Here is a 52,949-nt window from a genome sequence, read left to right as displayed (position 1 = left end):
GGTCCCAAGGGTTCGGCTGTTCGCCGATTAAAGCGGTACGCGAGCTGGGTTTAAAACGTCGTGAGACAGTTTGGTCCCTATCTGCCGTGGGCGTAGGACACTTGAGAGGAGCTGCCCATAGTACGAGAGGACCTGGGTGGACGTACCTCTGGTGCTCCGGTTGTCCTGCCAAGGGCATAGCCGGGTAGCCATGTACGGAACGGATAACCGCTGAAAGCATCTAAGCGGGAAGCCGGCCTCAAGACCAGGTGTCCCGGGCCGCAAGGCCCCTAAAGACCCCTCGTAGACCACGAGGTTGATAGGCCGGGTGTGGAAGCCGAGCAATCGGAGGAGCTAACCGGTACTAATAGGTCGTGCGGCTTGACCATACTTCTAAGGCAAACATCGAAGCGTCGCGCCCGGAGTTCGGGTGACGAGCAGCGTGACACAGCTGGCCCAGCGTAGAGCACCGCGAGAAGCGGGCTCCGCGGGTTCCGATTGGACGCACCCACAAGTTTCCGGTGGTGATATCGAGAAGGTCACACCCGATCCCATACCGAACTCGGAAGTTAAGCTTCTTGGAGCCGATGGTACTGCCAGGGCAACCTGGTGGGAGAGTAGGACGCCGCCGGGATTTTCTTTGAACCTGCGCACAGGCATCGCCGTGCGCAGGTTTTTTTTGTCCTTTCGCAGCCGTTCTGCGGTCCACGCGCGCGCCAGGCGCGATCGGCCTGCGGCGATCGCCGGCTGCTCGAGGCGCGCTCTGCGCTGCCCGGCCCGGTGAAGGGAGCTCGTCGGGCTGCGGACCGGACGGGGCGCCGGCGGCGTGAGGCACGTTCTTAACTGCCCGGCCGCCGTGGAGGGGGTTCGTCGGGCGACGCGGCGGCCGGCCGGACTCGCCTGGACGTTCTTTCTCCGACGTGCACATCGCGCGGAGAAGGAACGTCGATCGGGCTCAGCCATCGGCCCTCCCCGCGCCGCCCGACGAACCCCCTCCACGGCGACCTACCGTCTTGAGGGGGCGCTGCCGCAGTGCTGTTCGGTTCGTCGAGTCGTCTGTCGACAGCGCATGGCGCGGGGCGGCAAGGCCTCCGGCAGGGCGTCGGCGTCAGTGCGTGTGCTCGACGGTTCGCCTCGGGCCGTAGCTCCGCAGGAAGATGAGGCCGACGAGGATGACCAGGGCGGCGATCCGGAGCGCAACCGGGATCTGCTGTACCCACTCCTCCTCATCGATCCCGGTCGTCGCGAGGACCAGACCGAGCAGGCCGCCCATGGCCTCGCCCGCTCGGCCCACGGACGTCGCGGGGCCGCTGGCGATCGCCTCGTGCGAGAGCGCGTGCAGGAGAAGGCCCGCCACCGCGGAGAGCACCCAGGGCTCGACAGCCTCGAAGCGCTCCGCGTCGACGAGGCGCGTCGCGAAGGCGCCGATCACCGTGGCGAGCGCGATGCCGGCGAGGGCCGCGCTCATGGCGCGCTTGCCGCCGGTCCCGGCCCTCACCTCGAGGACCTGGAGCGCCACCACCATCGCGAGCGGCACCGTGTGCGCCGCGAGCGCCAGCACGATGGGCAAGGAGAGCTGCCCGACCCGCGAGAGCGAGGCGACGGCCGCGCCCTCGCCGAACTGATGGGCGAGCACCGCGGCGTACCCCATCGCGAGCGCCGTCGTCGGCGTCCGGTGAGCGCCGGCCTCTCCGAGCACGAGGCGCTCGAGCACCGCCGGCGCCAGGAAGCCAGCCGCCGCCGCGACCAACCCGAGCCAGCCGATCTCGCCGAGCGCCTCCGGCAGCAGATGCAGCAGCGCGATCGACGCCGCTCCGACGAGCGCGAAGGTCCGAAGCGCCGACATCGCGCCCTCGTTCCGGTGACGGAACAACGCCGCGAGGCCGCCGAGCATGACGGCCAGCGCGAGCAACGAAACGCCGAGCGCCAGCGACACAGGCGCCCTCCTAGCACGAATTCACGAGAACCGGCGCTGCACCGAACGACCTGTGTGGCGAACTACGAATGGGGGAGGCTGTGCCGCCCGGCGCGGAGGATCAGATCGCCCACGAGCGCGGTCCAGCCGGTCTGGTGAGAAGCGCCGAGCCCCGCGCCGGTGTCGCCGTGGAAGTACTCGAAGAAGAACAGGCGATCTCGGAAGCCGGGATCGCGCTGGAAGACGGGGTGCTCGCCATAGACCGGGCGGCGACCGTCGCGGTCGCGCTCGAAGATCGCGATCAGCCGACGCGCGAGCTCGTGCGCTCCGTCGCGGAGCGTGCGAGGGCCACGGCCGCCGACCGGCGGGATCGCGAGCACGTCGCCGAAGCCGTGATCGAGCCGGAGGAGCGAGCGGTAGAGGAGATACCCGAGCGGGAACCATATCGGGCCGCGCCAGTTCGAGTTGCCGCCCTTCATGCGCGTGATCGACTCGCCGGGCTCGTAACCGACCGTGTACTGCGCGTCGCAGCGCTCCAGCCCGAGCGAGACGGGCGAGGCCGCGTGCTCCTTCGAGAGCGAGCGCGGGCCGAAGGGCGAGAGGAACTTGTCCTCGTCGAAGAGGTGCGCGAGCACCCGCTCGAGACGCCCAGGCGTCACCGCGGAGAGCACCTGCCGCCCGTCCGGACGCACCGTGATCGCCTCGGCCAGCGCCGGGTTCTTGCGGAGGAACCACTCGGTCCGGCGCCGGAAGTTCGCGAGCTTGCCGTGGATCTCCGGCGTGATCACGTGCACGGCGCAGAGCGGGATGAGGCCGACGGCCGAGCGGGTCTTCACGTGCCGCGGCTTCCCGCCCTCGATCAGGATGTCGAAGTAGAAGCCATCCTCCTCGGACCAGAGCGGTAGCCGACCGTCCGCGGTGTGGTGGAGCGCGTGCGCGATCCGCAGGAAGTGCTCGAAGAACTTGCTGGCGAGATCCTCGTACGCGGAGTTCTCGAGCGCGAGCTCCAGCGCGATGCGCATGAGGTCGAGGCAGTACATCGCCATCCACGCGGTGGCGTCCGCCTGCTCCAGCCGAACCCCGGGCGCGATCCGCTCGCTGCGGTCGAACAGCGAGATGTTGTCGAGGCCGAGAAACCCGCCCTCGAAGACGTTGTGCCCCTCGGCGTCGCGCTTGTTGACCCACCAGGCGAAGTTGATGAGCAGCTTGTGGAACACGCGCTCGAGGAAGACCCGATCGCCCTCGCCCCGCAGCTTCCGCTCGATCTTGTAGATCTGGTACGTCGCCCAGGCGTGCACCGGGGGGTTCAGGTCCGAGAACTCCCACTCGTAGGCAGGGAGCTGCCCGTTCGGGTGCTGGTACCACTCCTTGACCATCATCTTGAGCTGGGCCTTCGCGAGATCGATGTCGAGCGGGGCCAGCGCGAGCGCATGGAAGGCGAGATCCCAGGCCGCGAACCAGGGGTACTCCCACTTGTCGGGCATCGAGATGACGTCGGCGACCGAGACGTGCCGCCACTGGCTGTTGCGGCCCTTCTGGCGCTCCGGCGGCGGCGCCTGCGCGTCGCCGCGGAGCCATGTGTCGACGTCGTAGTGGTAGAACTGCATCGTCCAGAACAACCCCGCCGCCGCTTGCCGCTGGATGGCGCGACGATCGTCGGAGAGGTCAGGGCCCTGGACGGCGAGGTAGTACTCGTCCGCTTCCCTGCGCCGCGTCTCCAGGAGCTCGTCCGCGCCGTCAAAGGGACTCTCCACCGGCTCCGGCGCGAGGCGGAGCAGGAGCCGCCGGCGCTCGCCGGCCGGCACCTCGAGGCGATGCCAGCTCGCGGCCTTCGTGCCGCGCAGCTCGGCGTTCACCCGCTCCTTGTCGCCGTGGACGACCCGGTGATGGAACGCGTCCTTGACGTACGGCGTCCGCGAGGGAGTGCCATAGAGCCGCTCGAGGTTCGTCTCGTTGTTGGTGAAGAGCAGCTCCGGGTTGCCCTCGACGTAAAGGTAGTGCGCGCCGTGCTCGGGGTGCGCCGCGCGCAGCATCACGTGTCCGGCGCCGGGTTCCATGGCCCGGATCTCCGGGATCACGCCGAGAGGCTCGCTCCAGGACCAGGTGTTGCGGAACCAGAGGTGCGGCAGCACGTGGATCGGCGCGGCCTCCGGGCCGCGGTTCACCACCGTGATCACCATGAGGATGTCGTTCGGGCTCCGCTTCGCGTACTCGACGAACACATCGAAGTAACGGTCCTCGTGGAAGGCGCCGAGATCGGGGAGATCGACCTCGCTGTCCGAGAGGCCGCCCCGGCGCGCGGCGGCGACGAGCTCCTCGTAAGGAAACGGCCGCTGGGGGTAGCGGTAGAGGTAACGCAGGTAGCTGGAGGTCGGCGTCGCGTCCTCGTAGTAGTAGATCTCCTTGACGTCCTCGCCGTGGTTGCCCTCCGGGCCGGTCAGGCCGAAGGCCCGCTCCTTCAGGATCGGATCCCGCTCGTTCCAGACGGCGACGGCGAGACACACGATCTGGTGTCGGTCGCAGATGCCGCCGAGCCCGTCCTCGTTCCATCGATAGGCGCGGCTCCGGGCGTGATCGTGGGGGAAATGCGCCCAGGCATCCCCGCTCGCGCTGTAGTCCTCGCGCACCGTCCCCCAGGCCCGCTCCGAGAGGTAAGGGCCCCAGTGCTTCCAGCGGAGGAGGCGCTCGCGCTCCTCTTCGAGGCGGCGGTGCTCGGCGGTCTGCGCGGCGCGGGCGGTCCTCGTCATGCGCGAACGCTAGGCGACTCAGGCCGATGCGTCGAGCCCGCGACCAGCGCGCGGCGGGCCGCGGCCGGCGCTACTCGGTGCGCTTGATGATGTGAAACCCGAACGGCGTCTCGACGATCTCGCTCACCTCGCCGACCTTCAGGGCGAAGGCGACGTCGGAGAAGCCCTTGACCATCACGCCGCGCTCGAACACCCCGAGATCCCCGCCGCGCTCCGCGGCGCCCGGCTCGTCGCTGTACTCGGTGACCGCCTGCTCGAAGCTCGCCCCGCCGCGGATCTTGAGGAGCGCCTCCTGGGCCCGCGCGCGCGCCTGCTCGCGCGTGCGCTGGACGCCCTCGGGCCTGCTCTTCGAGCCGTCGTGCATGACGAGGATGTGCCGCGCGCCGATCTGCTTCGGCTGGCTCGCGACGAGCGCGCGCTCCCGCTCGATGGCCGCGTCCTCCTCGGCCGCCCGGATCGGCGCGGCGACGGCGAGGCCGCCGCCGACCCAGGACGGCGAGGTGGCCAGCGTCCCGCAGGCGGTCGCGCAGAGGAGCGCGAGGGGAGAGCACGCCGAGAGCGCACGGACAAGCAGGGCGCGAACGTCAGGGCTACGCATCGGCGCGGAGACTGCCGCGGGAGGAATGCGCCCGCAACCCCCCGCGCCCGCGGCGCTCAGCGGAGCACCATCACCGGGACGAACGCCCACCCGCCGGCCGCCACGCTCACCCGCGCGCGCCGCACCTCGCCCCGGGCGCCCACGACCACGTCGTGCGTGCCCGCGGGGACGCGGAGCCGCGCGATGGCGATGCGCGCGGGGAGCGTCGACCAGCCGCGCGTGTCCGGCGTGTCGAGCACGGTCAGCGTCGCGCTCGTGAGCAGGCCGACGAGCAAGCCCAGCGGCCCGGAGTCCTCCGCGGCGGCCTCCGTCGCGCCCTGCGCGGCCTCGCCCGCCGCGATGCGGGCGACGGTCCTCGTGATGGCCGACAGGATGAGCGTCCCCTCGTTCTTCTTCCAGGCCGAGCGCACCTGCGCCTCGACGTCGAGCGCCTGCTCCAGCGGCCGGACGCGCCCGTCGATCTTCAGGGTCGGGATCGCGTAGCCGCCCTTGCCGCGGGCGAGCGTCGGGTAGTTGACCCACGTCACGAGCCCCTTCGCCGCGAGCTCGTCGGCCCGCGCGCGATCCGTGGGGCTGATGTCGTTGGCCACGAGGGTCAGCGCGAGGCCGATCGGCAGGCGCTGCGGCACTTTCTGCGGCACGCGCCCGAACCCGACGACGACGACGAGCTCCGCCTCGCCGGCCTCGGCGAGGGGCGGCGGCGGCTCCACGCCGTCGATCAGGGCGGCGATGCGGGGCGATCTCGGCTCGCCGCGCGTGAGCGCGCGGAGCGGGCGGCGGAGCGACGGATACGGGCCGTGGCGGAGCGCGTCGTCGTAGTGGAGGAGCGCCTCCTCGGGCTGGCCGCTCTTCTCGAAGGCGAAGCCGGCGAGGTAGCTCCCGAGGCCGATGAGCGCCGTCTCGCCCTCGTGATCGCGCAGGTACTGCTGCATGACGACGAGGCGTCGGGCCTCGACCTTGGCCCCACTGAGATCGCGCTGGGCCAGGTAGTTCATCATGTTGACAGTGTTGATGAGCAGCTTCTCGTGGGCAGGGGCCCTGTACGGGCCCGCGTCGTCCGAGAAGAGGTATTTCCCGAGCTCGTCGGCGGCGCCGCGGGACATGTCGAGCAGGTCGATCGACTTGTCCGCGGTCCCGAGATCGCGCGCGGACAGCTTGTAGCGGTCCATGCTGAGGAGGACGTTGCCGCGGTCGAGCAGGAGGAGCGCGTTGTCGCCCTGGAGCGCCGGGAGCTCGTCCGCGGTCTCGACCTCGAGCTCGTCGTTCAGCGCGGCGACCGCCTCGGCGGGGGCTCCCCGATCGAGCGCGTCGAGCGCGGTGCGCACGCGATCTTCGTGGCCGCTGCAGGCCGCCTGTCCGAGGCCGAGCAGCACCGCGAGGGGCGCCAGGACCGCGCGCCCGCGCCCCCAGAGGCTCGCGTGCCGCGAGAGCATCACTCCTGGATGAGCGCCTTGGTGAAGGCGGCCCTGTTCTGCCAGACCACCGCGCTCGTCGCGACCTCGATGACCTGCATGAACATGAAGTACTGGACGCGGCGCTCGTCCTCGGTGCGCTCGTCGGAGGTGAAGACCTTGCCGGTGATGTAGTACTTCGCGCCGAGCTGGCGGTTGTACTCGGCGATGTGGTTCGGGTCGAAGCCGCCGCCGTGCTGCTTCTCGACCTCCGCGATCATCTGCTGCTGGCGCTCGACGCTCACCACGGTGACGAGGCCCGTGTTGACCATGTACGTCTCGATATCGGACAGGAGCGCCTGGAGCTGGCTATCGATGTGCTCGCTCGTCTGGTTCGACAGCGGGTAGATGGCGAGCGTGGGCCGAGAGCCGTCGTTCGCCCACGCCTTGGCGATCGGAGACGCCATGAGCGACTTCAGGTTCTCGTGAAGGAGCTGCTCGATGTCGCGCTTGTCGATCCCCGTGCTCATCGCCGCGTCGTCGAGCCCCTCGACCTGATTGCCGCGCACGTAGGTCGGTCCGCAGCCGACGGACACCGATGCGAGCGCGAGCGCCGCGAGCAGCGCGGCCGGACGGATGCTGGACGAACTGGACATGGACACTCCGCAGGGTCAGGACGGCCGCATCCTAGCAGGCGAGGTGTGCGCTGGAGCGGTGATCCGGCGGAAATCGTGCTCCGCCACGCGCTCTACGTGGGTCGCGTGGCCTTCCTGGCGCGCTTCAGCGCGAGCATCGCGAGCAGCGCGAGCATCGCGAGCAGCGCGGGAGCGGCCTCGACGCCGCCCGTGATGGGGCCATGCGCGCACGAGAGCCAGCGCTCGTCGAGCGGTCGTCGCGAAGGCAAGCGCTCCGCCGCGCCGGCGCCTGTGGCCCACCAGGGCGCATCGTAATCGCCGACCTCCGCGGCGCGCCTCGCCTCCGCGACGAGCCAGTCGCGATGGGCGATCAGCCCTCCGTAGATGGGGTCGGAGCAGCCGGCCGGCCCGCGCGACGTGACGCCGATGATCCGCCCCGCGACGTCGAGCGCGGGCCCGCCCGAGTCGCCGCTGCAGATGCCGCTCTCTCCGCGCCACTCGCTCCCCGTGACGCGCTCCTGCGTCCCACATCCGTACCCCACGCACTCGACGTGGAGGCCATCGCGGCGCCGGCGGGCGCCGCCGTCGCGCGCTCGGCCCTCGGTGTCGCCGAAGCCCACCGCCGAGTAAACCTCGCCCTCCTCCGGCGGCCGGCCGAGGCGGGGCGCGAGGGGGGTGACCTCGCTGCCGCGGACCGGCGAGGACAGCACCACCAGCGCGAGATCGCGCCCGCACACGGCGTTGCCGTCAGGTGGGCTGAGCAGCGCGCGGGCGGCGATCCACGGCGCGTCCCCGGCCCACAGGGCGCTGCCGAGGGTGGCGAAGACCTGCGAGGCATCGACCGGCTCACCGAACGTCGCCGTCTTGCAAGCGATGAGCTTCGGGGCCTCGGCGATGCAGTGCTGCGCCGTGAGCACCAGGTTGGGCGCGATCAGCGTGCTCGAGCAGGTCCGCGAGACCCGCCCGCGTCGATCCGTGATGAGCAGCCCGGCGACCGCGCGATCTCCAGCGTCGGGATACCCTCCCTTGATATCCAGCGCGATCTCCGCCGCCTCTTCCTCGTCCAGACCAGGCTCCTCCGCATCCCCTGCGCAGCCGGCGAGCGCGGCGGCGGCGGCGAGGAGGCCTCCAGCTCGGATGCTCCACGCGGTGTTGTTCCGGCACACCGCCAGCCGCCATTGCACGCCACCTGCCAGCCTGGGCTGTGCACCGCCGTGTTCCTCGAGGGGAGGAGAGAGCCGCTTCCGAGGAAGCTCACGCGCTCGCGGAGCAACGCCGCTGCGCTGCGGTGACGCATTCGGGCAACGCGGCGGGCGGGCTCACGCGCACGGCGAGCGCCCGACCTCGGCGACCGCACGGCGCAGGGCGCTCCTCGGTGAGGGGGCAGCGGGAGAGCGCGCCCTCGTCGCGCTCCGGGAGAGAGCCCCCGCGCCGCCTGTGCCGAGCATCCGCTCGGGACGTCGCCGCGCCGCGGAGGCTCGTTGTCGCCGGGCGGCGCCGGAGCGTCGCCAGGAGGGTCAGCCGACCACGATGTTCACGATCTTCCCGGCGACGTAGATGAACTTCTTGACCTGCTTGCCCGCGGAGAAGGTCGCCACGCTCTCCAGGCCGAGCGCGGCGGCGCGGGCCTCCTCCTCCGATGCCGCCTTCGCCAGCATCACCCGGCCGCGGACCTTGCCGTTCACCTGCACCGGGATCTCGAGGACGTCATCGACGCAGAGCGCCTCTTCGTACGTGGGCCACGGCTCGTGGCTCAGCGAACGCTCGTGGCCGGTGAGCCGCCACAGCTCCTCCGCGAGGTGCGGGGCGAAGGGCGACACGAGGAGGATCAGCCGGAGGACCGCCTCGCGCGGCGGCGAGGGCAGCGAGCTCAGGTGGTTCACGAAGACCATCATCGCGGAGATCGCGGTGTTGAACGCCATCGCCTCGATGTCGCCGGTCACCTTCTTGATCGTCCGGTGGAGCTGTCGGCTCGTCGCGTCGTCCATCGCGTCCGAGAGCGGCCGCGTGCACGTCGCGAACACGCGATCCCGGAACCGGACCACCCCCTGGATCTGCCCTGATTGCCAGGGCTTCACCGCCTCGAGCGGGCCCATGAACATCTCGTAGAGCCGCAGCACGTCGGCGCCGTAGGACCGCACGATGTCGTCGGGGTTGATCACGTTGCCCCGCGACTTCGACATCTTCTCGTTGTCCTCGCCGAGGATCATCCCCTGATGCACGAGCTTCACGAACGGCTCGGGGTGCTTCACGCGGCCGAGGTCGTAGAGCACCTTGTGCCAGAAGCGCGCGTAGAGGAGGTGCAGCACGGCGTGCTCCGCCCCGCCGACGTAGAGGTCGACGGGCATCCACGCGTCGTAGGAGGCCTCCGAGAACGGCTCCGCGTCGTTGTGCGGGTCGAGGAAGCGCAGGTAGTACCAGCACGAGCCCGCCCACTGCGGCATCGTGTTCGTCTCGCGCGCGTACCACTTGCCGTCCTTCTGGAAGAAGCGCCAGTCCACCGCGCGCGCCAGCGGGCCCGCCGGGTCGTCGCCGGGACGGAAGTCGGCGAGCGGCGGCAGATCGAGCGGCAGGTCGGCCTCGTCGACCGCGATCGGCTGATCGTAACGGATCGTGTGCGCGTCGCCCTTCCTGGGGTCGCCGTTCGGAGCGGCGAGATCGACGGGGAAGTAGATGGGGATCGGCTCGCCCCAGTAGCGCTGGCGCGAGAAGACCCAGTCGCGCAGCTTGTAGTTCACCTCGCGCCGGCCGCGGCCGAGCGCCTCGAGGCGGGCGATGACCGCGCGCTTGCAGTCCTCGGTCTTGAGCCCGTCGAACTCGCCGCTGCGGACCGCGACGCCCGGGTCGACGTAGGCGGCCTCGAGCTGGTCGCGCAGGGCGCCGTCGGGGCTCACGACCTCGACGATCGGCAGCTCGTAGGTCCTGGCGAAGGAGAAGTCGCGCTCGTCATGACCGGGCACCGCCATCACCGCGCCCGTGCCGTAGCCGCCGAGCACGTAGTCCGCGACCCAGATCGGCACCTCGGCGCCGGTGATCGGGTGGACCGCGACGAGGCCCGTGTCGACGCCGGTCTTCTCCTTCGCGGCCGCGGCGACCCGCTCGCGATCGCTCTTGCTCGTCGCGGCGGCGACGTAGGCGCGCACCGCCTCGCGGCGCGCCTCGGACGCGCCGCCCTCGGCGCCCATGAGCCAGGCGGTGAGCGGGTGCTCGGGCGCGAGCACGACGTAGGTGACGCCCATCAGCGTGTCGGGGCGGGTCGTGAACACGCTGAGCGACCCCTTGCTCCACCCCTTGACCTCGAACGTGATGAGCGCGCCCTCCGAGCGGCCGATCCAGGCGCGCTGCATGGCCAGCGTCCCTTCGGGCCAGTCGACCAGGCGGAGATCGTCCGCCAGGCGGTCGGCGTAGGCGGTGATGCGCAGCATCCACTGCCGGAGCGGCGTCCGGTAGACGGGGTGCGAGCCGCGCTCGCTCTTGCCGTCGATCACCTCCTCGTTCGCGAGGACGGTGCCGAGCGCCGGGCACCAGTTGACGCTCACCTCGTCCTGGTAAGCGAGGCCTTTCTTGAAGAGCTGGAGGAAGATCCACTGCGTCCAGCGCACGTAGCGCGGATCGGTCGTGGACAGCTCGCGAGACCAGTCGTAGCTGAAGCCCAGCATCTTGAGCTGGCGCTTGAAGGTCGCGATGTTCCGCGCCGTCGTGTCGGCCGGGTGCGTGCCGGTCTCGATGGCGTGCTGCTCCGCCGGCAGGCCGAAGGCGTCCCAGCCCATGACGTGCAGCACGTCGATGCCGCGCATGCGGTAGTAGCGGGACACGATGTCGGTCGCCGTGTACCCCTCGGGGTGTCCGACGTGTAGCCCCGCCCCGGAGGGGTAGGGGAACATGTCGAGCACGTAACGCTTCCCGCGGGCGTTGCCCGCGCTGCGGACGGCGCGGAACGTCTCGCCCTGCTCCCAGGCGCGCTGCCAGCGCGGCTCGACCTCTGCGTGATCGTAGCGCGCGGGCTCGCGCGGCTCGTTGGAGGAAGGTTCGGTGGTACGGGGGCCCATCGTCTCGGCGGCCATATCGCGACGAGCCATAGCACTGTGCTGCCGCGGTCGACAGCCGCCCCGCGGCGGCAGGAGCTTGCCTCCCCGCGGGGGCGCCGTCGCCCGTCCACGGCGCGCGCCCTGGTCATGTCGAGAGTTCCCGGCAAGCGTGGACAGCGCCTCGGTGCGAGCTCTGCCGTCCGATGTTCCCGCGCGCGCTCACCCGCGGCGACGCGCGCGCCGTCTCGCGCGTTCGCTGGCCGGCGCGCGGCGCTCGCGTCGTCCACGCTCGCGCGCGCCGCGGCGGCGGTCCGAGATCGCGGCGCTGCGAGGCGAGCCCGGAGCGCGGGGCTCGCTGCGCCTTCGTCCGCAACGGGCGGCTGGGTCGTCGCCGTGCTGAGCGCCCCGGCGCAGCGGAGCCCCAGGGGGCGGGGCGACGCGTCAGAAGGATGGCCGGACACCAAGACTTGGAGGTAGATTGAAACCGCTGTTCCGCTTCAGTGTGAGGCAGGGGGTCCGCTGGGCGGTTCCTCCGAGGCGCGCGGATGACCGACAAACACGTTCCATGGGGAGCCCCGGAGAGTGAGATGGCGGCGCAGCCAGGCCGGCCGATCTTGTCCGCGCAAGGCGCGGGGATCCCGTTCCGGCCGCTGCCCGTGCCGCCGCTCATGGCGCCCGGGGCCTTGCGCCCGCTCGCCGCGCAGTACGCGCTGAGCCCTCACGTTCAGCAGCACAGCCCGGCCGGATACTCCGCGCCGGCACCGCCGGCGCCCGGTTTCGCCGGGGCGGCGCCGGGGTTCGCCGGGCCAGCCCCATCCGGGACGCCGCTTCCGGTGCCAGCGCCGCCAGCGCCGGCGTTCCCGGGAGCGGCGCCGTCAGCGCCGGCGTTCTCAGCGCCAGCGCCGTCCGAGGCTGCTTTCCCCGCACACACGCAGCCGCCGACCGCGAACCTCTCCGCGCGCGGCGGGACCCTCCCGCCCGGGCTCGTCTCGCAGCAGGACGTGCTGTCTGCCAGCGGCGTCTTCTCTCCGAGCGCGCTCCCGTTCGTCTCGGCGCCGCCACCGTCGGATCCAGCGCCCCCGAGCCAGATGTCCTTCATGCCGGCGCCGACAACGGAGCGGATGGGCGCGAACGCGGCGCAGCCGCCTCCACCGGCACCTCCGCCGGCGTTCGGAGGTCCCGGCTACGGCTCCGCTGGCGGTCCCCCTCTGTCAGAGCCTGCGCGTCCGCCCATGGCGTCGATGCACGCCGGCGTGCTGGAACAGGCAGGCCCGCCATCCGCCGTTGCGCCTTCGTCCACCATGAGCGCAGCGCCCAGCGCTGCGGCTCACAGCCCGCCGCAGATGGGTGGCAGGTGGGACAACGCTGCGGCGCACGGCGCGCCTCAGGCGGGTGGCAGGTGGGACGGCGCGGCGGCGCACAGCGCGCCCCAGGCGGCCGCCGGCGGGTGGGACGGCGCAGCCATGGCCGCCGAGAGCCCCTGGGCCACCACGTCGGCGCGGCTCGAGATGCCGGTGCTCCCGTCGAACTTCGTACAGGAGCGCCCGGAGCCGCAGAAGCCCGCGGCCGTCACGGCGCCGCGGCGCGAGGGCGGCAGGACGCTCATCATCGCGCTCAGCGTCATCCTGGCCGTCGCCCTGCTGGCGCTCGTCGGCATCACCGTGTGGCAGAGCATGGGCGGCGGAGGGCCCATCTCGATCGACTACACCGAGCCTCCTCCGTCGACCGCCGAGACGGCGTCCGCGCCGGTCGTGAGCGAGCCGGCAGCCCCCAGCGCGACCGCCGCGCCGCGCCCGGCCGCGCGCCCGCGGCCGAAGACCGAGGACATCTACGACGAGGTCGAGAAGGAGAAGCCGCGGCGCTGACAGCGCGCGCCGCAGGCGATTCGTTGGCCCTGCGCCCCGTTCCATGCTGGTGATCGCCCGCCATGGCGACGCCCATCCCGCAGAACCTCGCCCCCTTCACCCTCGACGAGCTGGCGCGCGCGACCGGCGGGCGCGTGCTGCGAGCCGGGCCGGCCGCGCGGGGCATCTCGACCGACAGCCGCACGATCGCGCCCGGAGCCGCGTTCGTCGCGCTCGCCGGTGAGAGCTTCGACGGCCACCGGTTCCTCGGCGCCGCGGCGCAGCGAGGGGCGGCTGCGTTCGTCGTCTCCCGCGAGGTCTCCGTGCCGTCAGAAGGAGGCGTGGTGCTCGTGGAGGACGGGCTCGCTGCCCTCGGGGCGCTGGCCAGGGCGCACCGCGAGCGGTGGCGGAGGGGCGCCCACCCCGACGGGCCGCGCGCGATCGTCGCGATCGGCGGCTCTGCCGGCAAGACGACCACGACGCGGACCATCGCGGCGCTGCTCGCGGGCGCGGGCCGCGGCGACGTGCACGCGACCACGGGCAACCTCAACAACGCCATCGGCCTGCCGATGACATTGCTCGGGCTCGAGGAGCGCCACCGCTTCGCCGTCGTCGAGATCGGCACGAACCAGCGCGGCGAGGTCGCGGCCCTCGCGCGGATCGCGGGGCCCGACCTCGCCGTGCTCACGTCGATCGGCGTCGAGCACACCGAGGGGCTCGGCACCCTGCAGGACGTCGCTGCAGAGGAGGGCGATCTGCTGGCCGCCCTGCCGACCGCGGGGACCGCCCTCGGGAACGGCGACGACGCGATGGTGGTCGAGCAGCTCGCCCGCGCCGGCGCCGCGCGGCGGATCACCTACGGCTTCGGCGAGCGCGCGCAGATCCGGATCGCGGCGCGACGGCCGGTCGGGGTCCGCGGCACCGCGGTGAGGCTCGAGCGGGGAGGCGAGCCGCTGGAGATCGTCGTCCCGCTGCTCGGAGAGGCGGGCGCGCTGGCCGCGGCGGCCGCGGTCGCCGCGGTGGAAGAGGCGCTCGGGGAGCGGCTCTCGGCGGAGCGGGCAGCCCGGGCCGCCGCGGGGCTCATGCCGCCGGGGGACGGGCGCCTGTCCGTCCGCGAGCTGCCGGACGGCACCGTGATCATCGACGACAGCTACAACGCCAACCCGCTGTCCATGCGATCGTCGCTCAAGACAGCCGTGGAGCTGGCCGGCGCGCTCGGGAAGCGGCTGGTCCTGCTGCTCGGCGAGATGCGCGAGCTCGGCGCGCTCGCGGCGGCGGAGCACGACGCGCTCGGCGCGCAGGTCGGGGCCGCGCGCCCCGCCGCGCTGATCGCCGTCGGCGGCGAGGCGTCGCGGATCGCGCGCGCCGCCGAGGCGGCAGGCGTGCCGGCGTGGTTCGCCGGCGATGCGGGCGCCGCCGCGGCCCGCGCGATCGAGGTCGTCGAGCGGGGCGATCTGGTGCTCGTGAAGGGCTCGCGCGGGATCAGGATGGAGCGGATCGTGGAAGCGCTCGCCGGGCGGGGCGCAGGCAGCGGCGGCTCGCCCGCTCCGTGAGCGCGCGTCACCAGGTCGCGCGCGATCGCCCGTCGCCGCGCCGCGCCTCCGTCAAGCGCCGAGCGCGGCCCGCACCTCGGCGACGGACTGGCTGAGCAGCGCCGGCGCCTCCTCGTTGCTGCAGAAGGAGCGCGCGATCATCCGATCGACGTACAGCGTGCCGCGGAGGTGATCCACCTCATGCTGGAGGATCCGGGCGGGCCAGCCGGTCGCCTCCCAGCGGACCTCCTTGCCCTCCTCGTCCACGCCGCTCACCTCGACCGAGAGATCGCGCTCGACAAGCGCCATGTAGCCGGGGACGCTGAGGCAGCCCTCGAAGAACGTTGCCCGCCCCGCGCTGGCCGCGCCCGGGGGCGGCGGCGCGAGGACCTTCAGCGTCGGGTTGATGATCACCTTGAGCGGGAAGGGCGCGCGGCCGCGCTCGGCGCGCTGGCCCGGCGTGAGGCGGGACATCAGCTCCTCGCTGTCCTCGAGCACGATGATCTGCTGGCCGACGCCGATCTGCGGCGCAGCGAGCCCCACGCCGGGCGCCTTGCGCATGACGGAGACCATCGTCGAGATGAGGTGCTTGAGCTGCCTCGTCCCGATCTCCTCGGGCGGGACGGGCGCGGCGGGCTTCCGCAGGACGGCTCTGCCTGCGAGGACGATCGGGGGGAGCTCCATGCCGCCGGGGATGAACCAGCGCCCCCGCGGGCGCAAGGGCCGCCGGCCCGGGACCGCGGCCCGCGTGGAGGCCCTCGCGGCGAGGCGAGGGTGAGGGTAGAGGTGCGGCGCCGGTCCCGCCCGGCCTCGCCATGGCAGCGCCCCCTCCGCCCCCGCCGGCCCGCGCAGACGCTCCGCGCCGGCCGCTCCGCCTCGTCGTCGCGCTCGCCCTCGCGGCGCTGACGATCGCCGCCTTCGCCGCCGTGACGCTGCGGCTGAAGCTCGAGCCGAACGTCGCCTCGCTGCTGCCCGAGCGCGGGGACGCCGCGGCGCTGCGCCGGTACGTGCGCGGGTTCGGGGGCGGCGACCTCGGCGTCGTGATGGTCAAGGGCGACGACCCCGACGAGAACGCCGCCGTGGCCGCGGAGATCGCGCGGGCCCTCGCGGCGCGCCCGACCGTGCAGCGCGCCGCCGACCGGATCGACGTCTCGCGCGCGCTCGATCCGTGGCTCGCCTTCCGCCACGCGGACGCGCGCGTGCGAGAGCGCCTCGCCGCGGCGCTCACGCCCGAGGGCATGCGGGAGCGCCTCGCCGAGACGCGCGCCATGCTGCTCGCGCCGGGCGGCGGCGCCGCGGCCGAGACGATCGCGGCCGATCCGCTGCGGCTCTCGCAGCTCGTCTTCGAGTCCGCGGACATCGGCTCCGGGGTGCGCACGCAGGCGGACGGCGCCTTCGCGACGGACGACGGCAAGGTGCACCTCGTCCTCGTGCAGCCGGCCGGCCAGGCGCTCCGCGGCGCCGACGCGCGCGCGTTCGTCGCCGACGCGAACGCCGCGCTCGCCCCCATCCGCGCGGCGCACCCGGACATCACGCTCGGGCTCACCGGCGGGCACGCCATCGCCGCGGCCACCGAGGAGATGCTCACGCGCGACCTCGCCGTCTCGGGCTCGCTCTCGATGCTGCTCGCCTCCGCCGTGTTCGCGCTGCTCTTCCGCCGCCTGCGCGCGCTCGCCGCGGTGATGCCGCCGCTCGTGCTCGGCACCGTCTGGACCGCCGGGCTCGCGACGGCGCTCCCGGGCGGGCTCAGCGCGATCGCTGTCGCCTTCATGTCCGTGGTCGTCGGCGTCGGCGTCGACACCGGCGTCCACGTCTACGCCGCGCTGCTCGAGGCGCGGCGCGAGGGCCTCGATCCCGAGGCGGCCGCGCGCGCAGCGCGGGCGCGGACCTCGCGCGCGGTGCTCGTCGCCGCGGTCACCGCGGCCGCGGCGTTCGGCGCCCTCGCGCTGTCGGACATCAACGCGCTCCGGCAGCTCGGGCTCCTGTGCGCCGCGGGCGAGGTGCTCACGGCGATCGCGATCGTCGTCGTGACGCCCGCCGTCGGCGCCTGGCTCGAGCGGGGCGCGCCGCCGCCCGAGGCGCCGGCGCGCTGGCCCGACGGCCTCCACCGGCTCACCCGGACGCGGGGCCGCGCGCTCGCGGTCGCGGCGGTCGCGGCGCTCCCCGTCGCGGCCGTGGCGCTCGGCGCGGCGCCGCCGCTCGCCGAGGCGATCGTCGCGATCCGGCCCGCCGCGCTCGAGCCGCTCCAGGTCCAGCAGGCGATCTTCGACGCCTTCGGCGGGCGGCGCGGGCAATGGGTGGTGCTCCTCGCGGACGGCGAGCAGGAGCGCGCCCGCGCGAGGGCCGACCGGATCGCGGAGCGCCTCGCGTCGATGAAGGCCGACGTGGAGGCCGTCGACGCGCTCACCGCGCTCGCGCCCGCCGCCTCGACCCAGGCCGCGCGGTTCGCCGCGCGCGACGCGCTCGACCTGCCCGGGAAGGCCGACGAGCTCGCGCGGGCGCTCCGCGACACGGGCTTCGCCCCCGAGCGCTTCTCGGCGGTGCTCGACGGGATGCGCGCGCCGCCGCGTCAGGAGGTGACGCTCGCCGATCTCGACCGCGGCCCCGCGTCGATCCTGCTCTCGCGCTACCTCGGGCAGGACGCGGGCGAGGCGCTCGTCGCGCTGTACGTTCGGCCGCGCGACACCGGCTCGGTCGAGCGGATCGAGCGCGCCATCCGCGAGGAGGATCCGAGGGCCATGCTCACCGGCTACACCCGGCTCGAGGCGTCGCTCCGCGAGACGCTCGCGCACGACATGCCGCGGATCGCGATCGTCGCCGGGGGGCTCGTGCTGCTGGCGCTCTCGGCCTCGCTCCGGAGCGCGCGCGACATCGCGCTGGCCGCGCTCGTCGTCGCGTCCGAGATCTCCCTCGTCCTCCTGCTGATCCGGGCGCTCGGCATCCCCCTGCACGCGTACGACGCGCTCGTCATCCCGGTGCTGCTCGGGATCACCGTGGACGAGGGCATGTTCCTGCTCCACCGCGCCCGCGACATCGAGGCGGCGGGCGGCGGCGACGCGGTGATCCGCGAGACGCTGCGCCACGAGGGGCCGGCCATCGCCGCCACCGCCCTGACAACGGCCGCGGGCTTCTCCGCGCTCGCCTTCTGCAGGTTCGACGGCCTCCGCGATCTCGGCCGCGTCGGCGCGCTCGGCAGCGCGGTCGGCCTCGTGGTCGCGCTCCTCGTGGTGCCGGCGGGGCTGCGGCTCTGGCCCCGGGGCCACCGACGCGCGTAACATCACGGCGTTGTCGCCCCGGCGCCTCCTCCTCCTCGCTCTCCTCGCGCTCGCGCGCCCGGCCGCGGCCCAGCCGTCGCCCGCCGCGCCGCAGCGCCCCGCGGCTGCGCAGGCGCGCCCTGCGGCGCCGCCGCGCCCGGCCGTCGCCCGCGCCGTGGACGCGCTCGCGCGCTCGCTCGGCCCCGTGGCCGGCCGCGCGCTCGTCGCCGCCGCGCCGCTCGTCTCCGACGCGCCGGCGCCGCGCGGCGCCCAGCTCGCGGCGTCGCTCGCCGCCCAGCTCGCGGGCAAGCTCGGCGAGGGCGCGCGGGCGCAGAAGGACCCGATCCCGCTGCCGCTCGCGCGCGAGGCCGCGCGCGACGGCGCGGCGCTCATCCACCTCACCGTAGAGATCGCGGCGGGGCGGCTGCGCGTCACCGCCGACGTGTACCCGGTGCCGCGCACCGTCTGGGCGCGCATCCGCGATCCGGAGCCGGGGCCCATCGCCCACGCCTACGCCGAGGCGCCCCTCGACGCGGAGATCCGCAGCTTCCTCGCGCCGGTCCCGCTCGTCGCCGCCAGGGTCGACCGCGCGAAGAACTTCGAGGGCGACGTGGTCGCCCTCGCGTGCGGCGATCTCGACGCCGACGGCTCGCTCGAGATCCTGAGCGTGAGCCGCCGGCGCGTGACGACGCTCCGCCTGCGCGGCGGCCGCGCCGTGCCGCTCTCGTCGCGCTCGTGGCCGGACGTCGTCGCCGTGCACCCGTCGCCGCTGCGCGAGCCGCTCGCGTTCGCCACGCTCGTCGAGCGCGAGCGCGACGGCGAGCTCCTGCCGCCGTTCGCCGACGTCGGGCTCACCGATCGCGCGCGCAGCGTCCGCTTCGACGGCAAGCTCCAGGCGGTCGCCGAGCTCCCCGGGCTCGCGGTCCCGGACGCGGGCGGCTCGGCCTGCACGACCACGTGGGGCCCGCTCCTCACCGGCCCGCTCGGACCGTGCGCCCCGGCGGATCCGCCGCCGGCGACCGCGGCGCTTGAAGGCCGGTACGACGCGCTCGCGTCGGCGAGGCTGCTGTCCGCGCGGGGCGAGCCGTTCACGGTCTGGGCGACGCGCGAGCGCGGCGCGGTCGAGCTCCGGGACAGCGCGGGCCGTCGCAGGGTCGTGGGCAGCGCCGGGGCGCAGCTCGCGCTCGGCGATCTCGATCAGGACGGCGAGCCCGAGCTGCTCGCCGCCCTCGACGCGCTCGACCCGCTCGAGGACGCCGTCGTTGTCTGGTCGTGGCGGCGCCGCGAGGGCGCCCCGGATCGCGCGGCGCTCCAGGAGATCCTGCGCCTGCCGGCGCCGGCGGGGGTGCGCGCGCTCGCGGTCTGCCCGCCCGACGGCCCCGGGCGCGCCCCGTTCGCCGTCGCGACGGCCGACGAGATCTGGGTGGTGCGGTGAGCCGGTCGCTCCCGCGCCGCGCCTTCCTCGGCGGCGCCGGCGCGCTGCTGGGCGCGGCGGCCCTCCCGGACCGCGCCCTCGCCATGGGGCGCACGCCGCTCGGCGGCCGCATCTCGATGCACCTGCCGTGGCCGACGAGCTCGCTCGACCCGCACGACCTGAGCGACCCGGCCGCTGCGCTGTTCGCGCCGGCGATCGCCGACAGCCTCTACGGGGCCGACGCGTCCGGGAACCCGTACCCGACGCTCGCGTCCGCGCTGCCGTCTCGCGAGGGGGACGCCGCGGTCGTGCGCCTGCGCGAGGGCCTGCGCACCGCGCGGCTGCTCAAGCTCGACGGGCGCGACATCGTGAGCTCCGTCGAGCGCGCCCGCGCTCACGGCGCGGCCGCGGCGCTCGCCGACGTCCCGAGGCCCGAGCGCCACCCGAAGGACCCGCTCGCCGCCGTGTTCCCGCGCGCCGACCCCGGCCGCGTCGCCCGCGCGCTCGCGTCGCCGATGGTCGCGCTCCTGCCGCGCAGCTTCGACCCCGCGGCCCCGGACGGCACCGGCGCGTTCCGGGCCGACCTCGGCCCGCGGCAGATCACGCTCACGCGCAACGACGTCGCCGCGCGCGGCGCCGCCTTCCTCGACGCCATCGAGGTGATCCGCTCCGAGGATCTCACGACCTCGCTGCGCGCGTTCGAGGCCGAGCGCGACGACCTCGGCTGGCTCGGCGCCGGGCTTCACACGAACCGCCGCGGCGCCGTCCGCTTCGATCTGGGCGTCGCCGGGTGGATCGTGCTCACCACGGGCCCCGACGCCGGGCTCTTCGGCCAGCCCGGCGTCGCGCAGCGGCTCGTCGACGCGCTGCCGCCCGAGCGCCTCGCGCACCTCGGCCTGGTCGGCCTCCCGAAGGCGCACGGCGATCCCGCGTGGGGCGGTCCTCCGGCGGAGCTCCTCGTGGATGAGTCTGCCGCGCACCTCGTCGAGGTCGCCGAGGCGGTCGCGCCGATCCTCTCCCGGCCCGGGCATGAGGTCACGGCCGAGCCCGTCTCGCGGGCGGAGCTCGGGCGCCGCCGCGCCCGGGGCAAGGCGACGCTCGCGATCGAGCTGGTGCGCCCGCTCGGCCCGGGCCCCCTCAACGCGCTGCTCGCGCTCGCGACCGCCGACAACCGCGGCCGTGCCCTCGACCTCGCCCGGCACCCGCCCCGGCTCGCGCCCAGCGCCGCGCCGCGCTCGCTCACCGCGACGCTCCGCCTCGGCGTGGTCGCCGAGGTCAGGATCGCGGGCGGCGTGATGCCGGACATCGCGCTCGCGCGCGGCGTGAGCGGTGAGGGCTGGGATCTCGGCGCCACGTTTCGCCGCTCTTCCAGGCGCTGACGCGATCCTACGTGCAACCCGAGGCGACGGACAGGGCGGACGCGGCGGCCATGACGGACGCGACCGCATCGCACTGTTCCGGACGTCCGGGCGGGCGGCGCGACGATGGGGCCTGCTTCGAGCGCTTGCGCCGAGGGGACATTTGGTTACTATCGGCTGGTCACGAACGTCACTGGCACTCGACACGACGCTTCTCTTCTCGGGGATCGCGGATTGATCGCGGACTGGACGACGCAACGTGTGGCGCATCGGGGGCTCCTCCCCGGCGCCGCCCTCCCTCGATCCCCCACGGCTCCATCGGGGCGGCAGGGCAATTGTTCGGCACCGAAGCTGACATCTCGCAGAGCCGTGAAGTGAATCAGTGTCATGGGTACTCGCCTCTACGTTGGTAATCTCCCCTTCTCCGCCACCAAGGCCTCCGTGCAGGCTGCGTTCGCCCAGAGCGGCGAGGTGACGGATGTGCACATCGTGACCGACCGCGAGAGCGGGCAGTCGCGGGGTTTCGGGTTCGTCACGATGGGCACGCCTGAGCAGGCCCAGCAGGCGATCGAGCAGATGAACGGCGCCATGATGGACGGCCGTCCGCTTCGCGTGAACGAGGCGGAGGAGCGGGTCCAGCGCGGCGGTGGTGGTGGCGGCGGCGGTTACGGCGGCGGCGGCGGCGGCGGTTACGGCGGCGGCGGCGGCGGCGGTGGTCGCGGCGGCCGCGGCGGTGGCGGCGGCGGTTACGGCGGCGGCGGCGGCGGCGGTGGTCGCGGCGGCGGCCGTGGCGGTCGCGGCGGCGATCGGTACTGAGCTCAGCCAGGTAGGTCGACGTTGATGCGGCGGCGCCTCTCCCCAGAGGCGCCGCCGTTTTCATTGGTGCGCCGCCGCTCCGCGGCGCGCTTCGCCGCGCGTCTCGTGGTCCTCCGTACCGGTTGACCCCTCCGCCCTGTCGGTCGTCACCGTGATGCGACGATGATCCCGAGCGGCTTGCCGATCACCAGGCCGCGCCGCGCCTGCCCGAGCAGCGCGAGCGGTCCGGCTCCGTGAGCGGGGGAGCTTGCCTGTACGTCGCGCGAGGGTCAGAGACCGTCACGCTGGCCGGACCTCGCGCTCGGGGCGCGTCAGCTCACCGCCGATGCCATCGTCTCTTCCTTTGCAGCTCAAACCATCTCCGCGGGCGATCTCGCTCTACTACTTCGGCATCTTCGCCGTCCTCGGCGTGTACCTGCCGCTCTTCCCGAGCTGGCTACAGGCGCAGGAGGTCCGGGGCCTCGCCATGGGGGCGATCGCGGCGACGCTCCCCGCGATGGGCCTCATCGCCCCGCCGGTGTTCGGCTTCATCGCCGACTCGCTCGGCGTGCGGGTATGGCTGATCCGCGCGGCCTGCGCCGGCGCTCTCGTCGCGTTCGCGCTGCTCGCCCTCTCGTCGGCGCTGGGCGTCGCGCTCGGCTTTGGCGGCCTCTTCGTCGCGGCGCTCGCGTTCGCGTTCTTCCGAGCGCCGATGTTCACGATGGCCGACGTGGTCGCCATCGAGACGTCGCTGAGCTCCGGGATCGCCTACGGCAGGCTCAGGCTCTGGGGGTCGATCAGCTTCGCGCTGATGGCGATCGTCGGCGGGGCGCTCATCGACACGGCGCGGCCGGCGGCGTTCCCCGCCACGATGACCGCCGCGCTGCTCGCCGCGTTCGCCGTCTCATGGACGCTGCCGGCGGGCGACGAGGCCCCCTTCCAGCGGCCCCGCCAGCAGCGCGGCGCGCGCGAGGCCGCAGACGCGGCGAGCGCGCCGGCCGCTGAGGATTCCGTGCAGCATCGCGCCCGCGCCCTCCTCCGGAGCCGCGACTTCCGACTGTTCCTCGCGGCGTCGTTCCTGGCCCAGAGCGCGAACTCTTCCTATGACCTCTGCTACACGCTGCACCTGCGCGACGTCGGCTTCCCCGAGTCGCTGGTGGGCGTCGCGTGGGCCGTGGGCGTCGCCGGCGAGATCGCGCTGATGGCGTTCTCCGGCCCCCTGCTCCAGCGGTTCGCGCCGCCGACGCTGCTCGCGGTCGCCTTCGCCGGCGCCGCGCTCCGGTGGGCGCTGCTCTCGAGCGTGCGGTGGTGGCCCGCCCTGCTCGCCATCCAGCCGCTCCACGCCGTCTCGTTCGCGATGATGTGGGTCGCCTCGCTCGCGTACACGAGGGATCGCGCTCACCCGCAGATCCTCGCCACGGCGCAGGGGCTCTTCTCCGCCAGCGCCGGGGCGGGGTCCGTCATCGGGATGCTCGTGTGGGGCGAGCTCTACAAGCGCGGGGGCGGCTCCCTGACGTTCGGCGTCGCCTCGATCACGGCATCGAGCGCATTCGTCCTCGCTGTGACCTTCGCGCGGTCGACGCGACGTTCCTTGTCAGGGAGCTCAGTTTTTTCTGCCAGCTCTCAGTACCAGGAGTAACGTGAGCTGTTCCGCAGCACGCGGTGGCGCGCGCGGGCATTACCTGAACGAGGCGAGCATGTGCGGGATCGTCGGATACGTTGGGTCAAAAAAGGCGGCGCCGATCATCGTCGAAGGGCTGCGCAAGCTGGAGTACCGGGGCTACGACTCGGCCGGCATCGCCATTCATGACGGCAAGGGCATCGAGATCGTCCGGACGCTCGGCAAGCTGGTCAAGCTCAGCGAGGCGCTCGAGAAGCGGACGCTCGACGGCACCACCGGCATCGGCCACACGCGATGGGCGACGCACGGCCGCCCCAGCGAGGTGAACGCCCACCCGCACTCCGCGGGCCCGGTCGCCGTCGTTCACAACGGCATCATCGAGAACCACGTCGCCATCCGGCAGCAGCTCGAGGGCCAGGGGGTCAAGTTCCTCTCCGACACGGACACCGAGATCGTCGCTCACCTCGTCCACCGCGAGCTCCAGAAGGGCGCGAAGTCGCTCTTCGAGGCGGTGCGCGGGTCGCTCCGGCAGGTCCACGGCGCCTACGCGATCGCGGTCGTCTCGCGCGACGAGCCCGGCGTCATCGTCGTCGCCCGCTACGGCTCGCCGCTCGTCGTCGGCACCGGCGAGGACGAGATGCTGTGCGGCAGCGACATCCCGGCGCTCCTCTCGCACACCCGCGACATGATCTTCCTCGAGGACGGCGACATCGCCGAGCTGCGCGCGAGCGGCGTCCGCATCGAGACCGTGGCCAGCAGCGACAAGGTCGAGCGGCGCGTGAAGCGCATCGATTGGAGCCCCGTCCAGGCGGAGCGCGGCGGTTACAAGCACTTCATGCTGAAGGAGATCCACGAGCAGCCTGACGTCGTCGAGGCGACGCTGCGCGGCAGGATCGATCTCGCCGCCGGCGACGTGCACGCGACCGAGATCGGGGTCACGCCCGAGTTCGCGAAGGAGCTGCGCCGCGTCTACATCGTCGCCTGCGGCACGAGCCACCACGCCGGGATCGCCGGGCGCTACTGGATCGAGCAGATCGCCCGCGTCCCCACGGTGGTCGAGCTCGCGAGCGAGGTGCGCTACCGCGAGCCGATCTTCTTCCCCGACGACCTCGTGATCGCCATCAGCCAGTCGGGCGAGACCGCCGACACGATCGCGGCCCTCAAGGCGGCGAAGGCGCAGGGCGCCAAGGTGCTGGCGCTCTGCAACGTGCTCGACAGCGCGATCCCGCGCCTCTCCGACGGCGCCCTCTACACGCACGCGGGCCCCGAGATCGGCGTCGCCTCGACCAAGGCGTTCACCACGCAGCTCGCCGCGCTGCTCCTGCTCGCGGTCTACCTCGGCCGCCGCCGCGACGCGCTCTCGGCGGATCGCGGGCGCGAGATCCTCCAGGCCCTCTGGGAGATCCCGAGCCACATGCGCGAGGTGCTCGGCGACGCCGACTACGTGCATGCGATCGCGAAGCGCCTCGTGCACGCGAAGGACGTCCTCTTCCTCGGGCGCGGCCTCGGCTTCCCCATCGCGCTCGAGGGCGCGCTCAAGCTCAAGGAGATCTCGTACGCCCACGCCGAGGGCTACGCGGCTGGCGAGATGAAGCACGGGCCGATCGCCCTCATCGACGAGAACCTCCCCGTGATCGTCGTCTGCCCGCGCGACGCGCACTACGACAAGACCTTCTCCAACCTGCAGGAGGTCCGGGCGCGCGAGGGGCAGGTCGTCGCGATCGCCACGAAGGGCGACGAGTCGATCCTGGAGATCGCGCAGCACCACGTCTGGATCCCCAAGGTGCCGGACGAGGTGGGGCCGCTCCTCACGGTGCTCCCGCTCCAGCTCATCGCCTATTACGTCGCCAACCTGAAGGGCAACGACGTCGACCAGCCGCGCAACCTCGCGAAGACGGTCACCGTCGAGTAGCGGCGCCTCCCGTGGGAGGGCTGCTCCGGCGTGGCGAGCGGCCCTCCTGATCTTCACGGGCGCGACCGGATCAGCCGGCGAGCCCGCGTCCGCGCGCCCGATCCGGGCCGCGGCTATGCTGCGCGCATGCGCATCCCCGGCAGAACAGAGCGGCGGGTCGTCGCGGCCATCCTCGTGACCGCGCTGATCCCGCTCGTCGCGAGCATCGTCGTCGCCAGGACGGTGATCGCGCGGGTGTCGGCGACCGCGTTCCAGCCCGAGTTCGGCGTCCACCTCGATCGGGCGCTCGGCGTGTACGCGGAGCTCGCCGCCGCCATCAAGCAGGGCATGCGCTTCGAGGCCGACGCGATCGCCGCGGCGGACCCGCTGCGCCAGAGCGCCTTCGCCGGCGACCCGCGGCGCCTCGACGCCGAGCTCGCGCGCGTCGTCGCGGCCCACCCCGCGCTGGTCTCGCTGCGCGTCGAGCGCTGCGGGGGAGAGGTCGCCGGCGCGCGCGAGCGCGGCCGCCCGGTCGATCCGGCGCGCGAGAAGACGCTCACGGTCCGCAAGCCGATCGAGCGCGCGCCCGGCGCCCCCGTCGCGACCGCCGAGCCCGCGCCCGACGACGGCGCGTGCGACGGCGACGTCGACGCGCGGACCCTCGTCGCGACGTTCGCCACGCCGAGCGCCCGCTTCGACGAGCTCGAGTCGGCGCAGGCGTTCGCGCAGGCGTACCGCGCGATCGAGCGGGAGCACCGGAAGGAGTACCTGGACGAGAGCTACGGCGACGCCTTCGCCGCGCTGCTCGGCGCGACGATCGTCCTCGCCGTCCTCGCCGGCGTGCTCGTGGCCCGCCCCGTGGTCGATCGCATCGCGCGCCTCGCCGCGGCGACCCGGCCCGTCGCGGAGGGCGATCTCTCGGTGCGCGTGGCGCTGCAGGGCAACGACGAGGTCGCCGATCTCGGCCGCGCCTTCGATCGCATGCTCGAGGAGCTCGAGGGCAGCCGCGCGCGCATCGAGTTCCTCAAGCGGATGGGCGAGTGGCAGAAGATGGCGCGGCACCTCGCGCACGAGATCAAGAACCCGCTGACCCCCATCCAGCTCGCCGTCGAGGAGTGCCACCGCCGGTACTCGGGCAGCGACCCGGCCTATCAGCGCCTGCTCCAGACGACGCTCGAGGTCGTCGAGGAGGAGGTCGGCACGCTGCGCCGTCTCGTCGGCGAGTTCTCGAGCTTCGCGCGGCTGCCGCAGGCGGAGCTCGAGCCCTCGGATCTCGCGGAGTTCCTGCGCGAGCAGGGCAAGCGCTTCGCGGCGGTCGAGGAGGCCGGGCGCGAGCACGCGTCGGACGAGGCGCTGCTCGGGCGCGTCGATCTCGAGTTCGACGTGCCGGACGCCCCGATGCCGGCCGCGCTCGATCGGGAGATGCTCCGGCGCGCGCTCGGCAACATCGTGCGCAACGCGGCGCAGGCGCTGCGCGACGCGCAGCGGACCGCGCCGGGCGGCGCCGCGGCGGAGCGCGCGGGCGCTGGCCTGTGGGGCAAGGTCCGCGTCTCGGCGCGGAGCGAGGGGCAGAGCTACATCATCGCGGTCGACGACGACGGCCCGGGCATCGATCCCGCCGTGCGAGACTCGGTGTTCGATCCGTACGTCACGACGCGGTACGACGGCACCGGGCTCGGCCTGAGCATCGTGAAGAAGATCGTCGTCGACCACGGCGGCACCATCGGCGTGCTCGAGTCGCCGCTCGGGGGCGCGCGCTTCGTCATCCGGCTCCCGCGCGCGGGCACGCCTGCGGCGCGCGCCGCGCTCGGGGCCGAGGGAGAGGGCGCACCGCGCGAGCCCCCGCCCGCCGCGGGAGCGCCGGAAAGCCCGGCGTCGCGCGGGCGCGAGCCCCTCTCCGGGACCGATCGCGAGGCGGGGGCGGGGGAGGCCTCGACAGCGAAAGCGCACCTCCGGAGCGGTCGATGGTCAGGAGATGCTTGACCGACCGCCCCCACTTTGACATGTTCGCCCGCGGAGAGGTGACCGAGAGGCCGAAGGTGCCTGATTCGAAATCAGGTGTACCCGCAAGGGTACCGCGGGTTCGAATCCCGCTCTCTCCGCTACGCTTGGCTGCTTGCCCCAGGTGAACCCGACGGGCTCTGACCGCCCGCTCCCACGTGAGCGGCGCGGGTCCGGCAGAAGCGAGGCGCGCGTCGAAGAAGTATCGGGAGAGGTGACCGAGTGGTCGAAGGTGCACGACTGGAAATCGTGTGTACGGCAACGTACCGCGGGTTCGAATCCCGCCCTCTCCGCTGGACCGAAGAGTCCGTCGATTCCTGATCGTGAGCTCCTCTGAAGGGAGCCCGCAGGACATCTTCGCTTGATGTGCCCGCCTGCCAGCGGCGTTCGCGCCCTGCCGCAGGTGGCCCGGATCGATGCCGGGCCCCTGGGAGCGTCGCTTCGACCCGAGGTCCACGGGGTCGCCGCTTCCTCGGCCGGCGATGCGGCTGAGGCTGCGGTATGCCCCGAGCGGCGAGCAGAGCGGCAGAGCGCTGCGAAACTACGCGAACCAAGCGAACGAGACCGGCGCCAGGTTGCGGACCGGCGCGCTTGACCAACCTCCCCGGCGGGACGATGGTCCATCAGAAACCAGAGACGCTTGACAGGCGGAGGGCCGCCTTGTACAAGTGGCGCCCCTTTTTGGCAGGCGTCCTTCCGGAGTTTTTCGCCCAATGAATCCTCAGCCCAAGTCCTTTTCCGCCAAGCCTGCGGAGGCCCGCAACGAGCGCACGTGGTGGGTGATCGACGCGGAAGGCAAGCCCCTCGGCCGCCTTGCCAGCCGCATCGCCATGGTGCTGCGCGGCAAGACCAAGCCCACGTTCACGCCGCACGTCGACACCGGCGACTTCGTGATCGTCGTGAACGCCAAGAAGGTCCTTCTGACGGGTCGCAAGCTCCAGCAGAAGAACTACGTGCGGCACAGCGGCGAGCCGGGCGGCTTCCGTTCCGAGTCGTACGGTCACCTGCTCGAGCGCAAGCCGGAGCTCCCCATCCAGAAGGCCGTGAAGGGCATGCTCCCGAAGAACGTGCTCGGGCGCGAGCTCCTCACCAAGCTCAAGGTCTACGCCGGTCCCGATCACCCCCACGCGGCGCAGAAGCCGCAGCCTCTTAGCTACAGCTGAGCAAAGCCATGACGGAAACGAGAACGTACGCCACTGGGAAGCGTAAGACCGCGGTCGCGCGCGTCTTCCTCTCGCCGGGCACCGGCAACATCAAGGTGAACAAGAGGCCCGCAGACGAGTACTTCGTCCGCGAGACCTCGCGGATGGTGATGAGGCAGTCGCTGGAGCTGCTCGAGCTGCTCGAGCAGTTCGACGTCAACGCGACCGTGGTCGGTGGCGGCCACAGCGCGCAGGCCGAGGCGATGCGGCACGGCATCGCGCGCGCCCTGTGCGAGCTCGATCCGGAGCGCAGGTCGTCGCTGAAGCGCGCTGGCTTCCTCACGCGCGACGCGCGCAAGAAGGAGCGCAAGAAGTACGGCCAGCCCGGCGCCCGCAAGCGCTTCCAGTACTCGAAGCGCTAGCCGTCGCGGCTGCTGCCCCGCGGGGCGGACGCCATGGCAAGGACAGCGAGGACGCGAGGGGTCAGCCCTCGGCGTCCTCGCTGTTTTTGTTCATCTGGCGTCTGCACACAGACCGGAGGCGCGAAGGCCGAGGCCTCGATGCTCTTGGTGCGACTGACGCCTGCGCGCAGACCGGAGGCGCGGAGGGCTGATTTTGTGACGTCTTCGAGGCGCCGGGCGTCCGCAGAGAGGCCGGCAACGCGAAGGCTGGTGCCTCGGCGTCCTCGCGCTCCAGACTCCTTCGAGCGGACCTCTCGGCCCGCTCGGTGTCACATCGTTTCCGGTGGGTTCTTGAGATCGGGGCCTTCGATGAGCTCGCCCTCATCGTCCCCGGCGCCCTGGGGCGGCTGCGCTTCGGGCTCGGTCGGTCCGCTCGGGCCTACCGCGGGCGCGGCAGATACCGTGGCGTCGCTGCCGGCCGCCGCGGGCGGCGGCGCGCTCGGCTCCGCGGCCTCGGGCTTCACCGGCTCGGGCGGCGGCTCGGGCAGCGGGATCGCGTCGAGCCGCTTGTCGAGCGCCTCCTTCGTCGCGGCGAACGCCGCGCGATCGATGCCGGGCATCACGCGCTCCCCGTCGAACTGGAGCGTCTCGGCGTCGAAGTACTTGCCGTCCTTCTTGGCGGTGAAGTGGAGGTGCGGGCCCGTCGAGCGGCCTGTCGAACCCACGTAGCCGACGAGCTGGTGGGTGCCCACCTTCATCCCGGTCTTGATGCCGGGGGCATACCTCGACAGGTGGGCATAGCCCGTGGTGATGCCGTTCGGGTGCGAGACCGTGACGAGATTGCCGCTCGGACCCGCAGGGCCGACCCACTCGACCACCCCGCGGTACGCCGCGTACACCGGCGTCCCGGTCGGCGCGCCGAGGTCCGTCCCGTTGTGGGGCATCCTCTTCTTCAGCACCGGGTGCATCCGCTGCGGGTTGAACTTCGACGTCACGGGCGCGCCCGGGACCGGCGAGCGCCAGCCGCCCGCGTAGGGTTGCCGACCGCGCTCATCGAAGTAGCCGCGGGCCTCCTGCCCCTTGAAATCGTAGATGCGCACCGGCTTCTCGGCCGGATCCGCGGGCCGGTACTCGAGCGCGATGATCTTCTTGTACCGGGAGAACATCCCGAGCGCCGTCTCCTCCATGGCGATCAGCCGGACGGTGCTCCCTTCCTCGAAGCTCTCCGTCGACATGCGCCCGCTGAGCGCATCGTCGATCACGTCGAGCACGCCGGGCTCCAGGCCGCCGGCCTGGTACGCGCTGGTCAGGTCCTTGCCGACGTAGAAGGCCGCGACGACCTCCTCCTCGGCGATCTTCATGTCGAGCGTGGTGCCCGCGAGCAGCCCGGCCCCGTCCTCCCTCGCCTGGTAGATCTCGCTCGCCGAGACCTCGTACTCGAAGGCGCGGACGCGGCGCGTGGACCGGTCCATCGCGACCGTGTACCGGTCCTTGCGGCCGCACTTGTCGAACTTCCGCAGCCCGTCGAAGGCCTTCATGATCCGGTAGACCTGCGCCTTCGGGACGCCCTTGTCGGCGAGGGCCGTGATGAACGAGCGGCGGTCCATCACGTCGCTCGCCAGGATCACGGATGGATCCTTCGCGAGCTCGGAGACGCGCCAAGGTCCAGGCACGGGGGTGCGCTTCTTGGCCTTCACCTCGGGCGACGAGGGAAGCTTCCCGGCCTCCTCGGCGGCCGAGCTCGCCGGGCTGGTCGCGACCAGCGTGCGCTCGTCGCGCACCGGGACGCCCTGGATCAGCAGCGCGATCAGCGAGGTGAGCGTCGCGAGGCCGAAGATGCCGCCGAAGACCGCGGTCATGCGCGGCGAGAGGTGCGGCCCCGCCGGGGGCCGGCCGAGTCCAGGGGGCAGGCGCGGACCGTCGACCGAGCCGGGGCCCGCGTAGGGACCGTCGACGAGCGACGGCGTCCGCGGGGGCTGCGCGCGCGGATCGCCGCCGCGCAGCCAGGGCGCCGACGCGCGCCCGCGAGAAGAAGGAGGAGGGAGCTGCGCCCGGGTCAGCGCCGCGCGCCCGCGCGGATCGCCGCTCCGCGCCCAGGGGGCGGCCGGCGACCTCTCGCCGCGGCGAGGGCTCGGCACCGGCGCGGCGAGCGGCGGCGTGGCGGGACGGCTGGACGCGTCGGGCGCGTCGTCCATCACGTCGTCGACGGCGTTGCTGCGCTCGATGTCCGCGCGCGGCGCGTCCTGCGAGGCGGCGGCGCCGGGCTCCGCCGCGCTCCTGTCGGCTCCGTCACGCTCCTCGGAGCGCTCCGCGGCGTCCGGTGCCCCGGATGCCTCGAGCGGGTTCTGGGGTACTGCACTCGGCACGCCGACGTGCGTACCAAGGCATCGCCGGGGTTGCAACCGCGTGAACCCGGAACCCCGCAAGAGTTGCGCGGAAGACGGACCGCGTCGTACGCCGGTCGCGTAAGCTGACGGTCCTCATGGACGACCGGCTGAAGCAGCTTCTGGTTCTCGGCAGGGAGCACTACGAACGGCGCGAGTACGATCTCGCCGAGCATGCTCTGCGGCAGATCCTCGAGAAGACCGACCGATTCGCCGACGTCTTTAACATGCTCGGTGTCATCCTCCACGAGCGAGGGGACTTCCTCGCGGCCGAGGCCCACTTCGAGCGCGCGGTGCAGTTGAACGAGCACTACACGGAAGCGCTGCTGAACCTCGCCGTCACCTACAACGACCTCGGCAAATACGAGGCCGCGCGACAGGTCTATTCCCGCATCCGCCGAGGGGAAGGCGAGGGCGGCGTCCTCGATCCGTTCGCGCGCGGCAAGATCGCCAACATGCACGCCGACCTCGCCCAGGCCTATGCCGACGTGGGGTGCGTGCAGGAGGCGATCGCCGAGCTCAAGCGGGCCGTGGCGCTGTGCCCGACGTTCACGGATCTCCAGCTGCGCCTCGGGACGATGTACCGCGACGCTGGCAATCTGGCGCTCGCCCGCGAGCACTACGTGGCGGCGCGCGACGCGAACCCGAAGTACGCGCCTGCCCGCGTGCTCCTCGGCGTCGCGCTGCACTCCCTCGGCGCGTCCGATCAGGCGATCGCCGAGTGGCGCGAGGCGCTCGCGATCGATCCCGACAACATGACGGCGAAGATGTACCTTCGCATGGTGGAGGCGCGGCGGAACGCGCGCGCCAAGGACGCCGCGCCGCGCGAGTCGACGCCGCCGTCCACGGAGAGGGGCGCGACATGGCAAGCGCTCGACGAGGCGACGCCCACGGAGGTGACCGACCTCCTGTCCACGACGACAGCCGACGCAGCCGATGATACGGAGCACGCTTCACGGGAAGGCAGATCCTGAACGTTGGCGAAATACTCTCCGCTCCGGGAGGAGGCGCGCCGCGCGTGGCGTGAGCTCCGTGGCAGCGAGCTGTCCGCCGGGCGGACGGCCGTGGCCGTGGCGATCGGGCTGTTCATCGGCTCGCAGCCGATCTTCGGTTGCCACACGCCGCTCGTGCTCCTCCTCTGCCTGTGGTTCCGTCTGGATGCAGCGATTGCCTGGGTCGCTGCGAACATCTCCAACCCCTTGTTCGCGCCAGCGCTGCTCACGGCCGAGGTCCAGGTCGGGGCGTACCTCCGCACGGGGAGCTGGCTGCGCCTCCACGAGAAGATGAGCTGGGCGCAAGCACTGTCCGATTTTCCCGAGTACATGTTCCTCGGCGCGCCCGTGGTCGGGATCGCGCTCGCCGCGCTCGGCGGCGGCCTGATCTTCGCCGTGATCGCGCTGAAGCGGCGCCGCGCCCCCTCGCTGCAGGGCAGCAAGATCGAGCCCTATCGGCTCCCCGAGAGCGCGCCGCCGTGGGTCCACGCGGTCGAGCGGGTCGCCGCGAGGTACAGCCCGCCTGACGCCGCCACGCCGGCGCAGCGCACCCGGTTTCACTATGTTCGCTTCAAGCTCCTCGGCGATCCGGTCGCGCGGCTGATTGCTGACATCGCCGGCGACCGCCCCCGCGCGCTGGGCGAGGTCCTCGACATGGGGACCGGGGCTGGCCAGCTCCCGATTCTCCTGCTCGAGCTGGACAGGGCCGCGCGCGTGCGCGGGTTCGACTGGGACCGAGCCAAGATAGAGGACGCCGTCCGCGCGAGCGGCGCAGCGCCGCCGCGGTCATCCGGCTCGCCCGGCTCGTCCGACCACGCGCGCGCTGCCCACGCGGCGCCCGCGTTGCCGGCGGAGTTCTGGTGTGCCGACGCGCGCGACGCGGAGCTGGGAGAGGCAGACACGGTGCTGCTCATCGACCTGCTCCACTACTTCCGCGTGGAGGAGCAGGACGCGATCCTGCGGCGGGCGGCGATCGCGGTTCGCCCGGGAGGGCGCCTGCTCGTCCGCGAGGCGGACACCGAGCGCGGCTTGAGGAGCTCGATCACCCTCCTCGAGGAGCGCATCTTCACCGCGCTCCGTTTCAACCGGGGCGAGCGCGTGCGCTTCCGCCCTGCCCGGGAGATCGTGGCGCTCCTCGAGCAGCTCGGCTTCTCCTGCGAAACCAGGCCGGCCTGGGGGAAAACGCCGTTCTCGAATGTCCTCATCGTCGGGACCCGCGCCCAGCGCTGAACCCAAGTCGCGCTTCCTCGGGCTCTGATCGGACCGCTCCAGCGCGAAGCCCTCGGCGGCCGTCTTCCGGACCGCAAACCCAGCGTGCGGGCTCTACCGAGGGTGTTGCCCTGTGGTTGAGCACCACGGATGGTCAGAACCTGTCCAGCGTAGCAACGATCCGGTCTCGCGGGGCCTCATGAGTCGACAAGCCGCGCTATCGGCGGAGCGAGTCGATGATGGCATGCACCGTGCTTGGCCCACGAGGGCTCGGGCGACGGACCCGGCTGTCTGCGCTCCCCACTTCATGAAGAGGCTGAGTGCCCTCGAGGATCTCGTTGGAGACTCCCCTGGGGCACCTCGGAGATGTCCGGCTCGCCGACATGGCCGACCAGCAATATCCGCCTGGGGCGGCCTGTTCCGATGTCCGCGGAGGTGCGTTGGACTCCAGGCCGGACTGAGCGCGCAGCGTCGAGCGCCCAACCGCTCTGAGGACACGCCGGGTGGACACGGCGCGAGCCAGGCGCTCACGGCAGCCACGCTCGCTCAGCGTCGAACGTGCTCTGCCAAGTTGGCGTTCCCGCCCCCGCCACGGCACGGCGAGACTAGATGTGGTGGTTCCTGGATGTCAGCCCACGAGATGTTGGGGGCTATGGGGTACATGACGCCGCTCGTCCTGCCGAGCCGACGACGACAGGAGCACGGGCGAGCGGCTCGGTGAGGCGCGTCCTGGGCGCCGGAGCAGACCTGTGTGCCCAGAGACCCTCAGGAGCAGCCGGCGCCCTGTCGTCGGGATCGAGTCGCTCAGCAGCGAACGGGAAGAGGCCAACGGGCCGCGCGAGCTGATGTCTCCACCGCGTCACGCGGAGGAGACATTGCTGGAGAAGTCTGCCTGAGGGGTATCCTGAGGCGTGTACGGCAGCGGAGCTTGCTCCGCTCCGATGTGCGACGTATCCGCGCCTGCCTGGAAGGCGCCTGGCGCGCCTCGCTCTCCCCTGCTGGGCGGGGGGGGCTGGACGTCGACCTCGGTTGGCGCGGCCGTACCCGCCGGGGGGGAGGCGGCGCCGGCTCTAGCGGGAAAAGTACTTGGTAGCCCGCTTCTCACCCTTCGACGTGATCTTCTTCTCGACGAGCAGCTTCCGGATCGGGAGGGTCAGCTCCTTGGTGGTGGTGCCCAGATCCTTGGCGATCTGCTCCACGCCCTGGCCGCTGTTGGCCCGGATGTGCTCCAGGACCTTCTGCGTCATGGCGGCGAGCTCTTCCTTCGAGCGCTTCTCGCCCTTCTTGCGGGTCGGCTTCGCGGCGCGCGCAGGGCGACCCGCGGCCTTCTTGACCTCCACAGGCTGCTGAGGAGCCGCCTTGGCCCGACCTGCTTTGCGCGGCGCGGCGGCGGCGGCGGCCGGCTGGCCCTCCCCCCGCAGCGCGTCGGCGACAGCCTCGAGAGCCGCTTTGCGGACAAGTCCGCTCAGCTGGGAGACAAATGCATCAACGTGGCTTTTGATTTCTTGTTCGACGTTGCTCATTGGATCTCGCGTCCCATGAATAGCTAGAGTTGTCAACTGCTGATCAGCGTCATGCTTGAAAATAATTCGAGAGGTGTCCTCTCACCATGCGTCGGGAACCCGCGCTCGCGAGCTCTCGTCGGGTCATGGTCTGCTGGGGCGACCGGTCGAGCCGGACTCGAGCCGCCACTGCCTGTGGCTCCGCTCCGCGAAGCCAGGCCCGCGGCCATGCCCGGCCCAGCCAGGCGCGGTGGTTAAGCTCGGCGCCGTCAGGCCAGGTGGCTTCGCGCCGCGAAGCCAGGCTCTGCCCAACCCAGGAGGGGGTGCGATGGACAGCGCCGTGCTCCGCTCTGCGCGGCTCTGCGGCCCCTTGATGCCGCGCGCCGCGGCCAGCCCCGTAACCGAGGGAAGCCAGCGACATTCCCACGAAGATTTGCTTTCCTGTGCTCCGGACACAAGCGCCGCAGCGCGCCCAGGCCGAGCCGCGCGCCTGACCCGGGGGCGCGTGGAGGAGCCTGGCTCCCCCGGCGAGTCGGCCCCGATGAGGAAAGGTGTCATGGCCGAGGTCGTCGTTCCGGTCCGCCCCCCGTGGGCTGGGCCGGCGGCGCGAGCCTTTCACTTCTGCATTCCGCCATGCCCCGGCGGTGTATCCGTATGCCCGAGCTTTCGTCTCCTCGCCGAGGTGCTCCCCGGGATCGACCGCAACGTGTCGGCCGCCGCTCCGCCCTCCGGCGCTGTTCGGATCATGAGGGCTGCCGCACCCACCTGCCAGGACATCCGCTTGGCCGATTGGCGCGACGGACCGAGGCGTCCGCGCCCAGTCCTTCCGCGCCCAGTCCTTCCGCGCCGAGACACATTGCACCCCGCAGGCCACATCGCCTTGGGCCTGGCTGCATCTTTTTGCGGCTGTGCTGGAGCTGCCCAGCCTCCGGGGGTGTCTCCCAAACCCTTCGTCGCGCCCGAGCTCCGGCCGCCGCTCTGCCAGGCCGGAAGCAGGCCGGGAGGTCGCGAGGCCGCCGTTCCTGCTCAGCCGCCGATCCTGATTCGGGCGGTGACACTCCTGCTGGGCACGGGGGTGACGCTCGTCCGCGGCTCGCGCCCACGGGCGAAGCTCGCCGCGGCCGCCGGAGGCGACATCGATCCCCCGAGCGGGGCGGTGGTGGTGGACGCTGCTGGACAGTTCGTCACTCCTCGGCTGTTCGACGCGCACTCCCACCTCGGGGTCTACCCGACACCAGGCGCGGTGGCCCACCTGGACGGGAGCGAACGGCAGCGAACGGGAACCAGATACGGGGCCGGTGCGCCGCAGGCTCAGTTCGCCGATGCCTTCTGGCCACAGGACCCGGGTATCGAACGGGCAGTCGCTGGTGGTGTTACGACCATACAAGTCCTTTCGGGTTCAGGCAACCTGATTAGAGGGTGCGAGGTAACGATGGAGGTCCGGCCGGTTCCCAGCCAGATGCTCGTCACCGTGGCGCCCGGCGGGCTGAAAGTGGCTAGCGGGGAGAACCCGAACCGCAGCTACGGCGAGGACAAGCGGGGCACCGGCGGCCGGCATGGGCAACGTCGCTCTCCAGCGGGCGACCTTTCTCATGGCCAAGAAGCTCCAGACGGACTGGGCGCGATGCCGCGACGAGGAGTCGGCGCCGGATTGCGACCGAGGCGAAGAAGCGGTCGCTCACGAGACCACGACGCCCGGCCGCGCGACACCGCACCCCTGGTCTCGCTCCTCTCGGAGAAAACCGCGCTGCGCCTCGCGGGCGCGCGTGCGCCAGTGGAGCTCGATGATCTCGGCGGCGCACCCTCGCGCTGCCCACCGCTGCTTCGCGCGCTCGCGCGCTCGCACGTTGACGCGTTGGCGCGCCCGCGCCGTTCTCGCCACACCTCGATGTCGTGACGAGCGCTGGTCACGAGCGCAGCGCGGCTCACGAGCGCAGCGCGCCGCGCCTCCGCGCGCCGCGTGGAGGGACGAGTCCAACCTGCGTCCGGTGATCGCCTCGGACGCCGCGACGGCGGGCGAGCTCGCCAGGGGCGAGTCCCGCTCGTCGCGTCTCCGCGTCGAGCGACATGCCCGAGATCTCGACCTGGGCGTTCCGCCTCTGCCCTGGCGGCGAGCGGCGCCGCCACATCCGTGAAGGAGCGCCGGCGCCGGCCGCGTCTGCCCTCTGCGTCGACGGGCCGTGATCGGGGCGCTTGCTGCCGGCGCGCGCGACTTCTAGATCGTTCCGGCCGTGGTCAACCCGAGCGCCAAGCAGGATCCCGAAGCCCTCGTCGCAGCCAAGCTCGCGTCGCTCCCGACGAAGCCGGGCTGCTACCTGTTCATCGACAAGACCGGCGCCGTCGTCTACGTCGGCAAGGCGAAGAGCCTGCGCTCCCGCGTCCGCAGCTACTTTCAGGAGAGCGGGAGCGACGCCCGCTACTTCATCCCGATACTCCGGAAAATCGTGGCCGATCTGGAGACGGTGGTGACCGCCACCGAGAAGGAAGCGGCCGTACTCGAGAACGAGCTCGTCAAGCAGCACAAGCCCCGCTTCAACGTCAAGCTGCGCGACGACAAGGACTTCCTCTGCCTCAAGCTCGACCCCCAGAAGGAGTGGCCGATGCTCGAGACGGTCCGCCGTCCCGCCCCGGACAAGGCCAGGTATTTCGGTCCGTACCACTCGGCGACGAGCGCGCGGCGGACGCTCCACCTGGTCAACAAGCACTTCCAGCTCCGCACCTGCTCCGATGCCGAGATGGCGTCGCGCCGCCGCCCCTGCCTGCAGTACCAGATCAAGCGTTGCCTCGCGCCCTGCGTGATGGATGTGGACCGGGAGCTCTATACGGAGATGGTCCGCTCGGTCGCGCTCTTCCTCGAAGGCCGCCACGACGAGCTCACGGGCGAGCTCACCGCGCGAATGCGGGACGCGTCGCGGGAGCTCGAGTTCGAGCGCGCCGCCATCTACCGCGATCAGCTCCGGGCAGTCGAGGCGGTGCGGGAGGCCCAGCGCGTCGTCTATGTGAAGGACGTCGATCAAGACGTCGTGGGCATCTACCGCGAGGGGACGCTGGTGGAGGTCGAGGTGATCCTGGTGCGCCAGGGGCGCGTGACAGACACGCTGTCCTTCTCGCTCCGCAACATGGAGCTGCCGGACGACGAGGTGCTCGGCGGTTTCCTGAACGAGTACTATGGCGTCGCGTCCACCACGATCCCCGATGAGGTCCTCGTGCCGGTGTTGCCCGACGGCGCAGAGGGCGTCGCGGAGTGGCTCAGCGATCGGCGCGGCCGCAAGGTGGCGCTCTTCGCGCCTCAGCGCGGGCCCCGCGTCGATCTGCTCAAGATGGCGAGCGAGAACGCAGCTCACGCGTTCCGGGAAAAGCAGAGGAGCTCCGACGATCTCGAGGCCCGTCTCGAGGAGCTCAGGGAACGCCTCCGCCTCCCGACGCTCCCGCGTCGCATCGAGTGCTGCGACATCTCTCATCTCGGCGGGGGCGACACCGTGGGATCGATCGTGGCGCTCCTCGACGGCCAGCCTGACAAGAAGCGCTACCGCAGCTTCAACGTGAAGAGCGTGGCCGACGGCGACGACTACGCCGCCATGTACGAGGTGCTCGCGCGCCGGTTCCGCCGCGGCAAGTCCGCTCGGCCGGCGAGCCCGCAGCCCGCCGCAGACAGCGAGGCGGCCGCGCTCGGCACCTCCGAGGCGGCGGCGGGTGACGAGGGAGAGCGCGAGCAGGCAGAGCGCGACGCGACAGAGAGTGACGCGGCAGAGCGCGACACGACAGCGCGCGAGGTGCCCGAGCTCGACGAGGCCGAGAGCGATCTCGCAGAGAGCGACGAGGCCGAGAGCGATCTCGCAGAGAGCGACGAGGCCGAGAGCGATCTCGCAGAGAGCGACGAGGCCGAGAGCGATCTCGCAGAGAGCGACGAGGCCGAGAGCGACGTGGCTGACGAGGAAATTGGCCTGGTGGCAGCGAGCGACGCGCCGGCGGAGTCGGAGACTGCCGAGGTGCCCGCGACCGCGGCGCGGCAGGCCGCGGCCTCCGCAGAGGAGGCGCCGAAGAGCGCGCAGTCCGGCGGAGCCGAGTGGGATCTGCCGGATCTGCTCGTGGTCGATGGCGGCCGCGGGCAGCTCCAGGTCGCGCTGTCGGCGGCGCGCGATCTCGGCCTCCACGGCCTCCCGATCGTGGGCCTCGCGAAGGAGCGGGAGACGCAGGCCGGCGAGAAGCTCGTCGACCGCGTCTATCTGCCCGGCCAGAAGAACGGTATCCCGCTCCGCTCCACGAGCTCCGCCCTCTTCTTCCTCGCGCGCGCCCGAGATGAAGCGCACCGCTTCGCAAACCACGCACGCAAGCGGCTCGGCAAGGCGCGGCGCCTCCGCTCCGAGATCGAGGACATCCCGGGCCTCGGCAGCGCCGTGAGGACGGCGCTCCTCCGGGAGCTCGGCTCGCTGGAGGCAGTGCGTCGCGCGACGGACGCGCAGATCCTGGCGGTGACAGGCGTCACCAAGCGCCACCTGTCCGCGCTGCGCAAGGTCATCCCGTCTCCCGAGGTCCCGCAGCCCGATGCGCCGGCCGAGGGAGGCGGCGCGCCCTCCGGCCCCCGGGGCTCGCGCGGTGAGCGCGAGCGGTCCCGCCGATCCGGGGCGGACCGGTGAATTATAACGCTCTTGCTGAATAACGTTCCCGGTTGAGCGCCAGGTCGTTCTCTGCGACGCTCCGGAGAGCGGGCGCCCGGCCGCGAGCCTGGCGCCCGCTGTCGATCGTCGATCAAGAGCATCACCCGGCACACCGAGCGCTTCTTGCGGACCCGATCTCATGGAGGCCGCGCTCGGCGGGCCCGATTCCCGGGGGGGTTGCCGCCTTCGCCGGGGTTAGCGGCACGTGAGCACCATGGGAGAAGTACGCGCTGGCCATACGCTCGGTCGCTATGAGCTCCTCGTCCCGATTGCGCTCGGGGGCATGGCCTCGGTGTGGGCCGCTCGGACGAGCGGCCAGCTGCCGAGGATCGTCGCCGTCAAGCTGCTGCGCGCCGAGCTGAGCGACGACCCGGACTTCGAGGCGATGTTCCTGGATGAGGCCACCCTGGTCTCGCAGATCCACCACCCGAACGTCGCCGAGACCATCGATGTGGGCGAGGAGGACGGCGTCCTTTATCAGGTGATGGAGCTCATCGACGGTGAGCCGCTCAACCTGGTTCTGCGGGAGAGCAAGGCGCGCGGCGGCGTGCCGCTCCCCGTCGCGCTGCGCATCGTGGGCGAGGCGGCCCTCGGCCTGCACGCGGCGCACGAGCTGCGCGGCCGCGACGGCAAGCTCGTCGGCCTCGTCCACCGCGACGTCTCGCCGCAAAACATCCTGGTCGGCTACGACGGGACGGTGAAGATCCTCGACTTCGGCGTCGCCAAGGCCGCCTCGAACCTGCAGCGCACCCAGGTCGGGCAGGTGAAGGGCAAGTTCGCGTACATGTCGCCGGAGCAGGCGGGCAGCGAGCCGATCGATCGGCGCACCGACGTGTTCACGCTCGGGATCGTCTTCTACCAGCTCGTCACGGGCAAGCACCCCTTCCTCGCCGAGAACGAGCCCGCGACGGTGCGCCGCATCTGCGACAAGGCCGCGGCCGAGCCGGCGCGGACCCTCGTCCCCTCGCTCCCTGAGAACATCGACCGCATCATCATGAGGGCGCTCGCGAAGCCGAGGGACGAGCGCTTCGCCACGATGGCCGACCTGCGCCGCGCCATCGAGCAGGTGTCGCCGGCGACGCCGCTCGCCACGAGCGATGAGCTCGCCACGCTGATGCAGCAGATGCTCGGCCCGCGCGGCGAGCGGCGGCGCGTCGCGATCCAGGAGGCCATGCAGATCGCGCGCGAGCGCTCGATCGACCACGACGAGCCGCCTCCCCAGCCGAGCTCGCCGCAGGCGGCCCCCCGTCCCGGGCGCGCGATCGTCGAGCGCGACGCGAGCGCGCCGCAGGTCTCGTCGCCGCCCGTGGGCCGGGCGCGGCGCTGGGTCGTCCCCGTCGCCGCGGTCTGCCTCGCGGTCCTCGCGGCGCTCGCGGGCGCGTACCTGCTCGGGTCGTCGATGCGCCGGGGCGCGTCGCACCCGCGGGGCTCGGAGCTCGCGCCGAGGGCGGGCTCGATCAAGGAGCCGCTCCTCAGGGCCGCGCGCGCCGCGTCGGCCGCTGCGAAGGCGCCGCGCCGCCCCCGCAGCGCCGGCCCGTAGCCGCCTCGCGCGCTCGCAGCCGCTCGCCCGCGCCGCCCTCCGCGGCGGCGTTTGCTTGACGGTTCGGGGAAGGCTTTTCAAGATGGCCGCCCTCGCATGGATCTTCGCCGCTCGCCGGAGCTCTGGCGGTTCGCCGCGCTGGTGGCGGTCTTCGTCACGAGCGGCCTCGTCATCACGTACCTCGTGCTGCCGCCGCCGCCGGACGACGGCCCCAAGCCGCCGCCGGTGCTCCGCGTGGCGCAGGTGCCGGTGCCGACGGGCGGCGACGTCGTGGCGAACGCGCTCGACCTCGTGCGCCGCTACGCCACCGGGGAGATCCGGATCGTGCTCCCCGACGGCTCTGCGCGCGCGCTCCGCCGCAACGACCTCGGCGTCGAGATCAACCGGGTCCGCCTCGCCGAGTTCATCCGCGAGGCGCTCCGCCCCGAGAGCGCGCTCCGCCGCGCGCACGAGCGGAAGGACGAGGACGCCCCGCTCGACATCCCGATCCCGCTCCTGCTCGACTCCGAGCGGGCGATCAGCATGCTGCTCGATCTGAAGGTCGAGCTCGACGCGCCGGCGGTCGACGCCTATGTCGATCTCGAGGCGCGGCAGCTCAAGCCCGAGAAGATCGGATATCGGCTGGACGTCTACGGCACGCTCGCGCGCATCGACGCTGCCCTGCGGGCCGGCGAGGACACGGCGCTGGCGAGCGTCGAGACGATCGCGCCGAAGCTCGTCGCCGAGCAGCTCGGCAACGTCAAGTTCGATCAGGTGCTCGGCTATTTCGAGACGCGCTACGCGACCGGGGCGAAGTCCAAGGAGAGGACGTACAACCTCAGGCTCGCCGCCTCGAAGCTCGACGGCGTCGTCGTCATGCCGGGGGAGATCTTCGACTTCAACGAGACGGTCGGCCCGCGCGACGAGGCGCACGGGTACCGCGTCGCGCCCGTCATCGCGCAAGGCGAGCTCGTCGACGGGCTCGGCGGCGGGACGTGCCAGATCTCGGGCACGCTCCACGGCGCCGCGTTCTTCGCGGGGCTCGAGATCGTCGAGCGCTACCCGCACTCCCGCCCGAGCTACTACATCAAGCTCGGCCTCGACGCGACCGTCGTCTATCCGACGATCAACTACCGCTTCAGGAACCCGTTCGACTTCCCGATCGTGCTCCACGAGACGGTGTCGGGCGGCGTCGTGCGCGCCGAGATCCTCGGGCCCTCACGCAAGCTCACGGTCACGTACTTTCGCCGCGTCGACGCGGTCATCCCGTTCGAGGAGCTCGAGCGACCGACGCCGAAGCTGCCTGACGGCACACGGGTGCTGGCTCAGCGCGGCATCCCCGGCTTCAGGACGACGAGCTCGCGGGTCGTGCGCGACGGCGCCTATGCGGTGCGGGAGAAGTGGAGCGACAGCTACCCGCCGACCACGCAGATCATCCATGTCGGGAGCGGCCCGCGCGATCCGGAGTTCAAGGCGGCCGACGACAATCACCCCGAGTACGTGGCGGACGAGTACCTCGTCGTCACGCAGGGCCCGGACGTCCGCACGCCCGGCGCGACCGGCCCCGAGCCGGGCGGCGGCACGGTCGAGAGCCGCGAGCCGGGTCTCACCGGTGAGCGCGGCTGGACCGACCGCGCGGGGTTCGGCACCTTCCGCGCCAAGGACGAGAAGAAGGACGAGCGCGGCGACTCGGAGAGGGACAGGGAAAGCGGCCGCTCGCGCGGCGAGGACGCCCCGCCCGCCGAGGGCGCCGACATCGTGCAGCGCGCGAGCGAGCCTGCGCCCGACGGCAAGGCGCGGCGAGAGTCTCGTGGCCAGAGAGGCCCCGCGGCCGACGAGACGAAGGACGACGGCAAGAGCAAGAAGCGGCGCCGGAACAAGGGCGAGGACAAGGCCGAGGACGGCTGATGAGCGGGCGAAGATCGCCCGTCGCCGGTCCCTTCAGCGCGCCTCTGGCCGCCGTCTCCGCGCGTCAGCGCCGGAGGCGCCGCGCGAGCGGCGCTAGCTCTTCGCCCGCAGCGCCGCCCCGCGCGGCGCCCGGTAGGGGTTCCCGGCCCTCGGCGCGGCCGGCGCCGGCGCCCAGTACGCGTCGCACTTGCGGCAGTGCCATCGCTTCTTCAGCACGAGGAGCGGCAACCCGAGCAGCGCGATGATGACGAGGACCTGGCCGGGCGCCCACTCGCGGTAAGCGTAGCGCGCCTCGCACGCCGGGCACTTCGGCCCGTCGAGCTCGGCCTCGTCGTCGTCGAGCTCGCCATCGTCGTCGACGGCCGGCGGTCTCAGGATCTCGGCCGCCCGCTCCAGGTCCGCGCGCGGCACCTGGAGCCGGATCCCGAGGGATCTGCCGATGTAATGAGGGGTCAGCGTCGCCACGTGCTCATCGGCGATGAAGGCGCGGACGCCGTGCGCGGTCAGCGCCGAGCGCCCCATCTGCGCCTCGACGGACTCGCTGTAGGTCGCCACGGTGACGAGCTGCTCGGAGCCCGCCTGGGAGCGGCCGCGCAGCCGATCGGAGGAGCGCACCTCCCGAGGCTAGCATCCGGCCGCGGCGCAGCGTGTACGGCTGCCCGTTTTCGTGCCAGGGTGGGCGCCGGATCCCCGACCCACGTTGGCTCCCGGATCCCCGACCCACGCTGGCTCTTGCGCCATGTCCGGCCGAACGCCGTCCTCTCCCGCGCCCTCTCCGGGCCGTGCGTCTCCCCCGAGCGCCCCCGCGCCGCCGGCCGCCGGCCGCGCCTCCGCCGGCGCGCGGCCGACCGTCGCGCTCGCCGTCTCCGGCAGCATCGCCGCCTACAAGGCCGCCGAGGTCGCCCGTCTCCTGATCCAGGGCGGCGCGCGCGTGCTGCCGATCATGACCCGCGCCGCGCAGCAGTTCCTGGGGCCGATGACGCTGAGCGGGCTCTGCGGCGAGCCGGTGCGCGACACGATGTGGGACCCGGGCTTCGCGGGCGAGCTGCACGTCGCGCTCGCCGCCGAGGCGGATCTCGTGCTCCTCGTGCCCGCGACCGCCGACCTGCTCGCCCGCCTCGCCGCGGGGCGCGCCGACGACCTCGTGACGGCGCTCGCCCTGTGCGCGAAGGGGCCGGTGCTCGCCGCGCCCGCGATGCACCCCCGCATGTGGGCTCACCCCGCGACGGCGCGGAACGTCGCCGCGCTCGCGGCCGACGGCCGCGTCGAGCTCGTGGGCCCCGTCTTCGGCGAGGTCGCCTCCGGCGAGCGCGGCCTCGGTCGCATGGCCGATCCCGCGGCGATCGCGGCCGCGGCCTTCGCGCAGCTCGCCCCGCGCGATCTCGCGGGGCTCCGCGTCGTCGTCACCGCGGGCCCGACGCTCGAGGACCTCGATCCCGTGCGCTTCCTCGGCAACCGGTCGACCGGCAAGATGGGCTTCGCCGTCGCCGAGCGGGCCGCAGCCCGCGGCGCGGACGTCACGCTCATCGCCGGCCCCGTGTCGCTCTCCACGCCGGCGGGCGCGCGGCGCGTCGACGTGCGCGGCGCGCTCTCGATGCGCGCCGCGCTCTGGGAGGCGCTCGGCGAGGATCTGCGCGGCGCGGACGCGCTGGTCATGACGGCCGCCGTGTCCGACTACCGGCCCGCCGAGCAGCACGCGACCAAGCTGAAGCGCACCCCCGATCTCGCCACGCTGCCGCTCGTGCCGAACCCCGATCTGCTCGCCGAGGTCGGCGCCGCGCGCGCCGGCCTCGCCGGCGCGGCGCCGCCCGACGGATCGCGGCCGCCGGTGCTCGTCGGGTTCGCCGTCGAGACCGCCGCGGACGAGGGGGTGATCGCCTATGCCCGGCACAAGCTCGCGAGCAAGCGCGTCGACATGATCGTCGCCAACCACGCGGCGGACTCGTTCGGCCGGGACGACAACCGCGCGACGCTCGTGACCCGCGACGCCGCCGACGCCCTCGGCGTCTTGCCCAAGCCCGTGCTCGCGGACCGCATCCTCGACCGGGTCTGCCGGATGTGCGCGCGATGATCCCCGTCGACGCCGCCGCCCCTCCGTCGGCGCCCCCGCCGCCTGCCCCGGCCTCTTCGCAGGATCCGCGGTCGACCGATCCGCGCGAGCCGCCGCGCGCCTCGCGCCGCGAGGCCGCGCTCGTCGCCGCCACGGTCACCGCCGTCGTCGCGGTCGCCGTCTCGATCGCGTTCGCCCCGGAGCGCGCGGGCGCGGCCGGCATGCTCGCGGCGGTCGGCGCGCCCTACGCTGTCCTCGGCGCGGCCACGGTGATGTGGCTCCGCCGCCGCGGCGAGCTCCGCGCCGCGCTCCGCCCGCTGTCGGGCGACCTCGCGCGCGGCGCGCTCGTCGCGGCGGCGCTCTACGGCGTCTCCATGGCGGTGCAGATGGCGATCGCCCCGCGGGGCTCGCCGCGCGAGGCGTGGCTCCTCCGCCTGTACCTCCAGCTCGGCGACCCGTCGGCCGACGCGCGCGTGTTCGTCGGCGCGCTGGTGTTCGTCGTGGCCGCGCTCGAGGAGCTCGTGTGGCGCGGCCTCGTGATGCGCGCGCTCGAGGGGCCGCTCGGCCAGGGGGCCGCCTGGCTGCTGTCGAGCGTGCTCTTCGCCGTCGCGCACCTCCCCACGCTCTTCCTGCTCGCCGATCCGGTCGCCGGGCCGAACCCGCTGCTCGTCGCGGCGGGCTTCGGCTGCTCGATCGTGTGGGGTCGCGTGGTGCACCGGACCGGGCGGCTGCCCCCGGCGCTCTTCGCCCACGCGTTCTTCTCGTGGGCGATCGTGAGCTTCCCGATCTGGCGCCCCTGACGGTGGCGCCGGGCGGCCGCCGGCGGCGACGCGCGGGGGCCTGCCCCGGCGCCGCGCGTCAGCCCTCGAGCTTCGCGAGCTCCTCGTCGGGGACGTCGAAGTCGGCGTAGACGTTCTGCACGTCGTCGTGGTCGTCGAGCGAGTCGACGAGGTTGAGGCAGACCTCGGCGTCGCGGCCCGCGACCTCTTTCTTGTTCTTGGGGACGTAGCCTGCGGTGTTCGACTTCACCGCGATCTTCGCGTCCTCGAGGGCCTTCACGACCGTGTCCATCACGTCGACGCTGGAGAGCACCTGCCAGTCCTCTCCCTGGTCGCTGTAGTCATCGGCGCCCGCGCCGACGGCGATGTCCATGAGCTGATCCTCGGTCGCCCCGTCCTTCGCGATGAGGATGATCCCCTTGCGCTCGAAGGCCCACTGCGCGGAGCCGCCGGCGCCGAGCTGCCCGTTGTTCTTCTCGAAGATCTTCCGGATCTCGGCGACGGTGCGGTTCCGGTTGTCGGTCATCGCCTCGCAGAGGAAGAGCGTGCCGCCGGGGCCCGTGCCTTCGTAGAGGATCTCCTCGTAGTTCGCGCCCTCGATCTCGCCGGTGCCGCGCTGGATGGCGCGCTTGATCGTGTCGGCGGGCATCGCCTGGCCCTTGGCGTCGTTGACCGCCTTGCGGAGGCGCGGGTTGCCGTTCGGGTCCCCGCCGCCCATGCGCGACGCGACGGTGATCTCCTTGATGAGCTTCGTGAAGAGCTTGCCGCGCTTCGCGTCGAGCGCGCCCTTCTTCCGCTTGATGGTGGCCCACTTTGAATGGCCGCTCATGCCTGTCTGCTCCGTGATGACGGGGCGCTCGCGCGCGGCGCGCGCCCAGGGGAAAGGTTCGGCGCAAGCTGGAGCACCGATCGGTTCGAAGAGAGAAACCGCCAGGACGCCGAGAGCGCCAAGAGATGTTCGACGTCTCTTGGCGCTCTTGACGCCCTGGCGGTTCGAACCGTCTGTCGCTCTAGCGGTGCGCCCGGGTGGAGGCAACTACGACGGCGCCCCGGACCGCGCGTACCCCTCCTTACCAGGAGGGCGAACGCGGCCGGAGCCCTGATAATCGACCTGGGGACCGGGGTTGCCCGCCGTGTCGCTACAGCGCGTAGCCGGTCTCGCCGTGCTCGGTGGCGTCGAGGCCCTCGCGCTCGTCGCTCTCGGCCACGCGGAGGCCGATCAGCTTGTCGACCAGCTTGAGGAGCAGGAAGGTCGCGATCGCGGCGTACAGCCCGACGGCGATGATGCCGGCGAGCTGCGGGACCATCTGGCCGGGGTTGCCGGCGATCACGCCGTCGCGGCCGGCCTCGTTCAGGGCCTTCTCGGCGAAGACGCCGGTGAGGACCGCGCCGAGGAGCCCGCCCACGCCGTGCACGCCGAACGCGTCGAGCGAGTCGTCGTAGCGGAGGCGCTCCTTCGAGACGACCGCGAAGTAGCAGACAACGCCCGCGAGCAGGCCGATCACGACGGCGGCCCACGGCGCCACGAACCCGGCCGCCGGCGTGATGCCGACGAGCCCGGCCACGATGCCGGAGGCGACGCCGAGCGCGGTCGGCTTGCCCCGCTGCGCCCACTCCACGAAGAGCCACGCCGCGCCGCCCGCCGCCGCCGCGAGGTGCGTGTCGAGCATCGCCAGCGCGGCGAGCCCGCCCGAGGTGAGCGCGCTGCCGGCGTTGAAGCCGAACCAGCCGAACCAGAGGATGCCCGTGCCCGTCAGGGTCATCGTCAGGTTGTGCGGCACGTGCCGCTCGTGCGGGTACCCCGATCGCCGGCCCAGCACGACCGCGCACACCAGCGCCGAGATGCCCGCCGCGAGGTGCACCACGGTGCCGCCCGCGAAGTCGAGCGCCCCCATCTCGAAGAGCCAGCCCTTCTCGGCCCACACCCAGTGGGCGACCGGATCATAGACGAGCGTCGACCAGAGCAGGATGAAGACCAGGTACGCCGGGAACCGCATGCGCTCCGCGAACGCCCCCGCGATGAGCGCGGGCGTGATCACCGCGAACATCATCTGGAACGCCGCGAACGCGAGGTGCGGCACGGTGCCCCGCTCCACCCCCGCGAGCCCGCGCATCCCGACATAATCGAGCCCGCCGATGAGCCCGCCCTGCGACGTGCCGAACGCGAGCGAGTACCCGATCGCCACCCACTGCACCGAGATCACCGCGAGCGCGGCGAACGAGTGCATGAGCGTCGCGAGCACGTTCTTGCGGCGCACCATGCCGCCGTAGAACAGGGCAAGGCCCGGCGTCATGAAAAGGACGAGGGCTGTTGATGCGAGGAGCCAGGCCGTATCCCCAGTGTCGATCTTCATGGCACGGGGGTAACGTGCCCGAAGTTTCAACGAGGTTTCGTACCTGCGGCTGGACGCATTTGGCAGCGGATCAGGAAATTTCCAGGGTCATCTCAGGAAATTCCTGGTGATGCGGACAACGTGCCGGCGGCGCCGCGTCAGCTCTCGGGCTTCGGGCCGCGGACCGTCAGGACGGGGACGGTCGCCGCGCGCACCACCCGCTGCGCGACGCTGCCGATCAGGGCCCGTGCGAAGGCGCCGCGCGCGTGCGTCCCGATCACGATCATGTCGGCGCCGATCTCGCCCGCGAGGCGGCAGATCTCCTCGTCGGGGACGCCGGCGCGGAGCACGCCCGAGATCTCGACGTCGGGCGTGGCGCGGCGGCGCTCGAGCACCTGATCGAGGCTCCGCTGCGCCGCCTCGGCGAGGCGCGCGGCGTCCTCCGCCGAGGGGATCAGCGACGAGCCCTCCGGGAAGCTGTAGACGGGCACGCTGTAGACGTGCGCCACGACGATCTTCGCGGAGAGCTTGCGGGCGAGCTCGATCGCCGTGTCGAGGGCGAGCTCGGAGGTCTCATCGAAGTCATGGGCCAGGAGGAGGGTCTTCATCTTGCTCCGCGGTGCTGGTGGTGTCGGGCGGCGGGCTGCCCGGCTTGTTCTTCAGCTTTCGTAGCTCCGGGCGCGGCTCGCGGGTAGTGGGCTCGCCGGGCTCTTCCGCCGGCGGCGGCCCCGGCGGCTCCTTCGTCGCCGGCTTCACGCGCTTGAACAGCGCCATCTTCTTCAGCCGGCTGACCTCCATGAGCTCGCCGCGCTTCACCGCCGCGTTGTGGCGATCCTGGTCCTTGGCCTTGAGCTCCCCCTCGTCGAGCAGCACGTACTGGACGAGCGCGGCGCGGTCCCCCGGATAGAAATAGGCTTCCTTCCGGTTCGACACGTGCGGCCCCATCTTGCTGGTCGCGCCGACGACCGCGCCGGGCGGGATCGCCTCGACCTGCTGCCGCACCCACGCGTAGGTCGCCTCCTGATCGGGCGTCAGCCGGCGCGCCACGCGGGAGAAGCCGCCCCGGAACGAGGCGTTCTCGACGAGGCCGCCGAACTTCCACGACACGAGCGCGCTCGCCACGAGCATCGCCGCGAGCAGCGCGCGCGACAGGCGCCGCCCGTCGAGCCCGAAGTAGGCGGCCGACGCGGAGTCCTCGGCCCGCCTGAGCGCGATCGGCGTCAGCACGAAGGCGATGGGGAAGAGGATCGACGAGTACTGGAAGTGGATCGAGAAGACCGCGTCGCGCGACGCGAGCAGGCAGAACAGGAGCCCGTACGCGAGCATCCAGCGCCCGGGCTTCGCGAGGAAGGGCAGGAAGCAGAGGGGGACGAAGAGCTGGAGCAGGAAGAGGATCTTCGGCTCCTCCAGCATGACCTTGAGGGCGAAGACGGGGTTCGTGAGGAGCGAGATGAGGAGGCCGCCGAGCCCGCTCCGGTTCGGCATGAGCTCCTCGTAGTAGTAAGCGAACGAGTACGCGTCCTTGCCCGACATGATGATGCCGGCCGACGTCATGAAGAACAGCTTGACGATGACGAAGTAGACGAGGCTCGTCGCGATTGTCACCCATCCGAGGCGCGTCCTGCCCGCGCGCCGGTCGAAGATGGCGTAGAGGCCGATGAAGCACATCAGCAGGGAGACGTCCTCCCGGCAGAGCAGCAGCGCGGCGAGGGTGACCCAGTACATGCGGTCCCTGCCGGTCTCGTAGAAGTAGAGGAGCCAGACGACGAGCGGCGAGATCAGCGCGAGCGAGTGGAACTCGTACATGTTCGCGCCGTGCAGGGCCGGGTAGATGGCCCACACGACGGCGAGCAGCAGCGCCTTGCCGCGGTGCTCGAGCTTGTCGCGCGCGAGCAGGTACACGGGCACGACGCCGGCGCCGAGCCACACGGACTGGAGCACGAGGAGGAACTCCGCCCTCGGGTAGATGAGGTAGAGCGGCGAGAGCAGGACGAGGATCGGGTCGAAGTGGGCGGAGCCGTGATAGCCGGCCCGGAGCCACGAGCAGCCGAGCGGCCGGCCGTGGATCGACTGGTAGAAGATGTTGTCGTAGTACCCGAGGTCGGGCGTCCGCGTGTGCAGCGCGTGGTGGTTGGTGATCGCGAGCCGGGAGAAGAAGAAGGCGTAGCCCGCCCACAGCGCGACCAAGGCGAGCGGCGCGAGCCATCGCCCGGCCTTCGCGAGCGCGCCGGCGCGGTCGTCGTCGAGCCCGCGCGCGTCGCCGAGCCCGGGCGCGTCGCCGAGCCCGGGCGCGTCGCCGCGCGTGCCGCGGCCCCAGGCGTAGAGGCCCACGCCGACGGCCGCCGCGGCGAGGGCGGCGAAGAAGATCGCCGTCTTCGGGCTGTCCTTCTCGATGTTCGGGACCTTGAGCGCGGCGACGAACGGGAGCGCGAGCAGCGGGACCAGGGCCCGGTTGAGGCGGCCCACCGTGTTCACGAACGCCCACGAGGAGGTCAGCGCCCGCCGGGCCAGCATCACCAGGAAGTAGGCGAGCCCGACCCCGATGATCGCGACGACGGCGCCGCCGGCCATCCAGCGGCGCTCCAGCTCGGTCAGCTTGTTCGTGTCGAGCTGGGCCAGGCGGCCCGGGTGGGTGAGGACCCAGGCCGTCACGGCGATGCTCATGCCGTAGAGGATCGGCCACGGCGCCAGGGTCAAGGCGGCGCGCGCGAGCCGCTCGATGGCGCCGTCGAGCTTCGCGAGCGCGCTGTTCAGCCTGGTGCGGTGGTCGTCTAGCATGGATGAGGCGGTGTCTCGGCTACTTGACCCTACCCCCCGCTGTCAAGGAACGGCGCGGGGGGCGCGGGAAGGGCAGGGCGGAGCGCGCGGGGCGCGGTAGAATGGCGGCATGTCGCACTACCGGGATCATCTCGATGCGGCTCGCGCGCGCATCGAAACCCTCGAAGCCAAGCTGAAGGAGCGGGACGCGGCGCTGGCCGCCCGGGACGCGGAGATCGCCGAGATCCGCGCGGAGGTCGAGCGCCTGCGCGGCGGACCGGACGACGAAGGCCCGCTCGACGGGCCGCACGGACGGAGCGGCGGGCAGCGCGCGCTCCTGGTGGCCCTCGCGGTGTGCGGCTTCGCCACCGCGACCGGCTACGCGATGGTGCGCCCCTCGCACTGCCCCAGCCGCAGCGCCTCGTACCCGGCCTTCGTCGAGGTGTCGTCGGTCTCCCACGACGGGATCGAGCCCGGGTCGAGCCGGCTCCTCTCGGAGCACCTCCGCCTGTCCACGGACGCGGCCGCGGCGCTCGAGCGCGGAGGCCGCCGCGCGCAGCGCTGCTGGCAGCCGGACGGCCCGACCGGCGAGGCGACCGTGACCGTGACCTTCCTGCGGAGCGGCGACGCCGCGGTGCAGCTGGACGGCGCGCCCTACGAGGGGACCGAGGTCGGCGCGTGCGTGGTCGACGCCTTCCGCGCGGCCGCCGCGCGGGTTCGTCCCTTCGAGCCCATGACGATGAAGACGCAGTTCTCGATGAGCGCCGGCCGGTGATCTCGACGGGCGCCGCCCGGTGATGCGCGCCCCCGGCGGGCGGGAGCGCGTCAGGGCTGCGCGGTCCCGGCCGGCGAGGCCTCGGGGGCGGTCGGCGGGGGGGCGACCTGCCAGCTCACGAAGCCGAGCGCGACGACGACGAGGTAGATGACGGCGAAGACGAGCAGGCCGAAGCTCACGCCGTGCTCGGCGCTGAAGCCGAGCGACGGGAACACGAGGGCGAAGAAGAACTCGCGCACGCCGACGCCGGCGATCGAGATCGGCAGGAGGCCGAGCAGGTTCGCGATGGCGAGCAGGCAGGTGACGTCGAACAGCGAGAGCGGGACGCCGAGCGCCCGCGCGATCAGGTAGCCCTGCACGAAGTTGACGACGAACGTCGCCACGGTGACCGGGAGCGTGAAGAGGAGCCCGCGCCCGACATGGGCGCGCAGGGCCACGAGGAAGCGGCTCGCCGCGCCGGGCTCGCCGGAGTCCGCGGCCTGCGCCGGCTCCTTCACGAGCCTGCGCGACACCGCGAGCAGCAGCCGCTCGGCGAGCCCCGGGATGAGCAGCACGAGCGGCGCGAGGACCGTGAGCGCGATGCCGCCCCACGTCAGCCACGCCAGCTGGCCGGCGATGACCGCGCTGTAGCGGGCGACGCCGACGGCGACGAACGCCGCGAGCACGTACAGGTCGCACAGCCTGTCCATCACGACGGTGGCCAGCCCCTCCGCGTAGGGCACGCCGAGGTCGTGGCGCAGGTAGCGGATCCGGAGCAAGTCGCCGACCCGCCCCGGGGTCAGCATGCCGACGTAGAGCGACGTGAGGTACGCGCTCCACGCGCGGCGCAGCGGGTAACGGATGTCCCGGGCGCGGAGCAGCGCGTCCCAGCGGACCACCTTGAGGTGGATGTTGAGCACGTTGAGCGCCGCCGCGAGCGCGAGCGGGCCGGCCGAGGCCGCGGCGACGGCGCCGAGCACCGCGTCCCGGTCGTCCATGCGCAGGACGACGAGCACGAGCAGGAGCGGCCCGACCAGGCGGATGAGCGCGCGCAGGGCGTTGCGACGCATGACGGCGGGGCCCGCGGCGCGCTCAGCGCGCCGCGGGGCAGGGGACCCGGCGGGAGGCGACGCCGAGCGCGGGGAGCGCGGACCGAGCGGCGCGGGGCGCGGAGATCACTCGATCTCCTCGCGGACGGGCAGCTCCTCCGCCTGGTGCCGCCGCTGCTGCATCTGGAAGGTGAGGAACTCGCCGATGAAGCCCATCGAGAAGAACTGGATGCCGAGGAGGATCATCAGCACGCCGAGGAGGAGCAGCGGGCGATCGCCGATCTTGTGCCCGAGGAACCAGAGCAGCGTCAGGTACGCGTTGATGGTCACCCCGATCGCCGCGAACACGAGGCCGATGAGGCCGAAGAGGTGCATCGGCTTCTTCGAGTAGCGGGTCAGGAACATGACGCTGAGGAGGTCGAAGAAGCCGCGCAGGATGCGCTCCAGGCCGTAGCGGGAGCTGCCGTACTTGCGGGCGTGGTGGCGCACCGGGATCTCCGCGACGCGGA

At 72.5% G+C, this 52,949-nt stretch carries 36 protein-coding genes, 2 tRNA genes and 2 rRNA genes (2 of these 40 only partly in view); 23 read left to right on the top strand and 17 right to left on the bottom strand.

Annotation, left to right across the window (positions count from 1 at the left end; genetic code table 11):
- Positions 1-368: ribosomal RNA gene (locus WME76_RS34965) — 23S ribosomal RNA — on the top strand; it begins 2,640 nt to the left of the window's first position.
- 128 nt (positions 369-496) lie between these two features.
- Positions 497-613 (top strand): 5S ribosomal RNA (gene rrf / locus WME76_RS34960).
- A gap of 474 nt (positions 614-1,087) precedes the next feature.
- On the opposite strand, the gene WME76_RS34955 is transcribed toward rrf, so the two are convergent.
- The 7 genes from WME76_RS34955 to leuS form a co-directional block, all read right to left on the bottom strand.
- Positions 1,088-1,915 (bottom strand): hypothetical protein, encoded by an 828-nt coding sequence (locus WME76_RS34955; RefSeq protein ID WP_437956528.1) that lies wholly within the window; start codon positions 1,913-1,915, stop codon positions 1,088-1,090.
- A 62-nt stretch (positions 1,916-1,977) separates the two neighbouring features.
- Complete coding sequence (locus WME76_RS34950; protein WP_437956527.1) at positions 1,978-4,641, bottom strand: MGH1-like glycoside hydrolase domain-containing protein; 2,664 nt, start codon at positions 4,639-4,641, stop codon at positions 1,978-1,980.
- Positions 4,642-4,711: 70 nt separating this feature from the next.
- Positions 4,712-5,239 carry a peptidylprolyl isomerase gene (locus WME76_RS34945; RefSeq protein ID WP_437956526.1) on the bottom strand — a complete coding sequence of 176 codons (528 nt, stop codon included), beginning with the start codon at positions 5,237-5,239 and terminating at the stop codon, positions 4,712-4,714.
- Between the two features lie 56 nt (positions 5,240-5,295).
- A complete protein-coding gene (locus WME76_RS34940) occupies positions 5,296-6,672 on the bottom strand; it encodes a hypothetical protein (protein WP_437956525.1) in 1,377 nt (458 codons plus the stop codon).
- On the bottom strand, positions 6,672-7,286 hold the full coding sequence (locus WME76_RS34935; protein WP_437956524.1) for a penicillin-binding protein activator LpoB: 615 nt from the start codon (positions 7,284-7,286) through the stop codon (positions 6,672-6,674). The genes WME76_RS34940 and WME76_RS34935 overlap by 1 nt, the downstream gene beginning before the upstream one ends.
- 92 nt (positions 7,287-7,378) lie before the next feature.
- Positions 7,379-8,449: a trypsin-like serine protease gene (locus WME76_RS34930; protein WP_437956523.1), complete on the bottom strand. Its 1,071-nt coding sequence runs from the start codon at positions 8,447-8,449 to the stop codon at positions 7,379-7,381.
- Positions 8,450-8,782: 333 nt separating this feature from the next.
- Entirely contained in the window at positions 8,783-11,344 is a 2,562-nt protein-coding gene (gene leuS, locus WME76_RS34925; protein ID WP_437956522.1) for a leucine--tRNA ligase, read from the bottom strand.
- A gap of 1,292 nt (positions 11,345-12,636) precedes the next feature.
- Here leuS and WME76_RS34920 point away from each other — a divergent pair.
- Both WME76_RS34920 and WME76_RS34915 read left to right on the top strand, forming a co-directional pair.
- Entirely contained in the window at positions 12,637-13,158 is a 522-nt protein-coding gene (locus WME76_RS34920) for a hypothetical protein (protein ID WP_437956521.1), read from the top strand.
- Between the two features lie 62 nt (positions 13,159-13,220).
- Complete coding sequence (locus tag WME76_RS34915) at positions 13,221-14,690, top strand: UDP-N-acetylmuramoyl-tripeptide--D-alanyl-D-alanine ligase (RefSeq protein ID WP_437956520.1); 1,470 nt, start codon at positions 13,221-13,223, stop codon at positions 14,688-14,690.
- A gap of 51 nt (positions 14,691-14,741) precedes the next feature.
- Here the strand turns inward: WME76_RS34915 and WME76_RS34910 are convergent, their stop codons facing one another.
- A complete protein-coding gene (locus tag WME76_RS34910; protein ID WP_437956519.1) occupies positions 14,742-15,353 on the bottom strand; it encodes a peptide deformylase in 612 nt (203 codons plus the stop codon).
- A 131-nt stretch (positions 15,354-15,484) separates the two neighbouring features.
- Here WME76_RS34910 and WME76_RS34905 point away from each other — a divergent pair, with 131 nt between their 5' ends.
- The 11 genes from WME76_RS34905 (at position 15,485) to rpsI (ending at position 28,567) form a co-directional block, all read left to right on the top strand.
- Positions 15,485-17,944, top strand: coding sequence for an MMPL family transporter (locus WME76_RS34905; protein WP_437956518.1), 2,460 nt, complete (start codon positions 15,485-15,487; stop codon positions 17,942-17,944).
- Between the two features lie 10 nt (positions 17,945-17,954).
- The gene (locus WME76_RS34900; protein ID WP_437956517.1) at positions 17,955-19,358 is read left to right on the top strand and encodes a hypothetical protein; all 1,404 of its coding nucleotides are present in this window, start codon (positions 17,955-17,957) and stop codon (positions 19,356-19,358) included.
- A complete protein-coding gene (locus WME76_RS34895; RefSeq protein ID WP_437956516.1) occupies positions 19,355-20,716 on the top strand; it encodes a hypothetical protein in 1,362 nt (453 codons plus the stop codon). The genes WME76_RS34900 and WME76_RS34895 overlap by 4 nt, the downstream gene beginning before the upstream one ends.
- A gap of 366 nt (positions 20,717-21,082) precedes the next feature.
- Positions 21,083-21,511 (top strand): RNA recognition motif domain-containing protein, encoded by a 429-nt coding sequence (locus WME76_RS34890; protein WP_437956515.1) that lies wholly within the window; start codon positions 21,083-21,085, stop codon positions 21,509-21,511.
- Positions 21,512-21,854: 343 nt separating this feature from the next.
- The gene (locus WME76_RS34885; protein ID WP_437956514.1) at positions 21,855-23,129 is read left to right on the top strand and encodes an MFS transporter; all 1,275 of its coding nucleotides are present in this window, start codon (positions 21,855-21,857) and stop codon (positions 23,127-23,129) included.
- A gap of 58 nt (positions 23,130-23,187) precedes the next feature.
- Positions 23,188-25,023, top strand: a complete 1,836-nt coding sequence (gene glmS, locus WME76_RS34880) for a glutamine--fructose-6-phosphate transaminase (isomerizing) (RefSeq protein WP_433929814.1) — start codon at positions 23,188-23,190, stop codon at positions 25,021-25,023.
- A gap of 126 nt (positions 25,024-25,149) precedes the next feature.
- Complete coding sequence (locus tag WME76_RS34875; protein WP_437956513.1) at positions 25,150-26,985, top strand: sensor histidine kinase; 1,836 nt, start codon at positions 25,150-25,152, stop codon at positions 26,983-26,985.
- Between the two features lie 32 nt (positions 26,986-27,017).
- Positions 27,018-27,104 (top strand) — tRNA-Ser (locus WME76_RS34870).
- 107 nt (positions 27,105-27,211) lie between these two features.
- Positions 27,212-27,296, top strand: a tRNA-Ser gene (locus WME76_RS34865).
- A gap of 420 nt (positions 27,297-27,716) precedes the next feature.
- A complete protein-coding gene (rplM, locus tag WME76_RS34860) occupies positions 27,717-28,166 on the top strand; it encodes a 50S ribosomal protein L13 (protein ID WP_061610066.1) in 450 nt (149 codons plus the stop codon).
- Positions 28,167-28,174: 8 nt separating this feature from the next.
- Positions 28,175-28,567: a 30S ribosomal protein S9 gene (gene rpsI, locus WME76_RS34855; protein ID WP_020740460.1), complete on the top strand. Its 393-nt coding sequence runs from the start codon at positions 28,175-28,177 to the stop codon at positions 28,565-28,567.
- A 308-nt stretch (positions 28,568-28,875) separates the two neighbouring features.
- On the opposite strand, the gene WME76_RS34850 is transcribed toward rpsI, so the two are convergent.
- Positions 28,876-30,912, bottom strand: coding sequence for a peptidoglycan DD-metalloendopeptidase family protein (locus tag WME76_RS34850; RefSeq protein ID WP_437956512.1), 2,037 nt, complete (start codon positions 30,910-30,912; stop codon positions 28,876-28,878).
- Positions 30,913-31,028: 116 nt separating this feature from the next.
- Here WME76_RS34850 and WME76_RS34845 point away from each other — a divergent pair, with 116 nt between their 5' ends.
- Both WME76_RS34845 and WME76_RS34840 read left to right on the top strand, forming a co-directional pair.
- Complete coding sequence (locus WME76_RS34845) at positions 31,029-31,904, top strand: tetratricopeptide repeat protein (protein ID WP_433929809.1); 876 nt, start codon at positions 31,029-31,031, stop codon at positions 31,902-31,904.
- A 3-nt stretch (positions 31,905-31,907) separates the two neighbouring features.
- Complete coding sequence (locus WME76_RS34840) at positions 31,908-33,152, top strand: DUF2062 domain-containing protein (protein ID WP_437956511.1); 1,245 nt, start codon at positions 31,908-31,910, stop codon at positions 33,150-33,152.
- Between the two features lie 1,049 nt (positions 33,153-34,201).
- On the opposite strand, the gene WME76_RS34835 is transcribed toward WME76_RS34840, so the two are convergent.
- Positions 34,202-34,654, bottom strand: coding sequence for a hypothetical protein (locus WME76_RS34835; protein WP_061610070.1), 453 nt, complete (start codon positions 34,652-34,654; stop codon positions 34,202-34,204).
- Between the two features lie 2,210 nt (positions 34,655-36,864).
- Between WME76_RS34835 and uvrC the strand changes: the two genes are divergently transcribed.
- The 3 genes from uvrC to WME76_RS34820 all read left to right on the top strand — a co-directional run bounded on the left by uvrC (position 36,865) and on the right by WME76_RS34820 (position 42,718).
- On the top strand, positions 36,865-39,270 hold the full coding sequence (gene uvrC, locus WME76_RS34830; protein WP_437956510.1) for an excinuclease ABC subunit UvrC: 2,406 nt from the start codon (positions 36,865-36,867) through the stop codon (positions 39,268-39,270).
- Positions 39,271-39,505: 235 nt separating this feature from the next.
- Complete coding sequence (locus WME76_RS34825; protein WP_437956509.1) at positions 39,506-40,831, top strand: serine/threonine-protein kinase; 1,326 nt, start codon at positions 39,506-39,508, stop codon at positions 40,829-40,831.
- Positions 40,832-40,927: 96 nt separating this feature from the next.
- A complete protein-coding gene (locus tag WME76_RS34820) occupies positions 40,928-42,718 on the top strand; it encodes a VanW family protein (RefSeq protein WP_437956508.1) in 1,791 nt (596 codons plus the stop codon).
- 93 nt (positions 42,719-42,811) lie between these two features.
- Here WME76_RS34820 and WME76_RS34815 read toward each other — a convergent pair whose 3' ends face one another.
- On the bottom strand, positions 42,812-43,333 hold the full coding sequence (locus tag WME76_RS34815; RefSeq protein ID WP_437956507.1) for a putative signal transducing protein: 522 nt from the start codon (positions 43,331-43,333) through the stop codon (positions 42,812-42,814).
- 124 nt (positions 43,334-43,457) lie between these two features.
- Between WME76_RS34815 and coaBC the strand changes: the two genes are divergently transcribed.
- Positions 43,458-44,789 carry a bifunctional phosphopantothenoylcysteine decarboxylase/phosphopantothenate--cysteine ligase CoaBC gene (gene coaBC / locus WME76_RS34810; protein ID WP_437956506.1) on the top strand — a complete coding sequence of 444 codons (1,332 nt, stop codon included), beginning with the start codon at positions 43,458-43,460 and terminating at the stop codon, positions 44,787-44,789.
- Positions 44,786-45,568: a CPBP family intramembrane glutamic endopeptidase gene (locus tag WME76_RS34805; RefSeq protein WP_437956505.1), complete on the top strand. Its 783-nt coding sequence runs from the start codon at positions 44,786-44,788 to the stop codon at positions 45,566-45,568. The genes coaBC and WME76_RS34805 overlap by 4 nt, the downstream gene beginning before the upstream one ends.
- Positions 45,569-45,626: 58 nt before the next feature.
- Here the strand turns inward: WME76_RS34805 and WME76_RS34800 are convergent, their stop codons facing one another.
- From WME76_RS34800 to WME76_RS34785, 4 genes are all read right to left on the bottom strand, one after another.
- On the bottom strand, positions 45,627-46,376 hold the full coding sequence (locus WME76_RS34800; protein ID WP_437956504.1) for a YebC/PmpR family DNA-binding transcriptional regulator: 750 nt from the start codon (positions 46,374-46,376) through the stop codon (positions 45,627-45,629).
- A 310-nt stretch (positions 46,377-46,686) separates the two neighbouring features.
- Positions 46,687-47,901, bottom strand: a complete 1,215-nt coding sequence (locus WME76_RS34795; protein WP_433929795.1) for an ammonium transporter — start codon at positions 47,899-47,901, stop codon at positions 46,687-46,689.
- 137 nt (positions 47,902-48,038) lie between these two features.
- A complete protein-coding gene (locus WME76_RS34790) occupies positions 48,039-48,488 on the bottom strand; it encodes a universal stress protein (protein ID WP_437956503.1) in 450 nt (149 codons plus the stop codon).
- Positions 48,463-50,658: a DUF2079 domain-containing protein gene (locus WME76_RS34785; RefSeq protein ID WP_437956502.1), complete on the bottom strand. Its 2,196-nt coding sequence runs from the start codon at positions 50,656-50,658 to the stop codon at positions 48,463-48,465. Before WME76_RS34785 ends, WME76_RS34790 begins: the two co-directional genes overlap by 26 nt.
- A 109-nt stretch (positions 50,659-50,767) precedes the next feature.
- On the opposite strand from WME76_RS34785, the gene WME76_RS34780 reads away from it, so the two are divergent.
- The gene (locus tag WME76_RS34780; protein WP_437956501.1) at positions 50,768-51,412 is read left to right on the top strand and encodes a hypothetical protein; all 645 of its coding nucleotides are present in this window, start codon (positions 50,768-50,770) and stop codon (positions 51,410-51,412) included.
- A 50-nt stretch (positions 51,413-51,462) separates the two neighbouring features.
- On the opposite strand, the gene WME76_RS34775 is transcribed toward WME76_RS34780, so the two are convergent.
- On the bottom strand, positions 51,463-52,461 hold the full coding sequence (locus tag WME76_RS34775; RefSeq protein ID WP_433929789.1) for a lysylphosphatidylglycerol synthase transmembrane domain-containing protein: 999 nt from the start codon (positions 52,459-52,461) through the stop codon (positions 51,463-51,465).
- A gap of 105 nt (positions 52,462-52,566) precedes the next feature.
- On the bottom strand, positions 52,567-52,949 hold the final stretch of the coding sequence (locus WME76_RS34770; protein ID WP_433929787.1) for a glycosyltransferase family 2 protein. It continues 682 nt past the right edge of the window; the window shows 383 of its 1,065 coding nt (coding positions 683-1,065); its start codon lies beyond the right edge, outside the window — the gene reads right to left on this strand; it ends in the stop codon at positions 52,567-52,569.

The sequence above is a fragment of the Sorangium sp. So ce119 genome, from assembly GCF_051524405.1.
Taxonomy (GTDB): Bacteria; Myxococcota_A; Polyangia; order Polyangiales; family Polyangiaceae; genus Sorangium; species Sorangium cellulosum_G.
Note: the sequence above shows the minus strand (reverse complement) of the source record. Positions and strands in the feature narration are given on the sequence as shown.

What these genes read in the sequence shown, in the direction of transcription:
- WME76_RS34945 (WP_437956526.1), bottom strand. Translation starts at nt 5,239, where the DNA reads ATGCGTAGCCCTGACGTTCGCGCCCTGCTTGTCCGTGCGCTCTCGGCG.
- rpsI (WP_020740460.1), top strand. Translation starts at nt 28,175, where the DNA reads ATGACGGAAACGAGAACGTACGCCACTGGGAAGCGTAAGACCGCGGTC.
- WME76_RS34825 (WP_437956509.1), top strand. Translation starts at nt 39,506, where the DNA reads ATGGGAGAAGTACGCGCTGGCCATACGCTCGGTCGCTATGAGCTCCTC.
- WME76_RS34920 (WP_437956521.1), top strand. Translation starts at nt 12,637, where the DNA reads ATGGGTGGCAGGTGGGACAACGCTGCGGCGCACGGCGCGCCTCAGGCG.
- coaBC (WP_437956506.1), top strand. Translation starts at nt 43,458, where the DNA reads ATGTCCGGCCGAACGCCGTCCTCTCCCGCGCCCTCTCCGGGCCGTGCG.
- WME76_RS34800 (WP_437956504.1), bottom strand. Translation starts at nt 46,376, where the DNA reads ATGAGCGGCCATTCAAAGTGGGCCACCATCAAGCGGAAGAAGGGCGCG.
- WME76_RS34905 (WP_437956518.1), top strand. Translation starts at nt 15,485, where the DNA reads ATGGCAGCGCCCCCTCCGCCCCCGCCGGCCCGCGCAGACGCTCCGCGC.
- WME76_RS34940 (WP_437956525.1), bottom strand. Translation starts at nt 6,672, where the DNA reads ATGCTCTCGCGGCACGCGAGCCTCTGGGGGCGCGGGCGCGCGGTCCTG.
- WME76_RS34775 (WP_433929789.1), bottom strand. Translation starts at nt 52,461, where the DNA reads ATGCGTCGCAACGCCCTGCGCGCGCTCATCCGCCTGGTCGGGCCGCTC.
- WME76_RS34910 (WP_437956519.1), bottom strand. Translation starts at nt 15,353, where the DNA reads ATGGAGCTCCCCCCGATCGTCCTCGCAGGCAGAGCCGTCCTGCGGAAG.
- WME76_RS34835 (WP_061610070.1), bottom strand. Translation starts at nt 34,654, where the DNA reads ATGAGCAACGTCGAACAAGAAATCAAAAGCCACGTTGATGCATTTGTC.
- WME76_RS34915 (WP_437956520.1), top strand. Translation starts at nt 13,221, where the DNA reads ATGGCGACGCCCATCCCGCAGAACCTCGCCCCCTTCACCCTCGACGAG.
- WME76_RS34890 (WP_437956515.1), top strand. Translation starts at nt 21,083, where the DNA reads ATGGGTACTCGCCTCTACGTTGGTAATCTCCCCTTCTCCGCCACCAAG.
- WME76_RS34820 (WP_437956508.1), top strand. Translation starts at nt 40,928, where the DNA reads ATGGATCTTCGCCGCTCGCCGGAGCTCTGGCGGTTCGCCGCGCTGGTG.
- WME76_RS34790 (WP_437956503.1), bottom strand. Translation starts at nt 48,488, where the DNA reads ATGAAGACCCTCCTCCTGGCCCATGACTTCGATGAGACCTCCGAGCTC.
- WME76_RS34795 (WP_433929795.1), bottom strand. Translation starts at nt 47,901, where the DNA reads ATGAAGATCGACACTGGGGATACGGCCTGGCTCCTCGCATCAACAGCC.
- WME76_RS34875 (WP_437956513.1), top strand. Translation starts at nt 25,150, where the DNA reads ATGCGCATCCCCGGCAGAACAGAGCGGCGGGTCGTCGCGGCCATCCTC.
- WME76_RS34845 (WP_433929809.1), top strand. Translation starts at nt 31,029, where the DNA reads ATGGACGACCGGCTGAAGCAGCTTCTGGTTCTCGGCAGGGAGCACTAC.
- leuS (WP_437956522.1), bottom strand. Translation starts at nt 11,344, where the DNA reads ATGGCTCGTCGCGATATGGCCGCCGAGACGATGGGCCCCCGTACCACC.
- WME76_RS34950 (WP_437956527.1), bottom strand. Translation starts at nt 4,641, where the DNA reads ATGACGAGGACCGCCCGCGCCGCGCAGACCGCCGAGCACCGCCGCCTC.
- WME76_RS34805 (WP_437956505.1), top strand. Translation starts at nt 44,786, where the DNA reads ATGATCCCCGTCGACGCCGCCGCCCCTCCGTCGGCGCCCCCGCCGCCT.
- WME76_RS34785 (WP_437956502.1), bottom strand. Translation starts at nt 50,658, where the DNA reads ATGCTAGACGACCACCGCACCAGGCTGAACAGCGCGCTCGCGAAGCTC.
- WME76_RS34780 (WP_437956501.1), top strand. Translation starts at nt 50,768, where the DNA reads ATGTCGCACTACCGGGATCATCTCGATGCGGCTCGCGCGCGCATCGAA.
- rplM (WP_061610066.1), top strand. Translation starts at nt 27,717, where the DNA reads ATGAATCCTCAGCCCAAGTCCTTTTCCGCCAAGCCTGCGGAGGCCCGC.
- glmS (WP_433929814.1), top strand. Translation starts at nt 23,188, where the DNA reads ATGTGCGGGATCGTCGGATACGTTGGGTCAAAAAAGGCGGCGCCGATC.
- WME76_RS34935 (WP_437956524.1), bottom strand. Translation starts at nt 7,286, where the DNA reads ATGTCCAGTTCGTCCAGCATCCGTCCGGCCGCGCTGCTCGCGGCGCTC.